Genomic DNA, 56437 nt, shown 5'->3' on the forward strand with positions numbered 1-56437 from the left:
CACTTTGCCCACGCCGGGAATTTTTGCCAGCGGCAGCGTGAGTAGCATCCCTGGCATCTCTGCGGGAGTGATCACAAACTGCCCGTTGGGCTTGTTAAGATCTGAGGCGATTTTGGCGAGAAATTTTACCGGCGCGATACCGGCCGAGGCCGTCAGATTGAGTTCACGAGCAATCGTCTGCCGGATTTCCTGCGCAATAAGGGTGGCCGAACCGTGGCAGTGAGGGCTGTCAGTGACATCCAGATAGGCTTCATCCAGCGAGAGCGGCTCGATCAGCGCGGTGTAGCGGGAAAAAATTTCACGGATATGGCTGCTGGCTTCTTTATAGGCATCGAAGCGCCCGGCAATCACTTTCAGATGCGGACAGAGTTTCAACGCCATCGCGGTGGACATCGCGCTGTGTACGCCAAACTTGCGTGCCGGATAATTAGCGGTGCTGATCACCCCGCGTTTCAGATGACTGCCGCCGATAGCAATGGGAATATCGCGCAGACTGGGGTCGTCACGCATTTCCACTGCGGCAAAAAAGCAGTCCATATCAACGTGAATAATCTTACGCATATACCCTCCGCAATAACTGTATAAGTATACAGTTAAAATGCGTTATAGCAACCATCGCTTTGCCCGGCAAAGCGCAGCGGCTGAGGGCTGAGCCGAGTTTTCTTTCTTTTTTTCCGCTCTGCTCTCTTGCTAAAAAAACAGACAGTGCTAATGTGGCGCTGCGCTAACGGAATATTCCGAAACTGTACGCTGTAACGTCTGCGGACGTCGTATCCACCCCCTACGATCAAGGGAACCAGAATGGGCAAAATCGCACTGCTGTTTGCGATGTTTTTTCTGCCAACCGTTGTATTTGCCAGTGCCCCCGTCGCACAGGTCACTCCGCTGGCACCGGTAAGCAAAGAGTTAAAGAAGCAACTCCTCGGCACTCCTGTTTATATTCAGATATTTAAGGAAGAGCGCCTGCTTGAGCTGTACGGCAAAATTGGCAGCGAATATCGCCTGCTCGACAGTTACCGTATCTGTAATTTTTCAGGGGGACTGGGACCAAAACGCCGTCAGGGTGATTTTAAAAGCCCGGAAGGGTTTTACAGCGTGGGCCTTTCGCAACTGAAACCCGACAGTCGCTTCTATCGCGCTATCAACGTCGGCTTCCCCAACGAATATGACCGCCAGCAGGGATATGAAGGGAAATACCTGATGATCCACGGCAGCTGCGTGTCGATTGGCTGTTACGCCATGACCGACAGCAATATTGACGATATTTATCATTATGTGGAAGCGGCGCTGCGCAACGGCCAGCCTCGGGTGGAGGTAAGCATCTATCCGTTCCGTATGACTGACAGTAATCTGCAACGCCATCGTTATTCGGTGTACTACAGCTTCTGGCAACAGCTGCAACCGGGCTATGCCGAATTCGTGCAGAATCACCAGCCACCCGCCGTCAGCGTTAACGCGGGCCGCTATGTGCTGAACAGCGCGCTGCTGAACAGCAAAATGAGCAGCGGTAACTGTTCAGCGCTGGCGCTCTCCGAGACAAAATAACGCCCAGTCACCTGGCTCAATTTTGTGCCAGGTTTCATTGCCGGTCAGCGGCTGGGTGGCTATCACTGTGACCACATCATCTGGTGTGGTCTGCTTCTGAAAATCAATCTCCACATCCTGATCCAGCAGCGTTGCCTTACCAAACGGTGCCCGTCGGGTTATCCAGAACAGGTTGGTGGAACAGAACGCCATCAGATAACGACCATCTGACAGCAGCATATTGAACACGCCCTTTTTCCGCAGTTCCGTCGCCAGTTGCGCAATATAGCGAAAGACAGCAGGCCAGTTGCCCGGCGTGCGTGGGTAGCGAGACGTCAGCTGATGCAACAGCCAGCAAAAGGCCTTTTCGCTGTCCGTTTCGCCCACCGGACGAAAGGGACCGGTATCCAGCGAACGGTAGCCGGTCAGCTGGCCGTTATGGGCATAGGTCCAGTGACGTCCCCACAGCTCGCGGGTAAAAGGATGGGTGTTTTCCAGCGACACTTCGCCCCGGTTTGCCTGGCGTATATGCGCCACGACCGAGCAGGATTTAATCGGATACTCCTGCACCAGTCGGGCAATGGGCGAATTAAAACTGGGCTGAGGATCTTTGAATGTGCGACAGCCTTTTCCTTCGTAAAAAGTAATCCCCCAACCGTCTTTATGCGGACCGGTTCCCCCACCCCGCTGAACCAGCCCGGTAAAGCTGAAACAGATGTCGGTAGGGACATTCGCGCTCATCCCGAGCAGTTCACACATACAATGACCTCGTCAAAGGGTAAGACAAATCAGGCCGCCATCTCTTTTTCAATCAGCAGGATCAGGATATGGATAACCTTGATGTGAATTTCCTGAATGCGGTCGGCATAACCGAAATGCGGCACCCGAATTTCCACATCGGCCATGCCGTCCATTTTGCCGCCGTCTTTACCGGTGAGCGTGATCACCTTCATTCCCTGAGCGCGGGCTGCTTCAATGGCTTTGATCACGTTCGCGGAGTTGCCGGAGGTGGAAATACCTAACAAAACATCGCCCGATTTTCCCACCGCTTCCAGATAACGTGAGAAGACATAGTCATAGCCAAAGTCGTTGCTGACGCAGGAGAGGTGACTGACATCAGAAATAGCAATGCCGGGATAGCCCGGACGGTTATCGCGATAGCGTCCGGTCAGTTCCTCAGCAAAATGCATGGCATCACAGTGTGATCCCCCATTGCCACAGGAGAGCACTTTTCCTCCGGCTTTGAATGAATCAGCCAGCAATACGGCAGCACGCTGAATCGCGTGGATATTCGCGTCATTACTGAGGAATTTATTCAGTGTGTCAGCCGCCTCGTTAAGTTCGGCGCGAATGATGTCCTGATACATAGGGGGAATCCTTTTAGGTGAGCCAGGCGTCAGTTTACCCGGTTGCAGACCAGGCGCAAAGCGCCTTTCCCGGCGCTGGCAGGCGTCAGCTCGCAGGGTCAGCAGATTGTGATCGACGTTGTAAATATTATGTGAACATATTGCTAACAGAATACATCTCATCTAAACCTGTAGCTAACAGGTCAGACCTCTTACCCCTTAACGGAGATGTTTATGATGGTTCTCAGTTGCGTGGCGACAATCCTGCTGATTGGCGCACTCTTTTATCACCGCGTTAATCTGCTGCTGAGCAGCCTGACAGTGCTGGTGTGGTGCGCGGCAATGGCCGTCGCTCAGCTGTGGACGCCGTGGTTGATTATCCCACTGGCTATCATTCTGTTGCCTTTTAATCTGCTGCCCATGCGCAGAGCGATGTTCTCAAAGCCGGTATTGCACACCTTCAAAAAAGTCATGCCGCCAATGTCCCGCACCGAGAAAGAAGCTATCGAGGCCGGTACCACCTGGTGGGAGGGCGATCTGTTTCGCGGCCGACCAGACTGGCAAAAACTGCACAACTATCCGCAGCCCCGCCTCAGCGCAGAGGAACAGGCTTTTCTGGATGGCCCGGTGAACGAAGCCTGCCGTATGGCGAGTGATTTTCAGATAACCCACGAGCTGGCCGATCTGCCACCAGAGCTGTGGGCACATCTGAAAGCACATCGCTTCTTTGCCATGATTATTAAGAAAGAATACGGCGGACTGGCGTTTTCCGCTTATGCGCAGGCCCTTGTGCTGCAAAAGCTGGCGGGCGTGTCGGGTATTCTGGCGATCACCGTCGGGGTGCCCAACTCTCTTGGTCCCGGTGAGCTGCTGCAACATTACGGCACGGAGCAACAAAAAGACCACTATCTGCCGCGCCTGGCCCGTGGTCAGGAGATCCCCTGTTTTGCGCTGACCAGCCCGGAAGCCGGTTCCGATGCAGGCGCTATCCCGGATACCGGCATCGTCTGCATGGGCGACTGGCAGGGTCAGCAGGTGCTGGGGATGCGTCTGACCTGGAACAAACGCTACATCACCCTGGCCCCCATCGCCACCGTGCTGGGCCTGGCATTTAAACTCTACGATCCTGAGCATCTGCTGGGCGAAACTGAAGACCTCGGCATTACCTGCGCCCTGATCCCTGCCTGCACGCCAGGCGTGGAGATTGGCAAACGTCACTTTCCGCTTAATGTTCCGTTCCAGAACGGCCCAACCCGTGGCAAAGACATTTTTGTGCCGGTTGACTACATTATCGGCGGGCCAAAAATGGCCGGTCAGGGCTGGAGAATGCTGGTGGAATGCCTTTCTGTCGGGCGCGGTATCACCCTGCCCTCCAACTCTACCGGTAGCCTGAAAAGCATCGCGCTGGCAACGGGAGCTTATGCGCACATTCGCCGCCAGTTTCGTCTGCCGGTCGGCAAGATGGAAGGCATTGAAGAGCCGCTGGCGCGCATCGCGGGCAATGCTTACGTGATGGATGCTGCCGCCTCGCTCATCACCTACGGCATTGTGCAGGGCGAAAAGCCCGCAGTGCTGTCAGCGATTGTCAAATACCACTGCACACATCGTGGCCAGCGGGCCATCGTCGATGCGATGGATATTGCCGGCGGCAAAGGCATCATGCTCGGCAACAGTAACTTTCTGGCAAGGGCGTATCAGGGTGCCCCGATTGCCATCACCGTGGAAGGGGCCAACATTCTGACCCGCAGCATGATTATCTTCGGCCAGGGGGCGATTCGCTGTCATCCTTATGTACTGGCGGAGATGGAAAGCGCACAGAACAATGACGTCATTGCCTTTGACCAGGCGCTGTTCAGTCACGTCGGTCATGTCGGCAGCAACGGGATGCGCAGCCTGTGGCTGGGGCTGACCGGTGGCCGAACCAGCACCTCGCCAACCCGCGACGCCACCCGCCGTTACTACCAGCATCTTAACCGCCTGAGCGCCAGTCTGGCGCTGCTGTCGGATGTCGCTATGTCGGTTCTCGGCGGCAGTCTGAAACGTCGGGGGCGGATTTCTGCCCGGCTGGGGGATGTGTTGAGCCAGCTCTACCTGGCGTCTGCAACCTTAAAGCGCTACGAAGATGAAGGCCGTAATCAGGCCGATCTCCCCCTGCTGCACTGGGGCGTACAGGATGCGCTTAACCAGGCAGAAATCGCCGTGGACGATCTGCTGCGCAACTTTCCCAACCGGATCATAGCTGGCCTGCTACGCGGGATGATTTTCCCCCTGGGCCGCCACTGCCGGGCACCGTCTGACCAGCTGGATCATCAGCTGGCACAGCTGCTGCAAACCCCCTCAGCTACCCGCACTCGTCTGGGACGCGGCCAGTATCTCACGCCCGGTGAACATAATCCGGCAGGTCAGCTGGAAGAAGCGTTGCAGGACGTCATGGCCGCCGAAACCATCCACGAGCGCCTCTGTAAGCAGTTGAAGAAAAATCTGTCGTTTACCCGCCTGGACGAGCTGGCAACACGCGGATTGCAGGAGAAATGGTTAAATGAAGAAGAAGCAGCCATTCTGACCCGGGCAGAAGCCAGCCGCCTGCGCTCAATTAACGTTGATGAGTTTGCTGCTGACGCACTGGCCGCAGCAGCAGAAAAACCCGGGGTATCATCGCCCAGCGTTGCCGCCGCCTGAACAGGCGGCGTCCCTCGTCACTGTGCCGCCGGTTTGCCCGCACCGGCGAAAAACATACTGACCGCACAGCGCGTCATTTCGCTGATGCGGCTGGTCCCTACCGGCTGGGCCTGCCGCTGGTAAATGCGCCCGTCGATCTCAGCGGTCAGCAGCGCCATAAACTGCAATGCCCGCAGACTGGCATCGCCGGGACGCAGTTCTCCGGCGTCCATCGCAGAGAGCATCACCGCCGACAGTTTTTCCATACTTTCGCGCGGCCCGGAGTCATGAAACAGCGTACCGATATCAGTGTGTCCGGATTCCGCCACCACCATACGATAGACCGCCAGCGCGCTGCCGTCGTTGACCAGCACCTGTAACATTCTTTCGCCAAATTTCTGAAGTTTCTCTTTCAGGGGCTGATTACGGTGCGAAATCTCATTCAGCTCTCCCGCCGCATCGGTGAGGTGCTGAGTCGCATAGGTTCTCACCACCGCAGTGAACAACTCTTCTTTTGAAGGAAAATAGTTATACAGCGTCGCCTTGGAACCTCCCAGCCGCCTGGCCAGTTCGTTCATTGAGGCCCGCTCATAGCCCATTTCCTGAAAAAGCGCGGCGGCCACTTCAATAATGGCCTCGCGTCGTGCCAGCGTTTTTACTTTCATCGGCTCACATCTTTTTTCAAAAATAAACCCAAGTGTACATTTTCTTGACAGAGAAATCATCCGCGTGCATAAATAAACCGTACGGTACAGTTTTAAGCTGACCATCCCGCTCTCACCAGATAAAATCTGGCTGACAGCAATGCGCTATTACACTTACTTGCGAAGATTATCCCTATGTCTCAGATGCCTGCCGTTTATCGTTCTCTTATGTTGCTAGCCGCTGTCACGCTGGCTGGCTGTGCCGGTACCCAGCCTGTTGCCTACAGCAATCTTCAGGCCTCTTCCCGCCTGCAACCCAATACCGGTGATGATGCTTATCGCATCCCGTATAACTACAGCAGCAATCCGGACTGGCATAAATACAGCCAGGTTATTGTCGAGCCGGTGACCATTTATCGCGGTGCAGATAATCAGTTTGGCGATATGGATGCGGAAGATCAGCAGTCGCTGGCGAACTACATGCAGGAGCAGTTCAGCGATCGTCTGAAACAGCGCTTCAGCCTGGTTAACGCAGCAACACCGGGCACATTACGCATTCGCCTGACCCTGACCGGGGCTGATACCACCACGCCAGTCGTCGGCACCTTTACCAAGTTCGACCTGGCCGGTGGCCCGTACAATATCGTGCAGTCGATCCGTGGCAGAGAGGGGATGATGAACGGTTGGGTAAGCTATGCCACCGAAATCTACGATGCGCAGACCAACCAGCTGCTCGCCGCCTGGGTAGAAAAGCAGTATCCCAACGCGATGAATGTCAGCGCGAGTATTGGTTCACTGAGCGCAGCGAAGGTGGGCGTTGAAAAAGGTGCGGATGAGTTGATCACCCGTCTGAAATAACGTCGGAGCACACTGGGGCGGCCTCAGCGCCGCCACTTTTCTGCTCTCCTGCGGGACAACGCCCGATGAACAGCTTTCCTGAGTTAGCCATTTGTCCCTGTTGCAGCCATCTTCACCGCCGCGAAAGCCTGACCTGCGGTGAACATGCATCCTGCCTGCGTTGTGCCAAAACGCTCTTTGCGTCAGCGCCGCGCTATTCGCGTCGACTGGCACTGATGCTGTCGGCGGTTTTTGCGCTGCCGGTCGCGACCTTTCTGCCGCTTATTACCGTCGGTTTGCAGGGAAACACGCGCCCGGTGACGCTGGTAAATATGGTGGTCTCGCTGGTACAGAGTCATCAGTGGCTGCTGGCGACCATCGTGATGCTGATATTTGTGTTATTTCCGGCGGTACAACTTGTTCTGTACAGCTGGCTGTGCCACTTTGCCAGCCGCGCGCGTCACGCGCCGGGACACCGGACCGCTTTGCAGATCCTTCACTGGCTGAACCCCTGGTGCATGAGCGATGTTTGCCTGCTTGGGTTACTGATTGCGGGTTACAAAATGGTCGAATTCATTCAGCTCAGCATTGGGCCGGGATTCTGGGCGCTGGTGTGGGTTGCCCTGCTCTGCCGGAGTATCAGTCGTCACGATCTCGCCGGGCTGTGGAGTATTAACAGCACCCCCACCCCACCCGGCAGAAAACCGACGGAGGCATCTGCGACCAGACTGACGGGATGCCGCCATTGCGGGCTGGTCTGCGAGGCAGATCGCCGCACAAAATTTACCACCCGCTGTCCACGCTGCCACACAAGGCTCTCTTTGAATACTGTCGATAACCTCTCACGCACCACCGCGCTGTTAGTGGCGGCGATAATCTGCTATTTCCCGGCGAACCTGCTGCCGGTGATGCAAACCACTTTGCTGGGTAACAGCAGCGAAAAAACCATCCTCAGCGGCATTGTGGCATTCCGCGACAGCGGCGCGATTGCCATCGCAGCAATAATATTTATCGCCAGCGTGGTGATCCCGGTGATGAAATTTCTGGCGATTGGACTGCTGATTATTACCTGCCATCTGCGCAGCCAGTGGGCGGCCAGCAAACGAACCCAGCTTTACCGGCTGACGGAAGCCATCGGTTATCTCTCACTGCTGGACGTGATCGTGGTGGTCATCATGTCATGTGCCATGCAGTTCGCCCCGTCGGTGACCGTGGAACCGCGAAGCGGCATTCTCTTTTTTGCCCTGTCCGTGATCCTGACCATGCTTTCCGCCCTCAGTTTTGATCCACGCCTGATCTGGAGCCGCAACCATCATGAGTAATTCCGTTCCTCCGGCCCCGCATCGCCACACCGGCTGGAAAACCGCGTGGCTTGTCTGGCTGATCCCGCTGGCGGCGCTGCTGGCAGCCCTGACATTACTTGCCGGTAGTCTGCACGCCACAGGCACCGATATTGAAATAACCTTTCAGAACGCTGCCGGGCTGGAGGCAGGCAAAACGCCGTTGAAATACCGGGATATTACCGTGGGGGTGCTGAAATCACTCTCGCTGAACAGCGAAGGTGATCAGGTGGTGGCCGTCATCACCCTGGACAAAAATGCCGCCTGGTTGGCCCGTGCCGGTAGTCGTTTTTGGGTGGTGCGTCCCAGAGTCGGGCTGGGTGGCGTCAGCGGGATAGAAACGGTGCTATCCGGCGCATGGATTGCCGCCGACCGGGGAACATCAGCAACAGAAATGCGCCATTTTACCGGGCTGGAGATGCCGCCGGCACAAATCAACGGCACCCCTGGCCGTCGTTTCACGGTCAGAACCGACGATCTCGGCTCGCTGGATATTGGTTCACCGGTCTATTTTCGTCGTGTCCAGGTTGGGCGGATCGTGTCATGGCGATTGCAGGATGATGGCAAAGCGGTAGAGATCAATCTGTTTATCGATGCGCCCTGGGACCGCTTTGTCACCCGCCACTCCCGTTTCTGGAATGCCAGCGGGATGGATTTGTCGGTAGGCGCAAACGGCCTGCATTTAAAAACTCAGACCGTTGCCTCAGTGCTGGCCGGGGGGATTGCGTTCCGCACGCCGGATGAAGCTAACGCACCGGATAACAACGCCGATGGCAGCTATGAGCTGGCAAAAGATGAAGAGCAGGCCCTCTCTCCGCCTGACAGACCATCGGTCCCTTTCCAGCTCCGTTTTGAACGTTCCCTCAGGGGGCTGACACCCGGCGCGCCGGTGGAGTTTTCCAGCATTACCATTGGCAAGGTGGTGTCGGTCAGCCTCGATTACAGCCCGGTCGGCTATCGTTTTCCTTCGGTGGTCAATATCGAGGTTTATCCGAACAGGCTGGGTAACGTGCTGGATAAACTGCCCAAACCGGGAAAAGATTTATCTCAGGCCACGGCTGAATTCACCCGCGATATGGTGGAACACGGTCTGCGGGCCCAGGCAACCACCGGTAACCTGCTGACCGGCCAGCTCTACATCGCGCTGGATTTCCAGGCCGATGCCCGCAAAGTGCCTTTTGATATGACGGCCAGGCCACTGATTATCCCCACCGTTAACGGCGGATTTGAGCGCATCCAGCAACAGGTTGCCAGTATCGTCGGTAAGGTTGACCGCATGCCGCTGGAGGACATTGGCAACCAGCTGAATGCCACGCTGGCCGGGAGCAATAAGCTGTTACAACAGTTGAACACCCATACCCTGCCGCAGGCAGACAGGCTGGTCGCCCGACTGGACAGCACCACCGGTACGGTGCAGACGCTGCTGTCTGAAGACTCACCGCTGATGATTACCGCCACACAAAGTTTGCAGGAACTCGGTCGGATGCTGCGGGCGATGCGCACGCTGAGCGAGATGCTTAACCGCAATCCGGAAGCTCTGATTCAGGGACGCCCCGCACAGGCGGCCTCTTCATCTCCTCCACCAGAAAGGTCTGGCCGATGAAATACGCATTTGTCTGTTTTACTCTGCTGATTGTCGGCGCGCTGACGGCCTGCTCCTCGCCGCCGGTGCGTTATCACACGCTGAATGTTGCACCGCCGCCCCGTGCGGACGCGGCCCCGTCGGCACCCTTCGTCATTTATCTGTTGCCTACGGGCGTTCCCCCACAGATTGATATTCCACAGCTGGTGGTGATGACCGGCAACGACAGGATTGATCTGCTGGACAATGACCGCTGGCTGAGTCCGGTGGGGGACGAAATTCAGACCGCGCTCTCTTCGGCGCTGACGACGCTGTTGCATACCCAGGACGTCAGCGGTATTACCTCGCGCCCGTTGCGCCCGGTAATCTTTATCCGAGTGCAGATCAGACGTTTTGACAGCTGGCCCGGTCAGTATGTGAAATTGCAGGCCGACTGGGGCCTGCGCAAAGGAGAAGAGCAGCTGCTGTGCCGCACGACGCTGGTTGAAGATGCATCGGGCGGCATGGATGAGATGTTTGCCGCCCAGCAAAGAATTGTACACCGCCTGGCGGAGACGATTGCTCAGCGAGCCAGCGATCCGCAGCTGTCTGCCAGCAATAAAAACCTGTTATGCCAGTAGCAGACGGGCATAAATACAGCCACTAACGCCTGGCCGTCTCCGGAAGCCTGTACGCGGGGTCTGACGATGAGTGCAGCGAAAACTCGCCTGAGGACTGTCCGCTGGGCTCTGACATGCAGCAGCAATCGATAACTAAATGATCCTTAAGCTGACGACACTCGACCATGACCGTTTTCTGATAGACAAAAAACTGATATGCCATACGCTAAATAATTGGAGTTGCAGGAAGGTGACCACAAAGTGAGTCCCGATGAGCTTACTCAGGTAAGTGATTCAGGTGAAGGCACTCCGTCAACACACCCGCAGCCTGAAGTATGACGAGTATATATTTTCTGAACCAGTTTTAAAGACTCCGTCTTATTTCAGTTAAAAAATTGGCTATTCTGCAAAAAGATTCATCAGTTCAATACTATTTTATAAAGGATTAGTTAAAATGAGTTTTATAAAAACCTGTTTTTCACCACTCACAAATATTTTTAGTCTACGTTGTCGATCTTACGAAGTTTCAAAGGGAAATGCAGTTAATAAATTTGCTGAAAATATATTTTCTGTTAAAAATTCTCCTGTAGAATTGCTTACTTACAGAAGTGCCGATTTATCAAAAGAGCGGTTTATTACACAGAATATTTTGTCACGCTTTGATATTAGTGAAAATTTTGTTGCTGTAAGAGTTCAGGAAGACAAATTTACTGATTTAAAAAACAAGACAATACAAGGGCATAAGAAAACTGTTGCAACAGTAAGAGATTGGTATAATCCCTATAAAAATTACCTCGGTATTTCTATGGGAAAACTTAAGTCATCATCCGATGTAGCAAATAAAGAAAGCAGAGAGTCCATAAATGTAATGCTAATGGAAAAGAATGAATTTAAAAATAAAATACTCAATCAAGATAACTTACAGAGCCAGTATGGAGGTAATGAAAATAAAAGCTGGGTAGTTGCACCATTAAAAGATTTTCTTGATAAAGGGGCTAAAGTTTATCCAGATGAATCCAGTGCATTAAGATTAGGTCAGCCGTTTATCATAACTCTTCCGGAAAAAACAAAAGTCAATGTTGAAATTTATCCAGTGCGCAAAAAATAGAATACCCGCCGTGAGCATTCAGCACTGATACGTCAGCACTATCAGTATCGTGAAATTGCCCGTCCCTCAGACAATAATTTTCATGACGAAATGGTGGAGCAGTACCGGCGCATTCGTCGTTTCCTGTCTCATCTGCTGGATACCGTTGAATTTCATCCGCAACTGCCGGGGTTACCACTCTGAATGCCTGTGACTACCTGAGCCGGGAGTTTACCAGTTGAAAATGCAGGCTGAGGCAGAGATGAAATGCCTGTCGCCCCGCCCAAATTGGTACATCGTCTGGCTGCGATCGACCAGCCGCCTGTCATTGGGAAAGAGCGTTTTTATCAGTAAAAGTTCAGCATAAACCGCCGCCGTCCTCGCACATTCGGCGGCGCTTTAATCAGCCATTCTGCCGGATACGGGCAATCAACGCATCGCAGTCTGCAATCTGGTCAGCCGCGATGATCAACGTACGTCCCAGCGTCACCGCCTGACGCACACATTCAGTGCGCATGGCATCGTCGGAAATGGTTTTGATATCCGCTACCTGAGACATCCCCACCGTGCGACGAATCACTTCAGTGCCTGCATAACCCAGCGTATCCCGCCAGATTTTATGCAAAAACTCTGCTGCATAGCCCGGATACGCCAGCGCGCGATCGCGACTTTTTTCCGCCGCCAGCGTGAGAAAACCTTCGGCAAAGCTCTGCCATAGCGCAGAGAGATCGCACAGACGTTGCTCACGAGCGGCGGCGGCCTCACGCGGGGCCAGCAGGCCCGGCAGCGCACAGTAGTTGATCATCAGGTTGCCGAGCGCGCTGCCCACATCGAAACCTATCGGGCCGTAGAAACCAAACTCCGCATCGATAACCTTCAGGCGACCTTCCGCCACAAAAATTGATCCACTGTGCACATCGCCGTGCAGCAAGGCTTCGGCATTTGACAGAAAGCGGTGTTTCAGCGCGGCGACATTCCGTCGCAGAGCGTCGTCGGTACGCAGCGTGGCAATCAGCGGCTCCAGCGCGCGTGGGTAGCCGTTACGCTGATGCTCCTCATAGGGTTCGTTAAAGAACAGCTCTTCGGTGATGTCACACAGCTCAGGGTTGGTGAAGCGGATAACATCTGCTTTTTTCTGATGCGGGTGCTGGTAAAAATCGGAAGTATGAAACAGCGTTTGCGCCAGATAGATTCCCAGCTGCCCTGCGGCCTGCGGATAATCGACGCCTTTAACCTGTTCACCTCGCCAGATTGCATGGCTGGAGAGATCCTCCATAACCATGACCGCCAGTTGCGGATCGTAATGCAGAATTTTCACCGTGTGCTCAGGGCAGAAGCCACCATGAATATGCAACACTTCCGCTTCGATACGCGCGCGGTCAAGGGTCAGCGGCCAGGATTCACCCACGCAGCGCACATAAGGCAGCGCCTGCTTAACAATCACCCGGCTGTGACCTTCACGGTCAACAATCCTGAACACCAGGTTCAGGTTACCATCACCGATTTCCTGTGAAGCGACCAGACTGTCCGGATTGTCAATGCCGCCGAACTGGCGTGCATATTCCACAGCATCCTCTGCCGTGAATGTACGGTATTGCGACATCACTTTTCCCCATCAACTGTTCTGGCTGCGCGCCGGGTAGTATTCGCTGTTATCTTGCCGGCATTTTGTCATGAATAAGCCATTCAGACGTCTATACATCCACAGCGCATGTTGGCACAATATGCCCGGAAAACGCAACCAGGATTTAACCTTCATGCAGACACTAAAAACAACCAGCTTACAAATTCGTGACAACCAGTTGTGGATCCTCGATCAGCAGGCACTTCCGCAGCAAAAAATCTGGTGCCCGACGCCTGAGGTGGCAGATCTGGTCGCGCATATAAAAGCGCTGCGGGTTCGTGGCGCTCCGCTGATTGGCCTGTCCGCCAGCCTGTTACTGGCTTTGTTAGCAGAAAAAGGGATGCCGAAACCGGCGCTGGCAGAAGCGCTGGAGGTATTGCGTGCCGCCCGCCCCACCGCCGTTAACCTGATGAACAACCTTGACCGGATGAAACAGGCGCTGGCGCAAACCGATTTTGTCAGCGCGATGACCACTGAAGCCCTGCATCTGGTGGAGGAGGATAAGACGCTGTGCGACAACATTGCTGCGGCTGGCACAGCGCTGATTACACCGGGAAGCCGTTTGCTGACGCACTGTAATACCGGAGGTCTGGCGACGGCAGGGGTGGGAACGGCGCTGGGGGTGATATCCCGTGGCTGGCAGGAAGGAAAGGTCACCAGCGTCTGGGTAGATGAAACCCGTCCGCTGCTTCAGGGGGGGCGTCTGACCGCCTGGGAACTGGGTGAACTGGGCATCCCTTACCGACTGATTTGCGACAGCATGGCCGCCAGCCTGATGGCGCAAAAGCAGGTTGATGCGGTGTGGGTCGGCGCAGACCGGATTGCCGCCAACGGTGATGTTGCTAACAAAATCGGCACTTACAGCCTGGCCGTGCTGGCAGATTATCACCGCATCCCTTTCTACGTTGCCGCCCCGCATACCACCCTTGACCGGCACTGTGCGGATGGCAGCGCGATCCCTATCGAACAACGCGCAGCCAGCGAAGTGACCGGCGTGGCAGGCAGTTTTGGTGAAGTTCAGTGGGCGCCAGAAACAGCGCAGGTGTTTAATCCGGCGTTCGACGTGACGCCCGCCTCACTGATCAGTGGCTGGATCCTGGATACCGGCGTGGTCACGCCAGCTCAGGTTAACGAAGGAATTTTCCGGCCATCGTAAATGAAAATCTAATGCCCGATCGCCACAAAACCAGCGATCAGATTGTCCTCCCAGACTGAGCAATATGGTATCAGGCAGACGTTGTCTGCCTGATACCGTCAGGATTAATTCAGGTTGTACACTGCCGGACTGGCTGGAAAAATGTTGAGGTGATGCTGTTATATATCAGGATGCAGATACAGCAATCGCATCAAAACCCGTCACATTGAGCGCCTGTCATCGCTCGTCTGAGAGTGCCGGGAAAGAAATATACAGTGAAAATATCATCGTTTTTTCAGAACAGCAGATTCATCACATGACTACTTTCAGTGTTTCGCCATCTTTTGCATTTCATTCAACACAGCACCAAAGGTGATTTTTTTATTGCCTATTTCAGTCATTCCATCCTCAGGCAAATAACTGAACTTCACATACATCACAGATCCGCTGGACTTTTGTTTCTCATCCAGCTGCTCTATTTTTTCATAAAGCTCTTTGAGATCGCCAGCAACCCCAGCCACATCAGTAATATCATTACCGAAAGGAAGAAATTTTTGTATGTTTTCGACCGCCATTACCAATATGTTTCCTGGATGCCAGATACTGATAAAACGTTCACGAGGATGATAATTCGCTACTCCCATATATATTTTATTCAAACCGTCGATCTGACTTTCAATCCCTCTTGTTTCATATGTTTTCAAAAACTCAACAATCTGAATATAAGTCCCTACCAAAACCAAAGGTTTAACGCCGGCCCCCTTCTCGGTAAAAATATATTCGTTCTTACTGTCTGGTAAAGCCTTAGTCAGCTGTCCCCGGTCGAGGATGAGGCTCTTATATTTACCCTCTTTTAATACAGGGGCTGGTTCTCGCCAGATTGTGATGACTTCTGCAAACGCTGAAGAAGAGATAAATCCCAGAAGCAGTAAAAGAGAAAGCGTTTTTCTGATAAGCATATAAGTTGTCTTCTTTTTTATTTTCAGGAGTTATTATCTTATATTATTAGTATATTAAGAAACAATCTTAAACTGCCTACCCCGCATTGATTTAATAAGGCGTACTAACGATGATAAGCCAGTTGCCCCCCCCCTGAAAACAGTTTCAATTATAAAAATCAACCATCATTTATAACTCTTTAATTGAAATTAAAAAATTGCTTACCCTCGACCAGAAAATTAACATTCAACTTATTAAATTTTCATATTTAAAACTGAAATAAAAAAACAAACTATCCTAAACGGTTCCGCTATGAAATAAAATATCACCATTCAGGCTGTTAAAAATAACCTCACCTTGTTAATATAATAAAGCTGTAATATCACTGGCTTGTTTTCGCAGCCGAAAACCCGGGATCAATGCTGAAGTTTCATTATTCACTGCGTAATTTCCACGTCGAGAGAAACCTTAGCAGAAATCGCCTGACACATTATCTGTCGTGCCAGGCGTAATTGCTTTAATGCGTCATGGGCGAGCGGAAAATACCCAACGTACATAAGGGAGATCACTTCTCCGACACAGCCCGTGTCCGGACTGGCTTACCCACCAACCGGATCTGACTGGCGCTGAGTAATCAGGGCAAACGCGGATAAGCATCAGCAATCTTGTCACCGGTAAAATTCGCGATCCAACCTTCCTGATTATCAAAAATACGAATCGCGGTAAAATGAGGCGAGGAACCCATATCAAACCAGTGTGGTGTCCCTGCCGGTACTGAGATCAGATCGTTTTTCTCACAGAGAATCTGATAAATATGCCCATCCAGATGCAGGCAGAACAGCCCTGCCCCCTCAACAAAAAAACGTACCTCATCTTCGCCGTGAGTATGCTCAGAGAGGAATTTGCCGCGCAATGCCTCTTTTTGCGGATTATCAGCCCGCATGCTGATTACGTCCCAGCTCTGATAGCCTTTCTCCGCCACCAGCTTATCAATGGCGTGTTGATAAGCGTTGATCACGGCTTCCGACTGGGGATCAACGCCCAGATCGCGGTCAGCCTGCCAGCGTTCAAAACGCACCGCTTTGGCATTCAGCTGCTGGCGGATTTCGTCAGCATCGGTACTGTGCCACACCGGGGTGGTGGCCTCGCTGTCGGTAAAAATGGTCAGTGCACTCATAAGGAAAACAGCTCCAGGTTAATCTGATCAAAACGGTTCACCTGACGATGGCGGCTGGTGTTGTCCGCCTCGCCACGCAGTAACTGTATGGTGTTCCAGCCTGCATCCTGTGCAGCATCCAGCTCCTGGTGTATGTCCGACAAAAACAGCAATTCACCCGGCGGCAGCGCAATTTCAGTGGCAATATTGCGGTAGGAGAGGACCTCCCTTTTCGCGCCAACGTGGGTGTCAAAATAACCACTGAACAGAGATGTAATATCACCCGCGTCGCTGTAGCCAAATAACAATTTCTGCGCGGCAACCGAGCCAGAGGAATATACATACAGATCAATCCCCTGCGACTTCCATTGATGCAACATGGGCACAACATCGGCATACAGATGCCCGGTAAAGCACCCGTTCAGATAACCATCGCGCCAGATCATTCCCTGTAAAGCTTTCAGCGCGGTGGATTTGCGATCGGCATCCATAAACCCGAACAGCACTGTGGTCAGCTCTTCGATTGTCGCCTGCGGCCGGTCAATCTCCACACGCAGATCGTTCAGCGCCTGTGCCACCTCTTCACGCTGCTGATGCGTTGCAAGAAAGGGGGCCAGATTTTCCCGCGCCCAGGGGAACAGCACATTGTGAACAAAGCGAATATCGCTGGTTGTTCCTTCGATATCAGTAACAATCGCCCGGATCATCTTGCCTCCAGTACACGGCGTTGTAATTCACACTGGAACAAAAATTCCAGCCCTTCGAGATGACGCTTTGCCTCACTGACATCTTTGCCCCAGCAGGTCAGCCCGTGGCCACGCAGCAAAAAACCATAACGCAACGGTGTTTGCTGAGCAAACTGCTCAATCCGCGCCGCCAGAGCAGTAATATCCTGATCGTTATCGAACAGCGCAATGGCAACGGTATCAAGATGCGAGGACTGTCCGGCCAGCGTTTTCTGCATTTCATAGCCTTGCAGCGCTAATGCGGTTCCTTTCTCAATTCGGGAGAGAACCGTGGCGTTCACCGTGTGGGTATGCAGCACGGCACCCGCCTGCGGAAACAGGCGGTAAATCAGGGTGTGCAGCCCGGTTTCTGCCGAAGGTGTGCGCCCCGAAGGCACCCGATTGCCGGCAATTTCCACCTGAATAAAATCATCGCGGGTCAGCGCCCCTTTATCCTTGCCGGATTCGCTCAGCAGACAAAAATCGCGGTCCTGTCTCAGCGACATATTGCCGCCTGTAGCCGGTGCCCAGCCCCTGGCACCAATCCAGTGGCAGGTGGCCACCAGTTGATCCAACTGTGAAATTGCGCTCATCGTGTTCCCATTTTCAGCCAGTTGCGGCATAGTTTTACATTTAGACGTCTAAGCGTCTTGATTGCCAAATAGTAGCATCGCCGCTATAGTGGCGGCAACGGGTTAACACATGATAAAAGCCACGTTACTCAAAGGTTAATATTTATGAGCCAGACGTCGATTACACCACAGAGCAAACTCCCCGCTCTTGGTACTACCATCTTCACGCAAATGAGCGCTCTGGCGCAGCAGCACAACGCCATCAATCTTTCTCAGGGTTTTCCTGATTTTGATGGCCCGGACTATCTTAAAGACCGTCTGGCACACCATGTTAACAACGGCGCAAATCAGTACGCGCCAATGATCGGTGTGCAGCCGCTGCGCGAGGCGATTGCAGCCAAAACCGCTGAGCTGTATGGCTATCAGCCAGACTGCAACAGCGAAGTTACGGTAACCACCGGCGCTTCAGAAGCGCTCTATGCTGCGATCACCGCACTGGTGCGCGAGGGCGATGAAGTGATCTGCTTTGATCCGAGCTACGACAGCTACGCGCCAGCGGTGGCACTGGCTGGTGGCGTAATGAAGCGTATCGCGTTGCAACCGCCGACTTTTCGGCCAGACTGGCAGGCATTCGCGGCTCTGCTCACATCGCGTACCCGGCTGGTTATTCTTAACACGCCGCATAATCCCTCAGCCACCGTCTGGCAGCAGCATGACTTTGCCGCACTGTGGCAGGCGATAAAGGCACAGGAAATTTATGTGCTGAGTGATGAAGTTTACGAACATATCTGTTTTACACCGGAGGGGCATGCCAGCGTGCTTGGCCATCCGCAGCTGCGTGAACGCGCCATCGCCGTCTCATCATTTGGCAAAACCTTTCATATGACCGGCTGGAAAGTGGGCTATTGTGTAGCTCCTGCGGCGCTGACGGCAGAAGTACGAAAAATACATCAGTATCTGACCTTTTCCGTCACTACCCCGGCCCAGCTGGCGCTGGCCGATATGCTCAATGCTTTTCCACAGCACTATCGTGAGTTGCCCGATTTTTACCGCGCCCGCCGCGATCGTCTGGTCCGGGGGCTGGCAAACAGCCGTTTTGAGATACTGCCGTGCGAAGGCACCTATTTCCTGCTGGCCGATTATCGCGCCATTTCCGATCTGGATGACGTGGCGTTCTGTCAGTGGCTGACCCGAGAAGCAGGTGTGGCGGCCATCCCCCTCTCGGTATTCTGTGCCGATCCCTTTCCACATAAACTGATCCGCCTGTGCTTTGCCAAGCAGGAAGCCACGCTGGATGCTGCTGCGGAGCGACTGTGTCAACTTTAAAACTCAGCGTATTACAACAGCCGCTGGTATGGATGGACGGCGAGGCCAATCTGCGCTTTTTCGATGGCGTCATTGATCATTTGCCTGACAGCGATCTGATCGTTCTGCCGGAAATGTTCACCACCGGCTTTGCGATGGGTGCGGCGAAAGCGTCGTTGCCGGAAGCGCAGGTAATCAGCTGGCTGCATGAAAAAGCCCGTTTAACTCAGGCGCTGACAGGCGGTAGCGTAGCCATTCAGACGGCAAAAGGAGCGGTGAATCGTTTCCTGCTGGTAGAGCCAGATGGCAAGGTTCATCGCTACGATAAGCGCCATCTGTTTCGTATGGCTGATGAACATCAGCATTATCTGGCCGGTGACAGCCGGGTGGTGGTGGAATGGCGCGGCTGGCGCATCCTGCCGCAAATTTGCTACGACCTGCGCTTTCCTGTGTTCTCGCGAAATCAAAACGATTACGATCTGGCGCTGTATGTGGCTAACTGGCCTGAACCTCGTGCCGGCCACTGGCAGGCACTGCTGCTGGCCCGTGCTATTGAAAATCAGGCATATATTGTCGGTTGTAATCGGGTTGGCAGTGATGACAATCACCATCTGTACAGCGGTGACAGTCGGATAATCAGTCCGCAGGGTGAGATTCTGGCGGCAGCTGAACCCCATCAATCTGCGGTGCTGAATGCCGAACTGTCGCTGAAGGCGTTACAGGACTACCGTCATCGCTTCCCCGCATGGCGCGATGCCGACAGCTTCAGTTGGTAAGCAGTCCTGCAATATGCAGCGCAATATTTACTGTGACAGGTAGCGGGTATCACCCACCTTTACCAGGCTGAATTTACCCTCTTCAAAATGAAGGAGGGTCAGACTGGCGTTACCGATACTTTCACCATGATAACTTTCCGGGGTAAGGATAGTCAGGATGGTGGGGATAGCGCTGCCATGAGAAACCACCAGGCTGTTGCCGCCGCCTTTTGCCTCCGTCTCACGGATCACCTCAGCGATGCCCGCCTTAAGTCGTGTCACAATAGCCGCATAATTTTCCGCCATTCCGGTTTTATCATTGCGGGCTATTGCGTCGGCCATTTCTTTATCGCTCATTTTGCTGGTGAAGGTTTCCCAGGTTGACCAGTCTTTTTTAAACTCAACCTTTTTCTCAGCAAACAGCGGCTGCCACAATTCCGCATCGTCACGACCTTCATAACCACCATAACCCCATTCGCGCAGCATCGGGGATTCTGTCAGCTCAGGTTTATTCGCTGCGTTATTCTGCTGCAAAATCAGTTTTGCTGTTGCTCTCGCCCTGCCGCTGTCGCTACTGAACGCGGTAGTGAAAACAATATTCTCCAGCCCCTTCCCGGCCCTTTTCGCCTGTTCAATACCCTGTTCTGTTAACGGCGAGTCACTCCATCCCTGGACCTGGCCAGTGGTATTAAACATTGTCCTGCCGTGACGGATTAAATAGATATCAACCCCTTTTGCCGTTCCCTGTAAGGTAAATAATCCCGTGCAGATTGCTCCTGTTATTAGCAGCCACTTTTTCATTTGTTCCCTCAATCAAAAACGTCCTGAGCGATTAACGGCTGTCAGTCATGACCGCCAGCCGCTGATAAAGATCAATGAACTCACCAGACAACAGTTTGAAATTCTCGGCGCTCATCATTTGATCTTCTGCATGGATCAGGATCAGCGAAAGATGGTCGCGCATCCCTTCCATTTCTGCCTGAATTAATTTTGCGTGAACCTGATGTCCCAGATTAAAACTCTCCAGCCCGCTGTTCATCAGCGTTGCCGCCTGCTCAAAATCACCTTTCTTTGCCTGCTGTATTGCATCAATAAAGGATGAACGCGCTTCGCCAACATGACAAATAAGTTCAAAACAGACCTGTTCAATATCCATTTAATTATTCTCAGCTATAACATTTAATGCCTGTTGTAATATCTTCTCACCATTCATGGTGCCGTAATCCAGCGTATCAATAACCCTTACCGGAATGCTTTTTGCCACGTCCTGTACTTTATTCAGCAGGAATCTGACCTGTGGACCCAGCAATATTATATCGGTGGTGTCCAGATTTTCACTCAGCGCCTGCTCCGGTATGGCTTTTATTTCCACGTCTGCATTAATTTTGTTGGCCGCCTCGGTCATTTTTTTCACCATAATGCTGGTCGACATCCCCGCAGAGCACATCAGTAAAATTTTCTTCATCTTGTTATCTCCTGAATAATATAAATGACAGATCGTATTTTTCCGACGTTAAATTAAATTCTTTCCCTGGCTGGCAATAATTTTTTGATACCAGTAAAAACTGGCTTTTTTATAACGCTTCAGCGATCGAAGGTCCGTATCATCACGATCGACATAGACAAAACCGTAGCGTTTGCGATAGCCATTGCTGGTGCTGAGCAGGTCCATAAACGACCAGGGATAATATCCCAGCACCGGCACACCCTCTGCCATCGCCAGTTGCAGTTGAACAAGATGCTTTTGCAGATAATCGATGCGGTAAGAGTCATCAACACGTCCATCAAGCAGACGATCTTCGGCACCCAGGCCATTTTCGGTAACCATCAGCGGCAGCTGGTAGCGGTCGTACAATTTGCGACAGGCGATGCGCAGTCCGATAGGGTCGATCTCCCAGTCCCAGTCGTTACGTTCAAGGTAAGGGTTGCTGTCACCCGCGTACAAACCGGGGAAACGGGGGTAGATAAATCCCCCTTTTGTACCGTCGGGATTGAAACCAGGTTGTGAAGTCTGCGTAGTAACCGGGCAAAACTTCGCCACATCACTTTGGTAGTAGTTAAAGGCAATAAAATCCGGCTGCACGTTGCGCAGCTCATCCATTTCTGCGGATGCCAGCCGAATGTCCGTGCCACGCTGGGCAAAAAAGCGGATTACCGCCGGGTTTTGCCTGCCCAGACAGAGCAGATCCAGAGGATAAAAGGTTCTGAATTCATCTTCATTCAGGGCGGCCAGCACATCTTCAGGGGCACAGGTCGCCGGGTAGGCGACCGCATAACCGATGCAGGGACCAATTTTCGCCTGGGGCAATAACCGGTGACACAGATTAATCACTCTGGCATTAGCCAGCGCCATCACCCTGCTGACCTGAAAACGCCAGTTTTCCATCCCGACGCCCTCAGGCACTCCGCCAATCAGGTCCGGATAGAGCACCACATTGTTCGATTCGCAGATGGTCATAAAATACTTCACGCGGTCACCAAATTCGCGGAAACAGATTTCAGCAAAATGGAGGAAATCCCCGATCATTTCGTCGCCATACCAACCGCCATACGCATCCTGAAGCGCCTGGGGGTGATCGAAGTGGTAGAGCGTTACCAGCGGCTGAATGTCCTGTTCCAGCAGGGCGTCAATCAGTCGGTTGTAAAATTTAATCCCCAGGGGATTGGGGGTGCGTCCGTCAGGACAGACGCGGGTCCAGGCAATAGAAAACCGCCAGGATTTCAGCCCGGCTTCTTTCATCAGGGCAATGTCTTCGTCGACACGATGATAATGATCGGAGGTGACGCTGGTGTCGTGAAACCGGTTGGTAAAGTTTTTATGATCCTGGATGGATTCGCTTTTACCGTCTTCATTAATCGCGCCTTCAACCTGCCAAGCTGCGCTGGCGGCTCCCCACAGAAAGTCATCGGGAAAAGGGTTTACACTCAGGTGTTCCATTATGCTGACTCTCCGTCATGTATCTGAGCCGCAGCCTGCTGCTCCTGTTGATATAGCTGCCTGTCCGCGATGCGGAAAAAAGGGTAGTAAAACAGCATGGAAATCAAAACGATCGCCAGTGACCATAAGGTGGTGGAAAGGCTACCGCCGGTCATCAGAAAACCGACAATAAAGGTTGGCGTGGTCCACGGCAGGTTAGCGACATGGGGCATGGTGATGACACCATGCTGCATCAGTAAGAAAGTCGCCGCAGCGGTAATACCCGGCGTCAGAATAAACGGCACCATAAACAGCGGATTAAAGCAGACTGGCGCACCGAAAATAATCGGTTCATTAATATTAAATATGCCCGGACCGGACGACATTCTGCCCAGCTTTTTGAAATACTGACTTTTTGCCGTCAAAGCCATCAGCAGCACTAATCCCAGGGTTGCGCCGGTCCCTCCCGCCCAAATCATGGCATCCGTGGCGTTGGTTGCCGCGAAAATAACCTGCTCTCCCGCCTGAAAAGCCTTTTCATTGGCGGCGCCATTCTGCATCAGGAAGGGCATCGCCACCCCAATAACAACCTGAGAATTAATGCCGCAGAAAAAGACCAGCGCGCACAACATATGATAAAAAGCATAACCCGGTGCCGAATTGAGTACGAATGTGACCGGGGTCATCACTCTGGCAATCAGGACATTAATATTGAAATGAAAAACCACGATCAGCGTACTGAACAACGCCAGTAAAAAAAGTGCCGGAAGCAACGAGGTGAATGACTCACTCACTGCGTCAGGAACACCATCTGGCATACGAATGGCAATATTTTTTTCCTTAAAAAAGGCCAGCGTCTTAAGCGTAATAAAACCAATCAATATCGCACTGATCAACCCCGATGTTCCCAGCCCTTCGGTATTGAGAATATATTCATTACCCTCACCTGGCTGATACTGGCTGACAATAAAAAGACTGACCGTGGTGGCGATAGTGACAAATATATCCTGCTTATATTCCAGCGCACCATAATAAGCGATACTGGCGGCAGTCAGCAGCCCCATTACGCCGGTAGTCGCATTAAATATTGTGTTGAAAAAAGGGGCAGCCGGCGCCATAAAATTAGCCAGTGGTGCATAGGGAAGATTTGAAAAAAGCACCGAAGTACTGCCAATAATAAGCAGAGCCATACAGGCGCACATTGCGTTACGAATAACGGTCAGTGCCCGGTTGCTTCCCACCCTGACCACAACCGGCATTAAATGTTTTTCCAGAAAGGTGGTGGATGTCTGATTCATCGTTGTATTCCCTTTTCCTTGCAGTTGATTTTTTATTTTTTCCAGAATTGCTGCGGTATTAATGCTGCCATACTCCTCTCTTTCGAGAGTCATCATGACTTTCCCTTGCGCATGAATAATTTCTTTTAAATGTGGCGTATCAGAAATATTTTGCGGCGCGATCAGGACAACATCAGCCTGCTGGATATAAAGCGCAATCTGTCCGATACTCACCGCCAGAAAATAATAATCCAGTCCTTGCAGTCTGGCGGTCTGTCGCAATTTTCTCACCACAATGCTGGATGACATGCCGGTGCTGCAACACACCAGGATATTCATAGCCTGTCCTCCTTTTTTGAATGGTAACCCGCGTCGGCATAATGCGGCATACAAATAACTGCCGCTTCTGATGCGGCATTATCTGAAGGGGGAACGATCGCTTTGTTGTTCAGCCTGTAATATCGTCTCTTCCAGTAAGCGGACAAATGTTGTGAAGGTGGTGTTGTCGCCAAGCTCTTTCAGCTTTTTACCGTCACACATAAAAGCCATCAGCGTTTCGTACAGACGTTGCAAAGAGGCAGTTTCTCCCTCACGAATATTCAGCATAAAAACATAACGCACATTTTGCTTATCCCAGCGAAGCGGCTTATTCAGCACCGCAACGGTGACGAAGGTACGTCTGCCAACGGGATAGAGTGGGTGGGGAAAGGCAATGGCGTGCCCAAATTCCGTAGCGGAGAGTTGTTCTCTTTCAATCACCAGGCGGGCAAAATCCTTTCCCGTTGCAATATGGCTACTGACCCGCTGGCAAAGTTCGTTGATTAACGCGTAACGCTCGTTGCTGTGCAGGTCAGTAAAGAATAAATCCGGGTGGAAATACTGGCTGATTAAGTGAACATCCTGCCGCGCACCGTTCAGCCATTTTTCCATTTGGGTAAGCCCGGCAGGATCAAGAAAATAGTTGATGCGTAACAGCGGGAGAGAAACCGGAAAAGGGATATCAACGGTGGAAAGAATCAGATCATACCCTTCTGAATCAAAGTGGTTCAGCTGATACAGCTGTACCACGCTAATCAGGTTAATTTGCCCGGAGAAATGTTGTTTCAGCTTATACAGCAACAGTTGAGAGCTCCCCATACCACTGGCACAAACGAGGATCAGGTTCACTTTTTTTTGACTGACTTTGCGACGCTCCAGCGCCAGAGCAAAATGGACTGCCAGATAGCCTGTTTCGGCCTCATTCATTACCAGTCCGGTTTCCAGACAGACGGTTTTTGCTGCAAGCACGGCCATTTCAAACGCCGTGACGTTTTCTTCTTTAATCTGCTCAAGTAAAAGATTATGGATTTTCAGATCCCATTGCAGGCGATCGATCATCGGCGTTAAGTGCAGGGTAAGAAGATGGTACAACTCGGTATCATTGCCAAGATCGACGGCGAAGGCTGCCGATATCCGCTCGGTAATCTGTTCAAACAGGGCAATAATTGGCGGCGGGACGACAAAAACTCCCTCCTCGCCTGGGCTTTTCTTTCCGGCAAGATGAATGGAAATGAAGTAACATTCCGCCTCAGGAAAAGAGAGGTTAAATACCCGTTCAAAGCGTTGTACTAACTGCCGGGCGATATGGAATTCATCGCGCGCTTTGAGGCGCTGATGTTGGGGAGGCAAAGCGATATCATCGCCGCATTTATTGATGCGCATTAACGCGATTTCCAGATGAATGACCAGATTCTGAAAACCGGTATCGGTCAGCTGCCACTCATTTTCCTGAAGTGTTTCAGCTAAAAGTTCCCGGATCACCCGCCGGGTATCACCTGCCCTCTCCAGCTGATAATCACTGTGACTGTCGTCATAGAAAAAAAATCGGGCGATTGCCTGTCTGATACTCAGTTCACTGCCCGATAATTTTATGCCACAGGCCGTTTTATCAATCAGAGTGAGATTAAAATCGGCCAGCGCCTTGCGTACCTCTTTCATATAATTGTTCAGTAAAGAACGGCTGATAAACATCTTTTCAGCCACCTTATCCAGCTTAAGATAATCATCTGCCAGAAGAAGCGTTCGCAGTAAATAGTTGACACGTTCATCATGGCGTAGCGGCGCAACAAAATGATGGCGCTGTTCAGAACCTGACAAAGATTTTAACAAGGCACGATATTTATCTTCATCCTTCACATTTAGCTGATACCCCACGCCCTGTCGCGCCTGTAATTCCACACCATTAGCGGATAAGTCCGCTTTATAACGGAAAATATCATCACGTAACGTTCTTGGTTTTATCTTAAGCTGCTTGCATATTTCCCGGCTGGTTAATGGCCCATTTTCATCATGCAATAACGTAAGTAACTTCAGTATTCGATGAAGATAATATTTCATAATCCTTTACACTCATAATTAAAAAAACGTCCCTTAAGCACATCAGAATTTATGTGCAAACAAAAAAACAGGTGTAATTTAACAAAATAAAAACGCAAATATCAGACAAGTCAGAATTGAAAAAAAACATTTGTATTACACATTTCCGTTACCAATTTAGCTACACCTTTAAATATCAGCATCCATAAGTTGTGACTCTGCGCGCAATAAACACCCTGCCGGGAAATATTTCTGCGCAAATTGATAGCGATCAAAAATAAACATTTTCAATTCCCGGTATCATTCAACAAAATAAAACAGAGAAAACATCAATAACGTTCAGATTTTAATTACTTTAATCATTAATAAAGCCTGCTTTTAATCACTGATAATCGTGCTCCGGACACGAGGAAAATCTGAGACAAAGATAGCCAGGCAAGCACTTCACTCTCAACAGCAGACAGGTTGAAAAATAAACACAATTATCAGCTCCACACATGGCTGGTAAATTCTGAAAGAGCGATGAGTTACGCATAAAACAATCTACTGAGGCCGAGATGCGCTACAACATTAACGCCCGTCTTATTTTTGACGCTGAGGACGGTACGCTGACACTTCCCGGAGAGGATCAGGCAGACAGTCAGCTGACGCTCACTGCCAGCGCCCTGCTGGGTTTTTTTCTGCTTCATACCGGGGTGATCAGCCGCGAGGAAGTACTGAAAAAAGTATGGGATGAAAATAATCTCACCTCATCAAACAGCAACCTCAACCAGTACCTGAGTATGCTGCGCAAAACTTTTCGCCATTACGATATTGAAAATGTGATCGTTACCGTGCCACGTGGCTACCTGCAACTTAATCCGGACATTAGCGTCGAATTACTTCAGGCGTGCGCAGAAACAAACACAACCCTGCCACCGCTGCCTCTTTCGTCAGACAATGTCGCCTTGCTCACTGCTGCCAGCACCGCTATCCCCCCGTCGCACACAGAGGAAATCTGTTGGCATATTGCCAGTGTCAGCCTGCTGATCATTGCTCTGTTACTGGTCTTTGGTCTTCTTATGGGTGACAGACCTGCTCATATCCCCCTGACCCCGTTAAGCCTGAATCAGTGTGAACTGCTGGCCAGTAAAGGAATGCTGCAATCTGTTGCAGCGAGCGTTTACATAAGCAATTTTGACCACGTTCGCCAGCGCCTGAACCTGGCGTGTAAACCGGACAAGCGTTTTATGTTTTTCTATGGAGACAGGCTGGAAACTCTCGGTCTGGGTCGCGTGTTTCTGGCTCACTGTGCGATGCATCAGGATAACCCCTTCGGCTACTGCGATAACTATTTTTATTATTCCTGGAAAGTGTCGTGAGGTTCAGTGCTCGCCAGTGTTTTGCATTGTCTGCCTTCGTCTTTTTCACCGCCGTCGGCTTCGCCAGCCTGAAAGAACTTGCCGCAGACGGCGGCGAGATGATGCGTTGCTCAGGCAAAGGAATCATGTTCTTTGAGGATATGAAGAAAGAAAATATTAACGGCAATATCCATTTCAACTTTGCGGCGAAAGGAGAAGGAACCATGGTCGTTGAGGGCTATACCGACTCTGAAAGCGGCTGGCTCTACCTTCAGCGTTACGTCAAATTTCACTACACCAGTCACCGCATTAACGCATCGCAACGTGACTATCGTATCAGTGACTGGAAAGCCAGTGCGTCATCCATCGATGCCTCCCCGGACATCATCTTTGACTATTTTATGCGGGAAATGTCGGACAGCCACGATGGCCTGTTCCTCAATGCACAAAAGCTCAATGACAAAGCGGTTTTACTCAGCTCCATCAACTCTCCTCTGTTTATCTGCATTCTGAACCCTGACACGGAAGCCGACTAAACCTCACCCTCTCACTCACCGCCAGCTCTCTCCCCCGATTATTCTGCTTCGCTCCAGATCTCTGCTCAATGCATCACGTGCGTTCCTGTAAAACCGCACGTTTTGCTTTCAGTCTGCCCGATTGAAATATGACGCCGACCACATTCCGCCGGGGAAATATCACCACCCTTTCGCAAGAAAAATGCATTTTTTTAACATTCCCATCAGCGAATAAAAACCGCCAAAAATTTCATCTTCTTTATTAAGAAAAACGAATAAAAAACAGGACAAACAAATAAAAAAGACAATAAAAACACCTTAATTAAAGAATAAAAAACCAAAATTATATTTATAGAAATTTTAAATTTTAAAAAAACGCCGATTACTTATAGTGAGTGCCGAACACGGATTGGCTGTGCGAATGAACCCAAAATCACAAACCTGTTCCGGAGAAAATCAAAATGGGTGATGCATTAGGGCTTATTGAAACCAAAGGTCTGGTGGCCTGTATCGAAGCGGCGGATGCCATGTGCAAAGCCGCGAATGTTGAACTGACTGGCTATGAAAACGTCGGTTCGGGTCTGGTCACCGCCATGGTGAAAGGCGATGTCGGCGCGGTGAAAGCCGCAGTGGATTCGGGTGTGGAAGCAGCACAACGCATTGGCGAAGTGGTGACCTCACTGGTTATCGCCAGGCCACACAATGATATTCACAAAATCATCATTAAACATAAGGCCTGAAGGCCGGGAGAACGTATATGGGTGATGCATTAGGTCTGATTGAAACCAAAGGGCTGGTGGCCTGCATTGAGGCCGCAGATGCCATGTGTAAAGCCGCCAATGTTGAACTGATTGGCTATGAAAACGTCGGCTCTGGCCTGGTCACCGCCATGGTGAAAGGCGATGTCGGCGCGGTGAAAGCCGCAGTGGACTCTGGCGTGGAGGCGGCACAGCGTATCGGTGAAGTGGTGACTTCGCTGGTTATCGCCCGACCACACAACGATATCCAAAAAATCGTTTCACATTACAAAATCGCAGAATGATGGAGAAAACCTCATGAAAGAAGCACTCGGTCTGATTGAAACCAAAGGGCTGGTGGCCTGCATTGAGGCCGCAGACGCCATGTGTAAAGCCGCCAATGTTGAACTGATTGGCTACGAAAACGTCGGCTCCGGTCTGGTCACCGCGATGGTGAAAGGCGATGTCGGTGCGGTAAATGCGGCGGTGGATTCTGGCGTGGAGGCAGCAAAACGTATCGGTGAGGTGGTGACCTCTCGTGTGATTGCGCGACCGCATAACGATATCGAAAAAATCGCGGCAAAGCATAAAGCATGACCTGACAGGGTACGCCCCGTCGCCACTCTTTTCGTTTGATGAAGGATAATCTCATGATTGAACTGGACAATGATTTGCGCGCCAGGCAGAACGCCAGAGATCGGGTACGCGCAGCCAAAAAGGCCCAGGCAATGCTTGCCACCTTTTCACAGCAACAAATTGACGCCATTGTAAAAAACGTGGCTCAGGAAGCCGCGCATCATGCGGAGACGCTGGCGAAAATGGCGGCTGAAGAGACAGGTTTTGGCAACTGGCAGGACAAGGTGCTGAAAAACCGCTTCGCCTCGCTGCGCGTTTATGATGCGATTAAAGAGATGAAAACCGTCGGCATCATTCATGACGATCAGGTTAATAAAGTGATGGACGTGGGCGTACCTCTTGGCGTGATTTGCGCGCTGGTTCCCTCCACTAATCCGACCTCAACGGTGATTTATAAAACCCTGATCGCGTTGAAATCCGGCAACGCCATCATCTTTTCTCCTCATCCCGGAGCCCGTCAGTGTAGCTGGAAGGCCATTGACATCGTTAAGCGCGCCGCCGAAGCAGCGGGCGCGCCCGCAGGCTGCGTCGACGCCATTACCGAACTGACGGTGGAAGCGACCTCAGAATTAATGCACAGCAAAGACGTCTCATTAATCCTTGCCACCGGCGGTGAGGGGATGGTGCGGGCAGCCTATGCTTCTGGCACCCCGACCATCAGCGGCGGCCCCGGTAACGGCCCGGCGTTTATTGAGCGCAGCGCCGATATTCCGCAAGCGGTGAAAGACATCATCACCAGTAAAACATTCGACAACGGGGTGATCTGCGCGTCAGAGCAGTCGATTATCGTGGAACGCTGTATCAGCGAGGAAGTACGGCGTGAGCTGGCCGCTCAGGGCGCATACTTTATGAACGAAAGTGAGGCAGCCAGTCTGGCGGCATTACTGTTGCGGGCAAACGGCAGCATCAACCCTGACGTCGTGGGTAAAACCGCCCTTACCCTGAGCCAGATGGCAGGATTTACCGTTCCCACCACCACCCGCGTTCTGATCGCTGAGCAAAGCGATGTCTCCCGTCGCAACCCTTATTCACGAGAAAAGCTCTGCCCGGTGTTAGGCCTGTATGTGGCAGAAGACTGGAAAGCTGCCTGCCAGAGAGCCATGGCGCTGCTGACCAATGAGGGGCTTGGCCATACGCTGGTGATCCACACCCGCAATAAAGAGGTTGTGCGCCAGTTTGCTCTCGAAAAACCGGTTAACCGCATTCTGGTTAACACGCCTGCCGCACTGGGCGGCATCGGGGCAACCACCAATATTTCGCCTGCTCTGACCCTGGGTTGTGGGGCCGTTGGCGGCGGTTCCAGCTCTGATAACGTTGGCCCGATGAATCTGCTCAATATTCGCAAAGTGGGTTATGGCGTTCGCACTATTGATGAACTGCGAGTGCCGGGCAGCCGTTCGCCAACGCCGTCCAGCCTCTCCGTCAGCCCGGAAAATAATCCCCATCACAGCATCCTTGATGACGTTCGCTTCAACACCCCGACCAGCCCGGCGGCTGACAATCGCTTCGGCCAGGCTGTCCCTGCCACAGCAGAAGCGGAGATCAGTGAACAGCATGTCGAACAGGTTATCCGTCAGGTGCTGAAACGCCTGGGTCAATAACGCAGGCAGATAAGGCGATATAACGATGATTCTCGCAAAGGTAACCGGACATGTTGTCGCCACGCAGAAATGCGCTGAGCTCCGCGGCAGCAACCTGCTGCTGATCACCCAACTAGATGACGATCAGCAGTTAAGAAAAAACAAAACCTGGGTGGCTGTCGACTGCGTTGGCGCGGGAATAAACGACATTGTGCTGGCGGAAGCTTACTTCGCCCTGAACAAAGACCGCTACAAGGCAATGTCGGTGGTGGCCATTGTCGAGAATGTGTGTCGGGATCGCTAAGGAGAGGTGTTCGATGAATGAATTTTTGCTGAAACCCGGCATTCGTTTTGGTCAGGGTGCGCTCGCTTCGCTCGGTGAGTTGACTGCAACTCAGGCTCTGTTGGTCACGGACCAGGCGATGGTCAGGTTTGGCCTTGCAGCGCGGGTCACCCGCATCCTGAATCAACGCGGCATCCCTTTTACCCTGTGGGATGACGTTATCCCCGATCCGGATATTGCCACCGTGGTACGTGGGATGAAACTGATGGATGCCTACTATCCGGATCTGGTTATCGCGCTGGGCGGCGGCTCGGTGATTGATGCGGCCAAAGCCGTGATTTTTTCCCTCGCCCAGACCCAACCTGAAGCAGGGCGGCAACGTCCCTGCCTCGTAGCCATTCCCACCACCAGCGGCACAGGGTCTGAAGTGACCGCCTTCTCGGTGGTAAAAGCTCACGCCGAAAAACTGGTACTGGTCGATCCCTCACTGCTGCCGGATATCGCCATTCTCGATCCGGAACTGGTGTGCTCAGTACCGCCTGCCATCACCGCCGACACCGGTATGGATGTCCTTTGCCATGCACTGGAAGCCTTCGTTTCCCGCCACGCCAGTGATTTTTCTGATGCGCTGGCAGAAAAGGTCGTACAGCAGGTCTTTCGCTATCTGCCAACGTGCTGGCGCAGTGGCGACAACCTGCTGGCGAGGGAAAAAATGCATAACGCCTCCTGTATGGCTGGCATGGCTTTCACCAATGCTTCTCTGGGCATCACTCACAGCCTGGCACATGCCCTCGGTGGGGTATTTCGGGTGCCGCACGGTCGGGCGAATGCGCTACTGATGGCAGAGGTGGTCGCCTGGAACGCCGACTATCAGGGCAATTGTGATACCCCCGCCGCCCATAAATATGCCCGACTGGCCCATCTGCTGGATCTGCCAGCAGCGACGGTACGCCAGGGCGTCAACAGCCTGCTTGCCGCCATCCGGGCATTAAAAGCAGAGATGACACTGCCAGAAGGCATCAGGGAAACCGGCATTGATGCAGCTGATTTCGAGCACCGGCTGGCGGAGATGGTCAGCCAGGCGCTGGATGACAGCTGCACACCGGCCAATCCCAGAACACCGGATGCCCAGGCATTAAGCGGACTTTACCGCCGGGCATGGGCCGGTACGATCATTTCGTAAAGGTTTAAAACTGGAGACATTTACTATGGCACACCACAGCTTAACACCGCGCGTCAGGGTGCTGGCAGAGCGTTTACTCTCACAAAAAAGCACCCTGTGCAGCGAGCACGCCAGTACCCTCAACCAACTGGAAAGCGATATCGCCGGTATTCCGACGGCGGTTAAACCGGCCCGTCGCTTCTGCGACCTGATGCGCCAACTGCCTGTCAGCATCCACACGGATGAACTGATTGTCGGTAATCAGAGCAGGAAACTGCACGGCGCAATCTTTCATGATGACAGTACGCTTCAGCGCCCTTCCGTCTTCCGCTTTCTGAGCCTTAACGACTCTCCTGACTCACCGGACTATATGCTGGTGATTGGCAAAGGGATAAATGCCGTCAAACGGCAACTGGAAGAGCGGATCCGTTCGCTGGGCAGCGCCGTCAGCCGCAGCGGAATGGACGAAGTTAACGCCTGCCGCTCGGCCGTATACGCCTGCGATGGCCTGCTGAACCTCGCGCAAAAACTGGCCACCAGTGCCGAAACGCTTGCCGCCGCCGAAGCCAATCACTGGCGTCGCGCCGAGCTGCTCGACAGTGCCGCGATTCTGAATCGGATTCCGGCGTTACCGGCACAGACCTTTAAAGAAGCCTGCCAGGCATTTTACCTGTTCCAACTGGCACTGCATCTGGACAACGGCAGCTATGCGGTCAATCCGGAAGGTGCCGATAAAGCCCTGTTGCCTTTCTATCAGCAGGATATCAGTAACGGCACGATAACCGAGCAGCAGGCCTTTGAAATCGTCGAATGCCTGTGGTTTAAGCTGGCAGAGCTGAGCGAGGTGCGTGCACCCTGTGCCGTTGATGGCTACCCGATGTTCGATGCTCTGATTCAGGGTGCCACGCTCGATGATGCCAGCGTAGCGGTTAATCCTCTGTCAGCACTGTTTCTCAGCGCACACCATAATTTAAGTCAGCTTAATCTACAGGTACGTCTGTATCACGGCAGTCAGGCCGCCCCGGCACCGGTTGCCAGCGCTGACAGCATCAAGGTGATGGAAGGGTTGACCTCTCGCGTACAGCGCCTGCGCAACGCCTATTTGCAGGTGCGCCCCAGCGTCTCGATTTATCGGGCGCTGGCTTTTACCGAGGTGGTGAAAGCTAACCCCGGCATGCCGGTGATTCTGCTGCGCGCCAAAGCCTTCCGTCGCGCCTGCGAAACCGCGCCGATATTGATTCAGGATGATGAGCTGATTGTCGGCCATCCCTGCGGTAAGCCGCGTGCCGGGGCATTCTCACCGGATATTGCCTGGCGTTGGGTACGCGACGAGCTTGATACCATGAGCAGCCGCCCACAGGATCCTTTTGAGATCAGCGAAAAGGACAAAAAAACCATACGTGAAGAGATCGTGCCCTTCTGGGAAGGCCGTTCGCTGGATGAAATCTGCGAGGCGCAGTATCGGGAAGCCGGTGTCTGGGCGTTCAGTGGGGAAACCTTCGTCAGCGATCTCTCCTATCATCAAATCAATGGCGGCGGTGATACCTGTCCGGGCTATGACGTCCTGCTGTTTACCAAAGGTATGAACGGCATTATGGCCGATGCCCGCTCACGGCTTGCGCAGTTGAGCATGGAAAACCCGGACGAGATTGACCGCATTTACTTCTACAAAGCAGCCATTGAAACCTACGAAGGAGTGATCGCTTACGCTCAGCGCATCGCCGCCCACGCCCGCGAGCTGGCAGCCCGTGAGCAGGATCCGCAACGCCGCGCCGAGCTGTTAACCATTGCTGAGGTCAACCAGAACGTTCCGGCCAATCCTCCCCGCACATTCCAGGAAGCGCTGCAAAGTATCTGGACCGTGGAATCCCTGTTTGAAGTGGAAGAGAACCAGACTGGTCTGTCGCTGGGTCGCGTCGATCAATACTGTTATCCGCTGTTTGCAGCGGATATTCGTGAAGGACGGCTGACTCATGACGGCGCGCTGGAAATGATGCAGGCGTTTATTATCAAATGTGCCGAGCTGATGTGGATGTCCAGTGAGATGGGGGCGAAATATTTCGCCGGCTATCAACCATTTATCAATCTGACCGTTGGCGGTCAAAAACGCACCGGCGGCGATGCCTGCAATGACCTGACTTATCTGATTATGGATGCGGTGCGCTTCGTCAAGGTGTACCAGCCTTCGCTGGCCTGCCGGATCCACAACCAGTCGCCCCTTGAGTACATGGAAAAAATTGTTGATGTGGTGAAGGCGGGTATGGGCTTCCCGGCCTGCCATTTCGATGATTCCCATATCAAGATGATGCTGCGTAAAGGCTTTGATTTTGAAGATGCCCGCGACTACTGCCTGATGGGCTGCGTCGAACCGCAGAAATCGGGGCGCATCTATCAGTGGACCTCCACGGGTTATACCCAGTGGCCGATTGCCATTGAGTTTGTCCTTAACCGTGGCCGGATGGTGCTGTTTGACAGTCAGCAGGGGCTGGATACCGGCGACCTGCGTGATTTTCATACCTTTGCTGATTTTGAAGCGGCGGTGAAAAAGCAGATATCCCATATCATTCGCCTGTCAGCGATTGGCACGGTGATCAGTCAGCGTGTGCATCGTGATATTGCGCCGAAACCGCTGATGTCTCTGTTAGTGGAAGGCTGTATGGAAAGCGGCCGGGATGTCACCGCTGGCGGAGCCATGATTAATCACGGTCCGGGACTGATCTTCTCCGGTCTGGCAACCTATGTTGATTCGCTCATCGCTCTGCGCAAGCTGGTCTGGGAAGAGAAAAAATATACCCTTGAACAGATCCGCGATGCCCTGCTGGCTAACTTTGAAGGCTACGATGCTCTGCGCCGTGACTGCCTGAATGCGCCGAAATACGGTAACGATGATGATGACGTCGATCAGTACGCGCTGGAGATCACTGAGTGGACGGAAAAAGAGTGCCGTCAGTACAGGATGCTCTATTCCACCCTCAGCCACGGCACGCTGTCTATTTCCAACAATACGCCAATTGGCGAGCTGACCAACGCCACGCCGAACGGGCGTCTGGCATGGATGCCGCTGTCTGACGGTATCAGCCCGACCCAGGGAGCAGATAAACAGGGTCCCACCGCCATCATCAAGTCGGTAAGCAAGATGAACGTCGAGAGCATGAATATCGGCATGGTGCATAACTTCAAATTTCTTAAGGGGCTACTGGACACGCAGGAAGGTCGCCAGGGGCTGATTACCTTACTGCGCACCGCGTCTGTGCTGGGTAATGGTCAGATGCAGTTCAGCTACGTCGATAACGAAGTATTGAAAAAAGCCCAGCAGGAACCGGAAAAATACCGGGATCTGATTGTCCGTGTCGCCGGATACAGTGCCTATTTTGTTGAGCTGTGCAAGGAAGTTCAGGATGAAATTATCAGTCGCACCATGATTGATAAATTCTGATTTTTGCCATCTGTTTCGGGTTGCAGAAATAAATGCCCCCGGTTTTTCATCGAATAAAGGTGAAAACCCTTACCCTTCTGCAACCTGAAAACAGGCTGAGAGCATGTCAGGCATTATTCAGGAGAGTAACGTGAACGTGACTCAGGAATTAACGGGCAGGATTTTTAATATCCAGAAATATTCTATTTATGATGGTGAAGGGATCCGCACGCTGATTTTTTTTAAAGGCTGTAATATCCGCTGCCCGTGGTGTGCCAATCCGGAAGGATTAATCAGCCAGTTTCAGGTGATGTTTTCACAGGATAAATGCATCAACTGCGGAGACTGCGTTAACGTTTGTCCGGCGGGTATTCATTATCGGGCGGAAGAAAATGGTGAAATGAAACATTTCGTCAATCGGAATAAAGATTGTATTGGTTGTCGCCGCTGTGAAGAAATATGTACCCGTCATGCGCTGGATATTATCGGTAAAGACGTCAGCGTCGGTGAACTGATGGATATCATTATGCAGGACTATGATTTTTATCTCTCTTCCGGCGGTGGCGTCACCATCGGGGGAGGAGAGATGAGCCTCCAGACGGATTTTGCCGTCGCTTTATTCAGTGAATGTAAAAAAAAGATGATCAATACCGCGGTGGAAACCCAGGGAACCACCTCGCTGGCTAATTATCAGAAGCTGGCACCGGTCACAGATACATTTCTTTTCGATATTAAGCAAATTAACAGCGAGCATCATAAAGCCTTATTTGGCATCAGTAATGAAGGTATTCGTCGCAATCTGGAGTGGCTGGTGGATTATGGCGCTAAGGTCATTGTGCGTATGCCGTTGGTTCGTGGCTATAACGATTCATGGGATGCCATTACCGGTGCCATTCATTATGTGCAGAAACTGGCGAGACGCGGAAATATCAGTCGCATTGATATTTTACCGTACCACCAGCTTGGCCGGAAAAAATATGAACGTCTGGATATGCCTTATCCGGTAACGGGCGATCCTTCTTACAGCCCTGAGGAGCTGAATAAATTAGAAACCTTTTTCGCCCAGTTTTATTTTGATATTCGCTTAGTTCGCCATTAACAGGAGCCGGTGATGAAAAGTTTAGGGATAATTGAAACTACGGGATTTATCGCCGCTGTTCAGGCGGTGGATGCTGCCTGTAAAGCCGCTGGCGTAACCTGCACAGGCTATCGCAAAGTCGGCTCGGGGCTGGTGAGTGTCTGTTTTGAAGGGGAAATCAGCGCGGTAAAAACCGCCGTTGAGCGCGGCGTAGCCGTAGCCGCCAGCCATCAGCCTGTCAGCTCGCTGATTATCGCCCGTCCCGACAGTAAGGTGGTGCAGGCCATCGGGCGGTTGAAAGGATCGCCCGCGCCCACGCAAACCCGGTGCGCCACGCCGCCCAGTCCCGCCACACCGAAGGCAGCTGAGCCTGCCAGGACGACGACAGCATCCCCAACCGCCGATGCAGCCGATGCAGCCGATGCAGCAGACCAGTTTAAAGTCGCCGGGATTGACCAGCCCGCAGAAAACAGCGGCAGCACCGCCCCTCAGGTCCCCTCTGCCCAGCCTGCCGTGCTGAATAAACCGGCAAATAACACCAACAGCAAAAAAGGGAGAAAGGCATGATCGACGATCTGCTACGGGAGAGGATCGCCACCCTGCTGTGTGCGGACGCACCGGCCATCCCGGTAGGCATCTCCAACCGCCACGTCCACCTGGCACAACAGGATGTTGAAACCCTGTTCGGCAAAGACCACAGCCTGACGTCACTAAAAGCGCTGCGGCAACCCGGACAGTTTGCCGCTCAGGAGTGCGTGACCGTGGTGGGTCCGAAAGGCTCACTGTGCAACGTGCGCGTTCTTGGCCCGACCCGGCCGGTTTCCCAGCTGGAGATCTCCCGCGCCGACTGTTTCACCCTCGGTATTCAGGCACCGGTTCGTGAGTCAGGCCAGCTTGATCACTCAGGCAGCGCGCTGCTGATTGGCCCCAAAGGACATGTTGAACTGCGGTCACAGGTCATCTGCGCCTGGCGGCACATTCATATGTCGCCACAGGATGCACAGCAGCTGCACGTCAGCAACGGGCAGCTGGTCAGCGTGCGAACACAGAGTGCTGAACGCCAGCTGACCTTCGATCAGGTCATCGTCCGGGTACGCGATGATTTTTTACTGGAGTTTCACATCGACACCGAAGAGGCCAATGCCGCCGGACTGAAAAATGGCGATCGGGTCATGCTGGCAGGTTAACGGAGTGACATCATGACTGAGGAACAGATTGAATGCCTGGCAACACGCATTATCCAGCGATTGCAGCCACCGCTACTGGTGATGGTCACCGCGGCTGAAGGTTACCGACAGGAAATTTGCCAGCGGCTGGCAGGCTGTGCATTGCCGCTGCATTTTGCCCTCGACGACGCCATTCCGGACGCCGCACGGTGGCAGGCAATCGGTCATGTTCTGCCCACTGAGCACTGGCAACAACGCTTGCCTGATGCGCCTTACCGGGCGCTGGTGCTGCCGTTTGCTGACTATCCACTGGCTGCCCAGCTGGTCAACGGGAATCTGCAAAGTCCGGTGGCGAAGCGACTGTATGATGCCCTGCTTGCAGGCATTCCGGTGCTGGCGTTGCGCTACCACTGCGATCCCGACAGTGAACTGAACCAGCTACGCGGGGTGATGCCGGATTCTCCCTGGGCGAGAAAAATGCGCGAGACACTCTCCAGACTGGCCGAGTGTGGCGTGCAGCTGTGCACCATTAACCAGCTGCTGGCGAAAGCTGACCTCCGGACCCAGGCCACGCCGGTGCTCAGCCCTTCGCGCCGTTATCTGACCGTCAGCGACGTGGTCAGTAACCCGGCACAGGTATCTGCCAGCGATAACCGGCTTACCGATGCCGCCAGTGATTACCTGAAAAATCAGAAAAATATTTACCCAAAATAATTCGCGTTGCAGGACAAAAACGCCAGCGTTTTTGAACAGCGCCAGCGCTGGCCCCGAAGGGGTGAGGCCTTCAGGCCGAATCATGCGGCAGCAAGTAAATCCCAGGCGCTGACTCAGGTAAGTGACCGGGGTGCGCTCATGCAGCCAACGTACCTGCAACCTGAAGTATGTCGGGGATAACTTTAATCATTAATGTCAGGGAGTTTGACTATGTCTTCAAAAACAAAATGTTGGCTGTGGATGCTGCTGGTAATTATTTCAGAAACCTCTGCCACCTCAACCCTTAAGATGTTTGGCAGCAGCGCAGGCACCACCCGCTTCCTCCTGCTGGCGCTGCTGATCCTTCTTTACTGCACCTGCTACTACTCACTGTCCCGTGCGGTGAAGGATATCCCGGTCGGTCTGGCTTATGCCACCTGGTCCGGCACCGGCATCCTGGTGGTTTCTTCACTGGGGATTGCGTTCTACGACCAGCACCCGGATACCGCCGCCATCACCGGTATGGCGGTGATTGCCAGCGGCATCATCATCATGAATCTGTTCTCTAAAATGGGCAGCGAGGAGAACACGGAAGAGAGCAGCAAATCCACCCCATCGCTGAGTGCAGCGGATAAATAAACGACCCGGTCTGTCCTGACAGGCGTTGCAAGCGGCCAGGACAGCACACAGCAATCTCAGCGTGCAGCCAGAATACAGCAACCTGAGCACGGCTCAGCGCCTGACTGGCCCGGCACAAGCCGTAACTAAAAAAAGGATAGTTCTATGTTTAATATTGGATTTTTATGGCTGGCACTCTCAATCACCTCAGAAATTACCGGCACCTCGATGATTAAAAAGACCAGTGGATTCAGTAAGCTGGCTCCCTCCCTGCTGGTGGTCTGTGCCTATTCGCTCTGTTATTTTGCCCTGACCAGAGCAATGGCAACCATTCCGGTGGGGGTGGCTTACTCACTGTGGTGTGGCTTTGGCATCGTCGGCGTCACCCTTTGCTCGATGATCCTTTACAAACAAAAACCGGATCTTCCCGCGATAATCGCGATGGCGCTGATCATCTCAGGCGGGGTGATCATGAATCTGTTCTCCGGCATGTGAATCGCTGGCTGGTGGAGCCAGGCTTTTACGGATACAGCTTCACCCGGTGAATATGCTGTCGGCGAAGGTATGCTGGTGTCGGCAAAGGTTCGGCCAGTGAGCAGACGGCGTTGCCAGCAACCAGGGAAAATCAGCTCCCCCGGTAGGTGGACCATGACCAGGGGGAGATGAGAAATGGCAGGTGATAGTGGCTGGCGGTTTCCGGCAACCTGAAGTCAATCTGCGCGCTGACATACAGCGCATCGCGCCCGCTGGCGGCAAAATAGTCGCCGATGTCAGCAATCAGCCGGTACTGACCGGCGGTCAGCGGCTCCGGCGTCAGATTTTTGACGCGGCCATCGCCATCCGTACATCCGGATGCGACCGCTGACCAGCCCTGACTGCCCTTTTGCTCCAGCACAAGATGAACGCCACTGGCCGGTTTGCCCAGCGCGGTATCAAGAATATGGGTGGTGATGGTACTCATTCAAACGTCTCCTTCAGACGCAGCAGGGTGATTTCGCGCAGTTGATCCAGCGCCTCCTGCTGTTCCTGCTGTGGGTCATTGTTCAGACGGCGGTGCAGTTCGACCAGCATCTCCTCTCCACTGCGCCCTCTGGCACGAATTAAAAATACCCGTCCGAAACGCTGTTCATAAGCGCTATTTCCTGCCCGCAGCGCCTCTTTAAGCTGTTGATCTTGCGCATTAACCCCGGCCTGTTCCCCGCCTGACAGCTGCGCTTCTTTACCGCCGCCCTGCGCCCGCTCACCAATGCGCGGATGAGCCGACAACGCCAGCGCAAGCGCCCGTTCATCCCACAGTCGTGACAGCGTGTCCCCCTGTTGCAGTAACGCTGCCGTTGAGGAATAGGGCCGCCCGGCCACCAGCGCGTTCACCCAGTCGTTCAGTGCCACACAGTGGGCGATCAGCGCGGCGGCATCCGCCCCCTGTGCCTGATTAAAGTGTTGCAGCTTCATCTGTTTCTCCCTCAGCCTCTTCACTGCACAGCGTTGTGTCTGCGAAAAATAAACTTACCCTGCCCAGCTGGTCGCCACATTTTGTACCGCCTGCGCATAAGCACGGATAGCACTGGCAACGTCATCCTCCCGCACCGATTCTGCCGGGTGGTGGCTGATGCCGCGATCGCAGCGTACAAACAACATGCCCACCGGCCAGCGCCCGGCGATGGCAATCGCATCATGCCCCGCGCCGCTGGGTAGAGACAGGCTGCGGCCCTGTACCTCACCGACCACCGCGCTCAGCACCGACTGCAATTTATCATCACAACGGGTTGCCGGGATCTGATAATACTCTTCGGCGCTGAACGTCAGACCACGCCGCAATGCGATCGCCTCTGCCTGAGTTAACAGCGCCGACAGCAGTTCAGCCAGCGGACGGTCTTCCGGCCCACGCACATCCAGCGTCAGCGCCACCTCACCGGGAATGACATTCACCGCGCCCGGCAGACACTGTAGCGTGCCAACGGTCGCCACCAACTGCGGCCCATGTTGCGTCGTGGTCTGTTCGGTAAACACCATCCACTCGGCGGCGGCGGCCAGCGCATCCTTACGGTGGCTCATTGGCACGGTGCCCGCGTGCCCGGCCTCACCGCTGAAGCGGCAGTTCAGACGGCGTGCCCCGTTAATGGCGGTCACCACCCCTAACGGCAGGTTTTCCTGCTCCAGGCAGGGGCCCTGTTCAATATGCAGTTCAAGATAGGCGACAATTTCGCTGACCTCGCGCGCCGCCTGCTGAATCTTCGCCGCATCCAGCCCAACATCGGCCATCGCTTCCGCCACGGTAATACTGTTGCCATCCGGGTGGTTTACCCAGCTTTCCGGCCAGCTGCCGGTGATACCCCGACTGCCGAGCAGCGTGATACCAAAGCGGGTGCCCTCTTCATCACCAAAACCAACGATTTCCACCGCCAGCGGCAGCCGCTTACCCTCATCGTGCAACTGCTGCACGGTTTCAATCGCGGTCAGCACCCCCAACATGCCATCATAGCGCCCGGCGTTGCGCACCGTATCCAGGTGCGAGCCCAACAGCAGCGCGGGTGCCCCTGCCGCAACACCTTCATAACGACCGCAAATATTACCGACAGCATCCTGCCAGACGCGCATCCCCGCCGCCACCATCCACTCCCCCACCAGCGCGTTAGCACGCAGATGCTCAGCAGAGAGATAAACGCGGGTCAGTTGCCCCGGCGTTTCGCTGATTTCAGCCAGCTGGTCGCAGCGATCCATCACCCTGGCGGCAGCCTGCGCCGCCTGTGCCGCGCTCATCAGGCCATTTCTCATCAGCCGTTCCCCTGTGCATAGTGATCCCAGGCAGCCTGCATCGCCGCGCCCTGGGTGGTTTTGAAACCCTGATAATTCAGCACCGACTCCAGCGCGCTCAGCGTCTGCATCACGCAGTCTTTGCGAGCGTTGTAGCCCATGGTGCCAATACGCCAGACTTTGCCGTGCAGCGGACCAAATGACGTGCCGATCTCAATGCCGAAATCGTCCAGCATCAGTTTACGCACCGCATCACCATTGATGCCCTCAGGGATCATCACTCCCAGCACGTTGTTCATTTTGTGTTGCAGGTCGCCGAAGGTGTCTAATCCCATCCCCTGAATGCCTTTCAGCATCGCGTCACCGTGCAGTTTGTGACGGGCAATACCGTTCTCCAGTCCTTCCTCCAGGATCAGACGCGCAGATTCCCGTGCGCCGAACAGGGCTGAGGTCGCTTCGGTGTGGTGATTCAGACGCTCGGGTCCCCAGTAGTCCATGATCATCCCAAGGTCGAAATAGTTGGACCAGATCATCTCGTCATCACCATCCTGGTGTGCCGCAGTACGGATCCCCTCTTCCACGCATTTGCGCTTGCGGATCGCCGCTTCCATCTCCGGGCTGAGCGTAATCGGTGAAGTACCGGAGGGACCGCCAAGGCATTTCTGCATCCCGGCGGAAACGGCATCCAGCCCCCAGGCATCGACTTCCAGCGGATTACCGGCCAGTGACGCAGTGGCATCGCTGTAAAACAGCACCCCGTACTTTTTGCAGATTGCGCCCAACTCTTCGAGGGGTTGCAGCATGGTGGTTGAGGTGTCACCCTGCACCGTCAACAGCAGGCGCGGGCGAACCGCTTTGATCGCATCTTCAATGCGATCCGGGGTAAAGACTTCGCCCCACGGCACCTCGATAGTGTGTACTTCAGCGCGACAGCGGCGGGCAATCTCACACAGCAAATGACCAAAACGGCCAAACACCGGCACCAGCACTTTGTCGCCAGGACGAATGGCCGACAGCAGGATCGCTTCAATACCCGCGCGAGAGGTGCCATCAATCAGCAGCGTCCAGCGGTTTTTGGTGTGGAAAACGCCACGGTAGAGTTCCATCACTTCATTCATGTAATGGGTCATCGCCGGATCGTACTGCCCGATCAGCTGTGCGGACATGGCACGCAGGACACGCGGATCGGCATTGATCGGTCCCGGTCCCATCAGCAGACGCTGTGGCGGGTTAATCTGAGGGTATGTTGTTAAATCCATCTGTTTTGTCCTTTACCTGGCACCTGTTCCGGTAAGCAGTATTGCTGGCACCCCGCCAGCCGACCGCAGGGAACAGGGAAGATGATGAGCGCTGGCGGGGCAGGCTCCTGATAATCTGATGCGCTCAGCCGAGGCCGCGCACCGACGAGATAAACTGTTTCAGCTCGGGGGTTTGCGGGCTGGCGAACACCGTTTTACTGTCGCCCTGTTCCCACACCCGCCCCTGGTGCATAAACACCACGCGGTCGCCCACTTCACGGGCGAAATTCATTTCATGGGTCACCAGGATCAGCGTCATGCCTTCTTTCGCCAGCTGCTCCAGCACTTTCAGCACTTCGCCAACCAGCTCCGGATCGAGCGCCGAGGTGATCTCATCACATAGCAACACCTTCGGAGACATCGCCAGCGCCCTGGCAATCGCCACGCGCTGCTGCTGACCGCCGGAAAGGCTGGAGGGGTAGTAGTCAATTCGCTCGCCCAGCCCGACCTTTTCCAGCATCTGTTTTGCCAGCGCACGGCATTCTGCTTCTTTCTTTTTCAGCACCCGCCGTGGTGCCAGCATGACGTTTTCCAGCGCGGTCATATGGGGGAACAGGTTGAAGTTCTGAAACACCATACCCACAGAGCGGCTGATTTCACGCGCCTGGGAATCGCGGTCGGTAATGGTCATACCGCCCAGTTTGATGCTGCCTTCCTGGTAACCCTCCAGACCGTTGATGCAGCGCAGCAGAGTACTTTTGCCAGAACCGCTGCGGCCAATGATCGAGATCACTTCACCCATATCGATATCCAGATCCACGCCCTTCAGTACGTGGTTGTCACCGTAGTATTTCTGCACCTGATTAATGGTGATGAGCGGCATTGAATTTCTTCTCCAGGTACTGGCTGTAGCGGGACAGCGGATAACAGATCAGGAAGTAGCCCAGCGCCACCAGCCCGAAAACTTTAAAAGGTTGATAAGTGACGTTATTGAGAATGGTGCCCGCCTTGGTCAGCTCGACAAAGCCGATAATCGACGCCAGCGCGGTGCCTTTCACCACCTGCACCGCAAAACCCACCGTCGGTGCGATGGCAATACGCAACGCCTGTGGCAGCACCACGCGCCACAGGGTCTGACCAAAATTCAGCCCCAGGCAACGACAGGCTTCCCACTGCCCTTTCGGCAGGGCTTTAACGCTGCCGAACCAGATGTCCACCAGAAACGCACTGGTGTAAAACGTCAGCGCCAGCGACGCGGCGGTCCACGGAGAAACATCAATGCCAAACAGCGCCACGCCAAAAAAGGCCAGGAACAGCTGCATCAGCAGGGGCGTTCCCTGAAACAGTTCGATGTAACCCCGGATCAGACGGTTAGGCCAGCGACGCCGGGTCAGTCGGACCATCACCAGCGGCATCGCCACCAGGGTGCCGCCAAAGAAAGCGGCCAGCGACAGCAACAGCGTCCAGCGTGCGGCCAGCAGCAGATTGCGCAGGATGTCCCAGTCGGTAAAGGTCGTCATGCTGCCGCGCCTCCTAACCATTTGCGTCCGGCTGCCAGCAGCAGTTGCCGCATCACCACCGACAACGCGAGGTAGATAAAGGTGGTTACCAGATAAACTTCAAAGCTTAAAAAGGTGCGAGACTGGATCAGGTTGGCGGCAAAGGTCAGTTCTTCATAGGAGACCTGCGAAACCACCGATGAGCCAAGCATCACAATAATGCACTGGCTGACCAGCGCCGGATAAATACGTTGCAGCGAGGGGGGCAACACCACGCGCAGAAAGGTCTGGCTGCGGGTCAGGCCAAGCACGCGCCCGGCTTCCCACTGGCCTTTTGGCGTCACCTGAATCCCGGCACGGATGATCTCGGTGCTGTACGCACCGAGGTTAATCAACATCGCTAACAGCGCCGCTTCACCTGCGGTCAGTTTGAGTCCCAGGTTGGGCAGGCCAAACACAATAAAGAACAGCTGCACCACAAAGGGCGTGTTGCGGATCAGCTCAACGTAGCAGCCCCACAGACGCCCCGCCAGCGAAGGTCGGCCGCTGCGCAGGGCCGCACCCAGAATCCCCAATGACACACCGCCGAGGGTAGCCAGCACGGTTAGCTGAATGGTCACCCACAGCCCGGCCAGCAACTCCGGCCAGTATGGCCAGAGTGCAGGAAAGTTGAGTTGTCCGGTCATCAGCTGTCCTTACGCGCCGAGATCGGCCGGTAATGGTGCTTTTAACCACTGTTCGGACAGGCCATTCAGCGTTTTATCTTTAATGGCCTGCTCAATCAGCGCATCCACTTTGGCTTTCAGCGCGGGCTCATCTTTGCGCAGACCGATAAAGCACGGGGAATCCTTCAGCATAAATTTGGCAACCGGGGCTTTATCCGCATTCTGGCGGGAGATAGCCGCCACCACCAGGTTACCGGTAGCGACATACTGCACCTGGCCAGAGAGGTACGCAGACAGGGTGGTGTTATTGTCTTCATAACGTTTCACCTCAGCATCTTTCGGCGCAACGCTGGTCAGCACCATATCTTCCACTGCGCCACGCGTCACGCCAATGGATTTGCCACTCAGGGCGGCGGCATCTTTCAGTTGGGCATCTTTTGGACCAAACACACCAAGGAAGAACGGTGCATAGGCGCGGCTGAAGGCGATGACTTTCTCACGCTCCGGGTTTTTACCCAGGCTGGAGATCACCAGATCCACTTTGTCGGTTTGCAGGTAGGGGACGCGGTTAGCACTGGTGACCGGCACCAGCTGCAACTTAAGTTTCATCTGTTTCGCCAGGTACTTCGCCATGTCAATGTCGTAGCCCTGCGGTTGGAGATCCGTTCCGACCGAGCCAAAAGGTGGAAAGTCCTGCGGCACGGCGATACGAATAACCCCACGCTTTTCAATATCCTGTAGCTGATCCGCTACCGCATGTGTCACCTGAGTTAACATCAGCGCTGCACCCACTACTGCCAGTAATACTTTTTTCATTCTGTTTTCCCCGGTTAAGCGATCATGAAACAAAAGATTCTTGATAAAGCCATTTGCAACTAATGTGCCAGCCACGAATACGCACCACAAAATAGTTTTGGCCGTATTACCGGGGAAAGGTGACGGTATCAGGGATGATGAGAAAACAGACAAAAAACCAGATATTTAGCTGTTTTACAGCAGACTGACGGCAACGCAACCGATTGCAGTGAGGTTTTCACCACGGCGGAAATTCCACGCCATGCTGAAGCCAGAGAGGGTTATTTTTTTCGCACCAAAACAAAGCAAAGCACCAAAACGGTGCCCCATCAGCGCTGTTCCAGCTCATCAAGGTGCTGGTACAGCTCGGCTATCTGATGAATGCGCTGACGTCCCACGCTGAGCAATTCATGCAACAGCGCATTAGCCAGCAGATTGATCAGGCTGTTAGCAGCGGCATAGCTGTCAAAGGCAGACACGCTGTCCAGCGGAGCGCAAAGCTGCCAGCGGGTCAGGGCAATCAGTGCCTGAGCTTGCGGTTCACAAATCACCAGGGTCGGAATGGCACGGCTGTGCAGCTGCTGCAATAGTGGTTTGATAATGCGCGGGCGGCGGCGATAGGCCATCACCACCACCATATCTTCGGCAGTCATATCCACCAGCTCTTCTGACAGCGTCTGACCGGGCTGCGGCAGCAGCACTACCCCGCCACGGGCCTGAAGCAACTGCTGACGTAAGTGCAGCGCCAGCGGCCAGGAGTTGCGCATGCCGATGATAAAGATACGCCGACACCCCGCCATCTGCTGCACCACTTCACCAAACTGTCCGGCATCCAGACTGTTTACCCACTGGGTGAGATTAGCCATTTCCTGCTTGTAGTGCCGCGCCAGCAGCGTATTACCCTGCACCGCGTCCCGGTTGTCTGTCAGCGGCATGCCGCTCTGGCGCAGGGTACGCAACTCGTCGCGCATGTCTTTGTATTTTTCATAGCCAAGGCGCTTGAACAGACGGCTCACCGTGGCCTTGGATACGTTGCTGAGCCTCGCCAGCTCTGCGCTGTTGTAGCTGATCAAATCGTCGAAGTGGTCGAAAACAAAGTCTGCCACCCGCTGCTCCTGGGGCGAGAGTTGTGGATAGTGGCTTTTCAGACGTTCATCAAGCTGCTTCATGGCGTATGACCTTTGTAACTTTCGTTTCAGGGAACATAGCCTATACAAATACCGTGCCTGCTGAAAAAATTATTTCATTACCCGCTGCCGACAGAGAACAGCATTGCCCGCTGGCCCCGATTATTTATCGCCCATTTACCCGGCCAGCGGCAAACTGGAACAGCTCTTGCTTCTGACTATGTTCTGTCACCCAAAAAATGAGAATGTAATGATCCAGAGTAATATCGCCCCGCTTGGCATGGCCGTGACACCTCATCATCTGGCCAGTGAGAGTGCGGTGGCCGTGCTGCGTGAAGGCGGGAATGCGATTGAAGCGATGGTCGCTGCGGCTGCCACTGTCGCGGTGGTTTATCCGCATATGAACGGGCTGGGTGGCGATGGGTTCTGGCTGATTGTGCCGCCTCAGGGTGAGCCGATTGCCATTGATGCCAGCGGTGCGGCGGGTTCGCTGGCCGACATCGCTTTTTATCAGGGCGCAGCCGCTATCCCCCACCGCGGCCCACAGGCGGCGCTGACCGTCGCCGGCACCGTCAGCGGCTGGGCGGAAGCCTTAAAGATATCAGACGAATGGGGCAGCCCTTCCCTGCCGGTTTCCCGCCTGCTGGCTGACGCCATTCGTTACGCCGCAGACGGCATTCCGGTCACCCGGTCGCAGGCCGATGCCACCCGCGCCAAGTATGCTGAGCTGGTCAGCCAGCCTGGTTTTGCCGACACCTTTTTACCGGATGGCGAACTGCCGGTTGCCGGCAGCCGTTTCACCCAGCCGCAGCTGGCTCACACCCTCAGCATTCTCAGCGAAGAAGGTCTGGACAGCTTCTACCGTGGCACCGTGGCCGACAAGCTGGCAAAAGAGATGTCCCTGCTGGGTATGCCGATAACCCTTGCCGATCTTCATCAGCATCAGGCGCAGCGCCGTACGCCGCTGCGCATCCGCCATCAGTATGGTGAAATTTTCAACCTGACGCCCCCGACCCAGGGCCTGGTATCGCTGGCAATACTGGGGATGACCGACGCGTTGCAGATGGCAGAAGCCGACGAAGTCCAGACGATTCACCGCATTGTTGAGGCCACCAAACTGGCCTTTGGCCTGCGCGATCGCTACATCACCGATCCACGCCATATGTCGGAACAGATGCAATCGTTGTTAAATTCCGGCCTGCTGGCCGATCTGGCGGCCGGAATCGACGATCGCCGTGCTGCCCCGTGGGGAAACGGCAAAGGTCCCGGCGATACGGTGTGGATGGGGGTGATGGACAGCAGCGGGCTGGCGGTATCATTTATTCAGAGCATCTATCACGAATTTGGCAGCGGAGTGGTGATCCCGGATACCGGCATCACCTGGCAGAATCGCGGCGCGGCCTTCAGCCTCGATCCCCGGCATCTGCTGGCGCTGGCACCGGGCAGGCAGCCGTTCCATACCCTCAACCCCGCCGCCGCACGGCTGCACGATGGCCGTACCCTGGTCTACGGTTCAATGGGCGGCGACGGCCAGCCGCAAACCCAGGCCGCCATTTTTATCCGCCATGTGGTGCAGGGGATGCCGTTGCAACAAAGCATCAGCGCACCGCGCTGGCTGCTTGGTCGCACCTGGGGGCAATCTTCCGAGTCGCTGAAACTGGAAGGCCGTTTCTCAGCCGACGTCTTTCAGCAGCTGCGCGCGCTGGGTCATGAGGTTGAGGCACTGCCCGACTTCAGTGAAGCCGTCGGTCATGCTGGTGCCATTGTCCGACACACTAACGGTATGCTGGAAGGCGCTGCCGACCCTCGTAGTAACGGCAGTGCCAGCGGTTTTTAACAGGAGAGAAAAATGATGCAACGTTCACCCGACTGGGCAAGCTATCTGGCACAGATGGAACAGGTGCTTGACGTTCCGCTGGACGATCAACGTCGTGCAGAGCTGTTGATCCAGTTCAGCCGTATTGCGGCGATGGCCGACCCGCTGATGGCTTTCCCCCTTGATGACCGGCTGGAAGTGGCAGGGGTATATAAAGCATGAATCTTGCCTCTTTTACCATTGCCGGGCTGAAGCACGCGCTGGTGTCCGGCGAATTAAGTGCGCGGGAAATAGCGCAGCAGACGCTGGCAGAGATTGAACAGCACAATCCGGCCATTAACGCCTGGACGCATATCAGTCACCAACGCATGTTGCAGGAAGCAGACGGTATCGATTATCTGCGCAAAAGCGGGCAGCCGCTGCCCGCGCTGGCCGCTATCCCTTATGCGGTCAAAAATCTTTTTGACGTCGCCGGACATCCGACACTGGCCGGGGCCAGTCTGTTTCAGGATCGCCAGGCGGCGCACGCAGACAGTTTTGCCGTTCAGCAACTGACGCAGGCCGGTGCGCTGCTCAGCGGGATGTTGAATATGGATGCCTACGCTTACGGTTTTACCACTGAAAACAGTCACTATGGTGCCACCCGTAACCCACGCGATCTCACCAGGGTTGCCGGGGGATCGTCCGGTGGCTCCGCCGCCGCCGTGGCCGCCGGTCTGGTGCACTTCTCGCTTGGCAGCGATACCAACGGTTCGATTCGTGTACCTGCCTCTTTGTGCGGGATTTTCGGCCTGAAACCGACCTTCGGTCGCCTGTCGCGCAGCGGCAGTCATCCCTTTGTCGCCAGCCTCGATCATATCGGGCCATTTGCCCGCTCGGTGAATGACCTGGCGCTGGTGTATGACGCGCTCCAGGGAGCCGATCCCAGCGACAGTTTCCAGGCAGAAAAAGACCTGCAACCCGTCGCTTCGACGCTGGAGCAGGGGCTCGACGGATTACGTTGTGGTGTGCTGGGTGGCTATTTCCATAGCTGGTGTACGGAGGATGCCCGCACGGCGGTGGCAACCGTCGCGAAAGCGCTGAAGGCAGAAGATGAGGTGACCCTGCCAGAGGCTGAGCTGGCACGCAGCGCTGCTTTTATCATCACCGCCGCAGAAGGCGGCAACCACTATCTGCCCGCGCTGCGTCACAGCCCGGAACGCTTCGAGCCTTTTTCGCGTGAGCGTTTGCTCGCCGGAGCAATGGTGCCCTCCGCGTGGTATGTCCAGGCGCAGCGTTTTCGTCACTATTTCCGCCAGCAGGTACTGCCGCTGTTTGAGCAGTTCGACGTGCTGATTGCCCCGGCCACGCCGTCGAGTGCCACCACTATCGGCCAGCAAACCATGCACATCAATGGTACAGATTTGCCAATCCGCGCCAGCATGGGGATGCTGACTCAGCCGATCTCTTTCCTGGGGCTGCCGGTCACCACCGTGCCGCTTCTGACCGCCAGCGGCCTGCCGATTGGCCTGCAACTGATTGCGGCCCCCTTTCAGGAAAATGCCTGTCTGCGTGCGGCATGGGCCCTGGAACAGATGGGTATTGTCGCGGCCCTGCCTGCTAATCTGAGAACATAATGATGAAAACTGAACATATTGATCGTCCGGCCATCCTCGCTGAAGTCACCGCTGCTTTCTGGCGCTATGAAGAGGCGCTGATCGGTAATAACACCGCCGTGCTGGACGAGCTGTTCTGGCATGATGAGCGCACCGTCCGGCTGGGTGCAGGGGAAAATCTTTACGGCATTGATCAGATCCGCGACTTTCGCAACGCCCGATCGCCGCAGGGACTGGACCGTCAGCTGCGCAACACGGTGATCACCACCTTCGGCGATGATTATGCGGTGTGCAGTACTGAGTTCACTCGTGAAGGCAGCGACAGAATCGGTCGCCAGCAGCAGACCTGGGTGAAATTACCTTGTGGCTGGCGGATCGTCGCGGCACAGGTCAGTCTGATGAGCTGAACGTTTGCCACCACCGGACTGATAAACATTCCCGTCGCACGACGGGAATGTTCAGGTATTACAGCAGCCAGATGAATCCCGGCTTAATGAAATCCGAATAACAGAGGCTGTTCAGCAGGAGCCATACTTTCTGATGTCGTCAATATGGCGGTTGAAATACTCGATTCTGTTCATAAACTGGCGTTCGATATCACTCATTCCCGGCCGCTGATAACCCGTACAGGGATAAACACCGTACCAGCGATCAACAGCCATCAGCGCCATCCAGTGCGTATCCAGACTCGATTCCCCATAGGGGACTCCCGCTTTTTGCATTGCAGCAGACTGCCAGAAATTGTGCATAAGCCGGGCGTAATAGTGGTATTTAACCAGATAACTGTTTGCAAGGTGAGCGTGTTTAACGCTGTAAAATTCAGGCAAAACCTGGTGAATGATTAAATAGCTGGCAGAAAGGAGCGCAACATCCCATTCGGTTTCCTGCAAATTCAAAAAAAATTGATTCAGTCTGCGGCACGATTCCTCGTCATGATAAAACGTCATATCATCTTCAAGAACCAGCACGTTTCTCCAGCGAGCACGCTGTGCCATTTCCAGCACAGCGGCATGCGATAAAGTACAGCCGACGCCACCATTCCTCTCTTCAATAGCTTCAAAGCGAATAATTTTATCCTGCGGAACACCCGCAGACTTCAGCTCTTCCTGCATCGCCTGATTTCTGTCCGATCTTTTATTCAAATTAATATAGACAACCTTGTCGACAAATTGCCAGTTAATGAATTCCATTATGGCCTCCCTGATTTTATGCCTTAACTGATAATACACTTGCATACTGGCGTAGTGAGATAAAGAAAAATAAAAACAACGCAATTTTATTTTTATATCAGTAAATTGCATAAGATGATAATCAATGATTGCAGCGAGAGTATTTTATAAAAATATAATCAGAGCACATGCCGATAAGGCAGATAATTTTTTTAATTTACTTCAGGGCAGGTCGTTGAAACAATTTTTACTTTTTCTGGAGAGTCCGATCGTGGGTATATATTTAAACCCGGTGGAATTAAATAAATATCCCGTTAATCCAGTTCAATTGAAAACCGCAGATGTTTTACAGAACCCGTCCGGCGTACATTTATTTAAAAAAAATCGCGCTACTCAGCCGACAAAGTCCGTTAAGTCTGACGGGCTGTTTACTGGCAAAAACAGCCCGCAGAAAAGCAGTTATCTTTGCTTCATCCGGCCGGATGGGTGGCGATCCAGTGTTCCGCAATCTGCTGGCGGGTGCAGATCCACACCGCATCATGTTGCTGGATATAATCAAGGAAACGCTGTAGCGCCCGAAAACGACCGGGCCTGCCCAACAGCCGACAGTGCATCCCTATCGACATCATTTTTGGTGCCGTTTCGCCCTCTGCATACAACACATCAAAGCTGTCTTTCAGATAGGTATAAAACTGCTCTGCGGTATTGAATCCCTGCGGCGTGGCAAAGCGCATATCGTTGGTTTCCAGCGTGTAAGGGATAATCAGATGCGGCTTAACCGACCCATCCTGACAGGTTACCTGGGTCCAGAATGGCAGGTCGTCGCCATAGTAGTCGCTGTCATAGCTAAATCCGCCCTGCTCAACCACCAGCCTGCGTGTGTTAGGGCTGTCCCTGCCGGTGTACCAGCCGGTCGGCGCTTTGCCGAACAGGTCGGTCAGCGTATCCACCGCCAGTTGCATATGCTGGCGTTCAGTCCGGGCATCCATTGCCTGGTAGTGGATCCAGCGCCAGCCGTGGCTTACCACGTCGTAGTCTGCCTCTTTTATTGCCGCGACGATTTCCGGGTGGCGAGCCAGCGCCATCGCAACGCCAAAGACCGTCAGCGGCAGTCCACGCTTCTGAAACTCCTGATGAATACGCCAGAACCCGGCACGGGAACCATATTCATACAGTGAATCCATCGACATGTGACGCTCCGGATAGCTGGCGGCACCAATAATATCTGATAAAAACTGCTCGGATCCGGCATCGCCATGCAATACGTTGTTTTCTGCGCCCTCTTCGTAATTAAGCACAAACTGTACGGCAATCTTCGCGCTGCCCGGCCAGGCGGCATGAGGCGGCTTACCGGCGTAGCCTGTCAGGTCACGAGGATAATTTTTATTAAAGCTGTACTCTTTTTTTTCTACGTCATTGCTCATCGTCAGCATCCTGTTATCAGCTTGATTGCTCTTACTCAGTTCAGACGTGCAAACTGGCCCGATAGTATTTTCTGCACAGGATAGTCCAGATCGCCGTGCTTGCTGGTTGACAGCCCCAGCGTCACCAGTGATTCCACCATTTTAACGGCAGCCCCAACGCCATCGATCACCGGCATAGCCAGCTCTTTGGTCAGCTCGCGGGCAAGCATGGCCATCCCTCCACAGCCAAGAACGATGGCTCCACTGCCATCCTGACGTTTTGCCTGTATACAGTATTCCCGCACTTTTTGCTGTGCCAGCCCGCTGCTGTCTTCCAGTGCCAGCACCGGCAGATCGATAGCGTGCAGCGCAGCGCAATGATGCTCAAAGCCATACTGTCGTAGCAAATGTCGTGCAACAATCACCGTTCTCGGCAGGGTGGTCACCACCGAAAAACGTGTGGCGACCATTGTCGCCATGTGCATCGCCGCTTCAGCAATGCCCACCACCGGCCCCCGGGCCAGTTCACGCGCCGCCAGCAGGCCCGGATCGCCGAAGCAGGCGATGACATGACCGGAAACCCCCTGCTCGCGCCCGGCCTTCACCTGTTCCAGCACGCCGATGGCCGCGATGGCCTCATCAAAATGCCCCTCAATCGAGGGGACGCCGTCAGTCGGGCAAACGGCGAGGATTTCAGTACCGGGCGCGGCTACAGCCCGCGCGGCCTGGGCAATGGTCTGCGTCATCGCCAGGCTGGTATTCGGATTAATCACCTGAATAATCTGCCCGTCCATCATGGTTTATCTCCTGTTTTCGGCGTAAATCCGGCAAACAATCGGGCAAAGTCCGGCAGCGTTTCTCCGCCACGCTCAAAGCGCAGACTGGCTACGATATGCGAAAAATGTTGCCGCATTGCGTCAGCCAGTGGTTGCGGATCTTTTTTTCTGATCAACTTTATCAGCTGGTCATGGTCATCGCAGCGGCAGCCCTGCTGCCAGGGCGCACCATATGCAGCAACCACCAGCGATGAACGTTGCGCCAGTCGCATCACCATTTCAGTCAGCACAGCGTTGCCCCCAATCGCCTGTAACTGGACGTGGAAAGCCGCAGAGTGGCGAATGGCCGCCGGACCATGGTGATCCTGATGCGCCTGCTGCTCAAGACGGATTAGTTTTTCCAGCGCCGCCAGATGCGTGGACTGACAACGCGCCAGCACCGCAGGCAGATTGGCACATTCAATTAAGGCCCTGGTACGGAAAATATCCTGTGCCTCTTCTACTGACGGCGTGGCAACCTGTGCACCACGTTTGGGCGTCAGCACGATCATCTGCACCGCAGCAAGGCGTTGCAGCACTTTACGGATGCCGGTACGACTGATACCAAAAATCTCAGCAAGGGGTTCTTCCGGCAGTTTGCTGCCCGGCGGTAATTGCTGTTCAACTATCGCCGTCAGTAGCGCCTGATAGATGGGTTCGTCCTTGTCGGTCAGGTCAGAGGCCGCGATCAGGCCAGTTTCACTCTTCATTCCCTACTCCGCTAAACATCTTATTTAAAGAAAATCGTACACACTTTTATTTACTTTTGTATACATGAAAAAACATTCTGGCCTGGATCCTGCAATACATCCTCCATCCATTACGTTTCGAGTTGAATTTACAGGAGCAGGTTTCATGCCAGACATTCAGCATGTTTCACCCCCGGCGTCAGACAGCGTCAACGCCCGCTACAGCCCACGGCTGTGCAACGACGATCTCGCCCCAACCCGCGATCAAAACTGGAACTGGTACAACATCTTTTCGTTCTGGATGTCGGATGTACACAGCATGGGCGGCTATGTGGTCGCGGCCAGCTTCTTAACGCTGGGCCTGGCCAGCTGGCAGGTGCTGCTGTGCCTGCTGGCGGGTATCTGTATTGTGCAAATTTGCGCCAACCTGGTCGCCAGACCCAGCCAGATGGCCGGGGTACCCTATGCGGTTGTTTCCCGTCAGGCCTTTGGCGTGTTCGGTGCCAATATCCCGGCAGTGATCCGCGGCCTGATTGCCTTTGCCTGGTATGGTATCCAGACTTATCTGGCGGCCAATGCGCTGATGCTGGTTTCACTGAAATTCTGGCCGTCACTGGCAGCGATGACCCAGACTTCCTGGCTGGGACTGTCGCAGCTGGGCTGGATTTGCTTTGGCATCATGTGGTTCGCTCAGGCGCTGGTGTTCTGGCATGGGATGAGCGCGATCAAACGGTTTATCGACGTGGCAGGCCCGGCAGTGTATGTGGTGATGCTGGCCCTGGCCGGATGGATTGTGTACAAGACCGGCTTTGACGGCATTTCGCTGACGCTGACCAGCAAGCAATTGAGTAAAGGTCAACAGGCATGGGAGATGATCACCGCAACGGCGCTGGTCGTCTCTTATTTTTCCGGCCCGTTGCTCAACTTTGGCGACTTTTCCCGATATGGCAAAAGCATGGGGGAAATCCGTCGGGGGAATCGCTGGGGACTGCCGTTTAACTTTCTGCTGTTTTCGGTGGTCACCGTGGTGATTGTTTCCGGTACACAGTCACTGTTTGGCAGGATGATCACCGATCCTATTGAAACCGTCAGCCGGGTGGGTAGCGACCTGGCGGTTGCCATCGGCCTGCTGACGATGATTACCGCAACCATTGGTATTAATATCGTGGCCAATTTCGTCTCTCCGGCCTTTGACTTTTCAAACTGTTCACCGCAAAAAATCAGCTTCCGCACCGGCGGGATGATCGCCGCCGTCGGCTCCGTGCTGCTGAC

58 protein-coding genes and 1 pseudogene (2 of these 59 cut by a window edge) are annotated in these 56437 nt (G+C 53.8%); 30 read left to right on the top strand and 29 right to left on the bottom strand.

Translation table 11 applies throughout. The features are described 5' to 3' along the window. Positions 1-561 carry the 5' portion of a DNA polymerase IV gene (gene dinB, locus BG55_RS02040; RefSeq protein WP_034933823.1) on the bottom strand. Its footprint begins 495 nt before the window's first position, so the window shows 561 of its 1056 coding nt (coding positions 1-561); the start codon lies at positions 559-561; its stop codon lies off the left edge, out of view. Positions 562-801: 240 nt separating this feature from the next. On the opposite strand from dinB, the gene dpaA reads away from it, so the two are divergent. Next, the gene (dpaA, locus tag BG55_RS02045; RefSeq protein WP_034933826.1) at positions 802-1545 is read left to right on the top strand and encodes a peptidoglycan meso-diaminopimelic acid protein amidase; all 744 of its coding nucleotides are present in this window, start codon (positions 802-804) and stop codon (positions 1543-1545) included. Here dpaA and BG55_RS02050 read toward each other — a convergent pair. After that, on the bottom strand, positions 1516-2283 hold the full coding sequence (locus BG55_RS02050) for a class II glutamine amidotransferase (RefSeq protein WP_034933830.1): 768 nt from the start codon (positions 2281-2283) through the stop codon (positions 1516-1518). The genes dpaA and BG55_RS02050 overlap by 30 nt on opposite strands. A 29-nt stretch (positions 2284-2312) precedes the next feature. Further along, a complete protein-coding gene (gene lpcA / locus BG55_RS02055) occupies positions 2313-2891 on the bottom strand; it encodes a D-sedoheptulose 7-phosphate isomerase (RefSeq protein WP_034933834.1) in 579 nt (192 codons plus the stop codon). Positions 2892-3104: 213 nt separating this feature from the next. Between lpcA and fadE the strand changes: the two genes are divergently transcribed. Continuing rightward, a complete protein-coding gene (fadE, locus tag BG55_RS02060; RefSeq protein ID WP_034933836.1) occupies positions 3105-5549 on the top strand; it encodes an acyl-CoA dehydrogenase FadE in 2445 nt (814 codons plus the stop codon). 17 nt (positions 5550-5566) lie between these two features. Here fadE and BG55_RS02065 read toward each other — a convergent pair whose 3' ends face one another. Continuing rightward, positions 5567-6193, bottom strand: coding sequence for a TetR/AcrR family transcriptional regulator (locus tag BG55_RS02065; protein ID WP_034933967.1), 627 nt, complete (start codon positions 6191-6193; stop codon positions 5567-5569). Between the two features lie 174 nt (positions 6194-6367). Here BG55_RS02065 and BG55_RS02070 point away from each other — a divergent pair, with 174 nt between their 5' ends. The 5 genes from BG55_RS02070 (at position 6368) to BG55_RS02090 (ending at position 11638) form a co-directional block, all read left to right on the top strand. After that, on the top strand, positions 6368-7030 hold the full coding sequence (locus tag BG55_RS02070; RefSeq protein ID WP_034933840.1) for a DUF3313 domain-containing protein: 663 nt from the start codon (positions 6368-6370) through the stop codon (positions 7028-7030). 65 nt (positions 7031-7095) lie between these two features. Further along, positions 7096-8331 carry a paraquat-inducible protein A gene (locus BG55_RS23110; RefSeq protein WP_034933844.1) on the top strand — a complete coding sequence of 412 codons (1236 nt, stop codon included), beginning with the start codon at positions 7096-7098 and terminating at the stop codon, positions 8329-8331. Further along, positions 8324-9952 carry a PqiB family protein gene (locus tag BG55_RS02080; protein ID WP_052018647.1) on the top strand — a complete coding sequence of 543 codons (1629 nt, stop codon included), beginning with the start codon at positions 8324-8326 and terminating at the stop codon, positions 9950-9952. The genes BG55_RS23110 and BG55_RS02080 overlap by 8 nt, the downstream gene beginning before the upstream one ends. Further along, entirely contained in the window at positions 9949-10551 is a 603-nt protein-coding gene (locus tag BG55_RS02085) for a PqiC family protein (RefSeq protein WP_034933846.1), read from the top strand. The genes BG55_RS02080 and BG55_RS02085 overlap by 4 nt, the downstream gene beginning before the upstream one ends. Positions 10552-10984: 433 nt before the next feature. Continuing rightward, entirely contained in the window at positions 10985-11638 is a 654-nt protein-coding gene (locus tag BG55_RS02090) for an EspJ family T3SS effector ADP-ribosyltransferase (protein ID WP_034933849.1), read from the top strand. Between the two features lie 382 nt (positions 11639-12020). Here BG55_RS02090 and mtnK read toward each other — a convergent pair whose 3' ends face one another. After that, positions 12021-13220: an S-methyl-5-thioribose kinase gene (mtnK, locus tag BG55_RS02095; protein ID WP_034933851.1), complete on the bottom strand. Its 1200-nt coding sequence runs from the start codon at positions 13218-13220 to the stop codon at positions 12021-12023. A 154-nt stretch (positions 13221-13374) separates the two neighbouring features. Here mtnK and mtnA point away from each other — a divergent pair, with 154 nt between their 5' ends. Continuing rightward, on the top strand, positions 13375-14397 hold the full coding sequence (gene mtnA, locus BG55_RS02100; protein ID WP_034933854.1) for an S-methyl-5-thioribose-1-phosphate isomerase: 1023 nt from the start codon (positions 13375-13377) through the stop codon (positions 14395-14397). Positions 14398-14702: 305 nt separating this feature from the next. On the opposite strand, the gene BG55_RS02105 is transcribed toward mtnA, so the two are convergent. The 4 genes from BG55_RS02105 to BG55_RS02120 all read right to left on the bottom strand — a co-directional run bounded on the left by BG55_RS02105 (position 14703) and on the right by BG55_RS02120 (position 17789). Beyond that, the gene (locus tag BG55_RS02105) at positions 14703-15335 is read right to left on the bottom strand and encodes a hypothetical protein (RefSeq protein ID WP_071994963.1); all 633 of its coding nucleotides are present in this window, start codon (positions 15333-15335) and stop codon (positions 14703-14705) included. A gap of 614 nt (positions 15336-15949) precedes the next feature. Then, a complete protein-coding gene (locus BG55_RS02110) occupies positions 15950-16492 on the bottom strand; it encodes a 1,2-dihydroxy-3-keto-5-methylthiopentene dioxygenase (RefSeq protein ID WP_034933857.1) in 543 nt (180 codons plus the stop codon). Then, entirely contained in the window at positions 16489-17178 is a 690-nt protein-coding gene (mtnC, locus tag BG55_RS02115; RefSeq protein WP_034933860.1) for an acireductone synthase, read from the bottom strand. The genes BG55_RS02110 and mtnC overlap by 4 nt, the downstream gene beginning before the upstream one ends. Next, complete coding sequence (locus tag BG55_RS02120; RefSeq protein WP_034933972.1) at positions 17175-17789, bottom strand: methylthioribulose 1-phosphate dehydratase; 615 nt, start codon at positions 17787-17789, stop codon at positions 17175-17177. Before BG55_RS02120 ends, mtnC begins: the two co-directional genes overlap by 4 nt. 144 nt (positions 17790-17933) lie before the next feature. Here BG55_RS02120 and BG55_RS02125 point away from each other — a divergent pair, with 144 nt between their 5' ends. Together BG55_RS02125 and BG55_RS02130 are read left to right on the top strand one after the other, a co-directional pair. Then, positions 17934-19094, top strand: coding sequence for a pyridoxal phosphate-dependent aminotransferase (locus BG55_RS02125; protein ID WP_034933864.1), 1161 nt, complete (start codon positions 17934-17936; stop codon positions 19092-19094). Continuing rightward, entirely contained in the window at positions 19082-19849 is a 768-nt protein-coding gene (locus BG55_RS02130; protein ID WP_034933868.1) for an amidohydrolase, read from the top strand. Before BG55_RS02125 ends, BG55_RS02130 begins: the two co-directional genes overlap by 13 nt. A gap of 27 nt (positions 19850-19876) precedes the next feature. Here BG55_RS02130 and BG55_RS02135 read toward each other — a convergent pair whose 3' ends face one another. The 6 genes from BG55_RS02135 to BG55_RS02160 form a co-directional block, all read right to left on the bottom strand. After that, complete coding sequence (locus tag BG55_RS02135; RefSeq protein WP_034933872.1) at positions 19877-20629, bottom strand: histidine phosphatase family protein; 753 nt, start codon at positions 20627-20629, stop codon at positions 19877-19879. 31 nt (positions 20630-20660) lie between these two features. Then, entirely contained in the window at positions 20661-20984 is a 324-nt protein-coding gene (locus tag BG55_RS02140; RefSeq protein ID WP_034933875.1) for a PTS sugar transporter subunit IIA, read from the bottom strand. Then, a complete protein-coding gene (locus BG55_RS02145; protein ID WP_034933877.1) occupies positions 20985-21293 on the bottom strand; it encodes a PTS sugar transporter subunit IIB in 309 nt (102 codons plus the stop codon). A gap of 48 nt (positions 21294-21341) precedes the next feature. After that, positions 21342-22766, bottom strand: coding sequence for a glycoside hydrolase family 1 protein (locus tag BG55_RS02150; RefSeq protein WP_034933880.1), 1425 nt, complete (start codon positions 22764-22766; stop codon positions 21342-21344). Then, positions 22766-24361 (bottom strand): PTS transporter subunit EIIC, encoded by a 1596-nt coding sequence (locus tag BG55_RS02155; protein WP_034933882.1) that lies wholly within the window; start codon positions 24359-24361, stop codon positions 22766-22768. The genes BG55_RS02150 and BG55_RS02155 overlap by 1 nt, the downstream gene beginning before the upstream one ends. A 78-nt stretch (positions 24362-24439) precedes the next feature. Beyond that, positions 24440-26398 carry a BglG family transcription antiterminator gene (locus tag BG55_RS02160; protein ID WP_034933884.1) on the bottom strand — a complete coding sequence of 653 codons (1959 nt, stop codon included), beginning with the start codon at positions 26396-26398 and terminating at the stop codon, positions 24440-24442. Positions 26399-26934: 536 nt separating this feature from the next. Between BG55_RS02160 and BG55_RS02165 the strand changes: the two genes are divergently transcribed. The 15 genes and pseudogenes from BG55_RS02165 (at position 26935) to BG55_RS02235 (ending at position 40095) form a co-directional block, all read left to right on the top strand. Then, positions 26935-27738: a winged helix-turn-helix domain-containing protein gene (locus tag BG55_RS02165; protein WP_034933885.1), complete on the top strand. Its 804-nt coding sequence runs from the start codon at positions 26935-26937 to the stop codon at positions 27736-27738. Next, positions 27735-28253, top strand: coding sequence for a FidL-like protein (locus BG55_RS02170; protein WP_034933886.1), 519 nt, complete (start codon positions 27735-27737; stop codon positions 28251-28253). The genes BG55_RS02165 and BG55_RS02170 overlap by 4 nt, the downstream gene beginning before the upstream one ends. A 440-nt stretch (positions 28254-28693) precedes the next feature. Continuing rightward, positions 28694-28972 (top strand): BMC domain-containing protein, encoded by a 279-nt coding sequence (locus BG55_RS02175; RefSeq protein WP_034933887.1) that lies wholly within the window; start codon positions 28694-28696, stop codon positions 28970-28972. Positions 28973-28989: 17 nt separating this feature from the next. After that, the gene (locus BG55_RS02180) at positions 28990-29274 is read left to right on the top strand and encodes a BMC domain-containing protein (protein WP_034933888.1); all 285 of its coding nucleotides are present in this window, start codon (positions 28990-28992) and stop codon (positions 29272-29274) included. Positions 29275-29287: 13 nt separating this feature from the next. After that, positions 29288-29566, top strand: a complete 279-nt coding sequence (locus BG55_RS02185; RefSeq protein ID WP_034933889.1) for a BMC domain-containing protein — start codon at positions 29288-29290, stop codon at positions 29564-29566. Between the two features lie 53 nt (positions 29567-29619). Continuing rightward, positions 29620-31206 (top strand): acetaldehyde dehydrogenase (acetylating), encoded by a 1587-nt coding sequence (locus BG55_RS02190; protein WP_034933890.1) that lies wholly within the window; start codon positions 29620-29622, stop codon positions 31204-31206. 25 nt (positions 31207-31231) lie between these two features. Further along, complete coding sequence (locus BG55_RS02195) at positions 31232-31489, top strand: EutN/CcmL family microcompartment protein (protein WP_034933891.1); 258 nt, start codon at positions 31232-31234, stop codon at positions 31487-31489. Between the two features lie 13 nt (positions 31490-31502). Next, a complete protein-coding gene (locus BG55_RS02200; RefSeq protein WP_034933892.1) occupies positions 31503-32651 on the top strand; it encodes a 1-propanol dehydrogenase PduQ in 1149 nt (382 codons plus the stop codon). A gap of 25 nt (positions 32652-32676) precedes the next feature. Continuing rightward, complete coding sequence (gene cutC / locus BG55_RS02205) at positions 32677-36066, top strand: choline trimethylamine-lyase (protein WP_034933893.1); 3390 nt, start codon at positions 32677-32679, stop codon at positions 36064-36066. 130 nt (positions 36067-36196) lie between these two features. Then, a complete protein-coding gene (gene cutD / locus BG55_RS02210) occupies positions 36197-37144 on the top strand; it encodes a choline TMA-lyase-activating enzyme (RefSeq protein ID WP_034933973.1) in 948 nt (315 codons plus the stop codon). Positions 37145-37156: 12 nt separating this feature from the next. After that, positions 37157-37495: pseudogene (locus BG55_RS23470) on the top strand (BMC domain-containing protein); the annotation flags it as partial. 191 nt (positions 37496-37686) lie between these two features. Beyond that, positions 37687-38310: a phosphate propanoyltransferase gene (locus tag BG55_RS02220; RefSeq protein WP_034933894.1), complete on the top strand. Its 624-nt coding sequence runs from the start codon at positions 37687-37689 to the stop codon at positions 38308-38310. Between the two features lie 12 nt (positions 38311-38322). After that, positions 38323-39003 carry a hypothetical protein gene (locus tag BG55_RS02225; RefSeq protein ID WP_034933895.1) on the top strand — a complete coding sequence of 227 codons (681 nt, stop codon included), beginning with the start codon at positions 38323-38325 and terminating at the stop codon, positions 39001-39003. Between the two features lie 210 nt (positions 39004-39213). Continuing rightward, a complete protein-coding gene (locus BG55_RS02230) occupies positions 39214-39621 on the top strand; it encodes a DMT family transporter (RefSeq protein ID WP_034933896.1) in 408 nt (135 codons plus the stop codon). 144 nt (positions 39622-39765) lie between these two features. Beyond that, positions 39766-40095, top strand: a complete 330-nt coding sequence (locus tag BG55_RS02235) for a DMT family transporter (RefSeq protein WP_034933898.1) — start codon at positions 39766-39768, stop codon at positions 40093-40095. Between the two features lie 130 nt (positions 40096-40225). Here BG55_RS02235 and uraH read toward each other — a convergent pair whose 3' ends face one another. From uraH to hpxU, 10 genes are all read right to left on the bottom strand, one after another. After that, a complete protein-coding gene (gene uraH, locus BG55_RS02240; protein WP_034933899.1) occupies positions 40226-40561 on the bottom strand; it encodes a hydroxyisourate hydrolase in 336 nt (111 codons plus the stop codon). Beyond that, complete coding sequence (gene uraD, locus BG55_RS02245; protein ID WP_034933902.1) at positions 40558-41052, bottom strand: 2-oxo-4-hydroxy-4-carboxy-5-ureidoimidazoline decarboxylase; 495 nt, start codon at positions 41050-41052, stop codon at positions 40558-40560. The genes uraH and uraD overlap by 4 nt, the downstream gene beginning before the upstream one ends. 54 nt (positions 41053-41106) lie before the next feature. Beyond that, on the bottom strand, positions 41107-42375 hold the full coding sequence (gene hpxK, locus BG55_RS02250; RefSeq protein WP_034933904.1) for an allantoate amidohydrolase: 1269 nt from the start codon (positions 42373-42375) through the stop codon (positions 41107-41109). Then, on the bottom strand, positions 42375-43613 hold the full coding sequence (locus tag BG55_RS02255; RefSeq protein ID WP_034933906.1) for a pyridoxal-phosphate-dependent aminotransferase family protein: 1239 nt from the start codon (positions 43611-43613) through the stop codon (positions 42375-42377). Before BG55_RS02255 ends, hpxK begins: the two co-directional genes overlap by 1 nt. Positions 43614-43737: 124 nt before the next feature. Beyond that, entirely contained in the window at positions 43738-44475 is a 738-nt protein-coding gene (locus BG55_RS02260; protein ID WP_034933907.1) for an amino acid ABC transporter ATP-binding protein, read from the bottom strand. Beyond that, the gene (locus BG55_RS02265; RefSeq protein ID WP_034933909.1) at positions 44456-45112 is read right to left on the bottom strand and encodes an amino acid ABC transporter permease; all 657 of its coding nucleotides are present in this window, start codon (positions 45110-45112) and stop codon (positions 44456-44458) included. The genes BG55_RS02260 and BG55_RS02265 overlap by 20 nt, the downstream gene beginning before the upstream one ends. Beyond that, a complete protein-coding gene (locus BG55_RS02270; RefSeq protein ID WP_034933911.1) occupies positions 45109-45777 on the bottom strand; it encodes an amino acid ABC transporter permease in 669 nt (222 codons plus the stop codon). The genes BG55_RS02265 and BG55_RS02270 overlap by 4 nt, the downstream gene beginning before the upstream one ends. A gap of 9 nt (positions 45778-45786) precedes the next feature. Next, entirely contained in the window at positions 45787-46572 is a 786-nt protein-coding gene (locus tag BG55_RS02275) for a transporter substrate-binding domain-containing protein (protein ID WP_034933913.1), read from the bottom strand. 174 nt (positions 46573-46746) lie between these two features. Next, positions 46747-46881, bottom strand: coding sequence for a hypothetical protein (locus tag BG55_RS23370; RefSeq protein WP_268745044.1), 135 nt, complete (start codon positions 46879-46881; stop codon positions 46747-46749). Further along, positions 46881-47720: a MurR/RpiR family transcriptional regulator HpxU gene (gene hpxU, locus BG55_RS02280; RefSeq protein ID WP_034933915.1), complete on the bottom strand. Its 840-nt coding sequence runs from the start codon at positions 47718-47720 to the stop codon at positions 46881-46883. Before hpxU ends, BG55_RS23370 begins: the two co-directional genes overlap by 1 nt. Before the next feature lie 208 nt (positions 47721-47928). On the opposite strand from hpxU, the gene BG55_RS02285 reads away from it, so the two are divergent. The 4 genes from BG55_RS02285 to hpxZ are packed head-to-tail and all read left to right on the top strand — an operon-like array spanning position 47929 to position 51496. Then, on the top strand, positions 47929-49515 hold the full coding sequence (locus tag BG55_RS02285; RefSeq protein WP_034933976.1) for a gamma-glutamyltransferase family protein: 1587 nt from the start codon (positions 47929-47931) through the stop codon (positions 49513-49515). A 12-nt stretch (positions 49516-49527) separates the two neighbouring features. Next, positions 49528-49716, top strand: coding sequence for an oxalurate catabolism protein HpxX (hpxX, locus tag BG55_RS02290; RefSeq protein WP_034933917.1), 189 nt, complete (start codon positions 49528-49530; stop codon positions 49714-49716). Beyond that, positions 49713-51110 carry an AtzE family amidohydrolase gene (locus BG55_RS02295; protein WP_034933919.1) on the top strand — a complete coding sequence of 466 codons (1398 nt, stop codon included), beginning with the start codon at positions 49713-49715 and terminating at the stop codon, positions 51108-51110. The genes hpxX and BG55_RS02295 overlap by 4 nt, the downstream gene beginning before the upstream one ends. A 2-nt stretch (positions 51111-51112) precedes the next feature. After that, on the top strand, positions 51113-51496 hold the full coding sequence (hpxZ, locus tag BG55_RS02300) for an oxalurate catabolism protein HpxZ (RefSeq protein WP_034933921.1): 384 nt from the start codon (positions 51113-51115) through the stop codon (positions 51494-51496). A gap of 111 nt (positions 51497-51607) precedes the next feature. On the opposite strand, the gene BG55_RS02305 is transcribed toward hpxZ, so the two are convergent. The 4 genes from BG55_RS02305 to BG55_RS02320 all read right to left on the bottom strand — a co-directional run bounded on the left by BG55_RS02305 (position 51608) and on the right by BG55_RS02320 (position 55186). Beyond that, complete coding sequence (locus BG55_RS02305; RefSeq protein ID WP_052018649.1) at positions 51608-52279, bottom strand: glycosyltransferase family 25 protein; 672 nt, start codon at positions 52277-52279, stop codon at positions 51608-51610. A gap of 449 nt (positions 52280-52728) precedes the next feature. Continuing rightward, entirely contained in the window at positions 52729-53682 is a 954-nt protein-coding gene (puuE, locus tag BG55_RS02310; RefSeq protein WP_034933922.1) for an allantoinase PuuE, read from the bottom strand. Positions 53683-53717: 35 nt separating this feature from the next. Continuing rightward, positions 53718-54455, bottom strand: a complete 738-nt coding sequence (gene hpxA, locus BG55_RS02315; protein WP_034933979.1) for an allantoin racemase — start codon at positions 54453-54455, stop codon at positions 53718-53720. Further along, entirely contained in the window at positions 54455-55186 is a 732-nt protein-coding gene (locus BG55_RS02320; RefSeq protein ID WP_034933924.1) for a GntR family transcriptional regulator, read from the bottom strand. The genes hpxA and BG55_RS02320 overlap by 1 nt, the downstream gene beginning before the upstream one ends. 145 nt (positions 55187-55331) lie before the next feature. Here BG55_RS02320 and BG55_RS02325 point away from each other — a divergent pair, with 145 nt between their 5' ends. Further along, on the top strand, positions 55332-56437 hold the 5' portion of the coding sequence (locus BG55_RS02325; RefSeq protein WP_034933926.1) for an NCS1 family nucleobase:cation symporter-1. The gene runs 391 nt beyond the window's last position; 1106 of the gene's 1497 nt are visible here — the first part of the coding sequence; its start codon is at positions 55332-55334; its stop codon lies beyond the right edge, outside the window.

This window comes from Erwinia mallotivora (assembly GCF_000590885.1).
Classification (GTDB): domain Bacteria; phylum Pseudomonadota; class Gammaproteobacteria; order Enterobacterales; family Enterobacteriaceae; genus Erwinia; species Erwinia mallotivora.

Bases quoted from the DNA above. Each gene is read 5' to 3' on its own strand.
- dpaA (WP_034933826.1), top strand. From the start codon at position 802: ATGGGCAAAATCGCACTGCTGTTTGCGATGTTTTTTCTGCCAACCGTT.
- BG55_RS02050 (WP_034933830.1), bottom strand. From the start codon at position 2,283: ATGTGTGAACTGCTCGGGATGAGCGCGAATGTCCCTACCGACATCTGT.
- lpcA (WP_034933834.1), bottom strand. From the start codon at position 2,891: ATGTATCAGGACATCATTCGCGCCGAACTTAACGAGGCGGCTGACACA.
- fadE (WP_034933836.1), top strand. From the start codon at position 3,105: ATGATGGTTCTCAGTTGCGTGGCGACAATCCTGCTGATTGGCGCACTC.
- BG55_RS02065 (WP_034933967.1), bottom strand. From the start codon at position 6,193: ATGAAAGTAAAAACGCTGGCACGACGCGAGGCCATTATTGAAGTGGCC.
- BG55_RS02070 (WP_034933840.1), top strand. From the start codon at position 6,368: ATGTCTCAGATGCCTGCCGTTTATCGTTCTCTTATGTTGCTAGCCGCT.
- BG55_RS23110 (WP_034933844.1), top strand. From the start codon at position 7,096: ATGAACAGCTTTCCTGAGTTAGCCATTTGTCCCTGTTGCAGCCATCTT.
- BG55_RS02080 (WP_052018647.1), top strand. From the start codon at position 8,324: ATGAGTAATTCCGTTCCTCCGGCCCCGCATCGCCACACCGGCTGGAAA.
- BG55_RS02085 (WP_034933846.1), top strand. From the start codon at position 9,949: ATGAAATACGCATTTGTCTGTTTTACTCTGCTGATTGTCGGCGCGCTG.
- BG55_RS02090 (WP_034933849.1), top strand. From the start codon at position 10,985: ATGAGTTTTATAAAAACCTGTTTTTCACCACTCACAAATATTTTTAGT.
- mtnK (WP_034933851.1), bottom strand. From the start codon at position 13,220: ATGTCGCAATACCGTACATTCACGGCAGAGGATGCTGTGGAATATGCA.
- mtnA (WP_034933854.1), top strand. From the start codon at position 13,375: ATGCAGACACTAAAAACAACCAGCTTACAAATTCGTGACAACCAGTTG.
- BG55_RS02105 (WP_071994963.1), bottom strand. From the start codon at position 15,335: ATGCTTATCAGAAAAACGCTTTCTCTTTTACTGCTTCTGGGATTTATC.
- BG55_RS02110 (WP_034933857.1), bottom strand. From the start codon at position 16,492: ATGAGTGCACTGACCATTTTTACCGACAGCGAGGCCACCACCCCGGTG.
- mtnC (WP_034933860.1), bottom strand. From the start codon at position 17,178: ATGATCCGGGCGATTGTTACTGATATCGAAGGAACAACCAGCGATATT.
- BG55_RS02120 (WP_034933972.1), bottom strand. From the start codon at position 17,789: ATGAGCGCAATTTCACAGTTGGATCAACTGGTGGCCACCTGCCACTGG.
- BG55_RS02125 (WP_034933864.1), top strand. From the start codon at position 17,934: ATGAGCCAGACGTCGATTACACCACAGAGCAAACTCCCCGCTCTTGGT.
- BG55_RS02135 (WP_034933872.1), bottom strand. From the start codon at position 20,629: ATGAAAAAGTGGCTGCTAATAACAGGAGCAATCTGCACGGGATTATTT.
- BG55_RS02140 (WP_034933875.1), bottom strand. From the start codon at position 20,984: ATGGATATTGAACAGGTCTGTTTTGAACTTATTTGTCATGTTGGCGAA.
- BG55_RS02145 (WP_034933877.1), bottom strand. From the start codon at position 21,293: ATGAAGAAAATTTTACTGATGTGCTCTGCGGGGATGTCGACCAGCATT.
- BG55_RS02150 (WP_034933880.1), bottom strand. From the start codon at position 22,766: ATGGAACACCTGAGTGTAAACCCTTTTCCCGATGACTTTCTGTGGGGA.
- BG55_RS02155 (WP_034933882.1), bottom strand. From the start codon at position 24,361: ATGAATATCCTGGTGTGTTGCAGCACCGGCATGTCATCCAGCATTGTG.
- BG55_RS02160 (WP_034933884.1), bottom strand. From the start codon at position 26,398: ATGAAATATTATCTTCATCGAATACTGAAGTTACTTACGTTATTGCAT.
- BG55_RS02165 (WP_034933885.1), top strand. From the start codon at position 26,935: ATGCGCTACAACATTAACGCCCGTCTTATTTTTGACGCTGAGGACGGT.
- BG55_RS02175 (WP_034933887.1), top strand. From the start codon at position 28,694: ATGGGTGATGCATTAGGGCTTATTGAAACCAAAGGTCTGGTGGCCTGT.
- BG55_RS02180 (WP_034933888.1), top strand. From the start codon at position 28,990: ATGGGTGATGCATTAGGTCTGATTGAAACCAAAGGGCTGGTGGCCTGC.
- BG55_RS02185 (WP_034933889.1), top strand. From the start codon at position 29,288: ATGAAAGAAGCACTCGGTCTGATTGAAACCAAAGGGCTGGTGGCCTGC.
- BG55_RS02190 (WP_034933890.1), top strand. From the start codon at position 29,620: ATGATTGAACTGGACAATGATTTGCGCGCCAGGCAGAACGCCAGAGAT.
- BG55_RS02195 (WP_034933891.1), top strand. From the start codon at position 31,232: ATGATTCTCGCAAAGGTAACCGGACATGTTGTCGCCACGCAGAAATGC.
- BG55_RS02200 (WP_034933892.1), top strand. From the start codon at position 31,503: ATGAATGAATTTTTGCTGAAACCCGGCATTCGTTTTGGTCAGGGTGCG.
- cutC (WP_034933893.1), top strand. From the start codon at position 32,677: ATGGCACACCACAGCTTAACACCGCGCGTCAGGGTGCTGGCAGAGCGT.
- BG55_RS02220 (WP_034933894.1), top strand. From the start codon at position 37,687: ATGATCGACGATCTGCTACGGGAGAGGATCGCCACCCTGCTGTGTGCG.
- BG55_RS02225 (WP_034933895.1), top strand. From the start codon at position 38,323: ATGACTGAGGAACAGATTGAATGCCTGGCAACACGCATTATCCAGCGA.
- BG55_RS02230 (WP_034933896.1), top strand. From the start codon at position 39,214: ATGTCTTCAAAAACAAAATGTTGGCTGTGGATGCTGCTGGTAATTATT.
- BG55_RS02235 (WP_034933898.1), top strand. From the start codon at position 39,766: ATGTTTAATATTGGATTTTTATGGCTGGCACTCTCAATCACCTCAGAA.
- uraH (WP_034933899.1), bottom strand. From the start codon at position 40,561: ATGAGTACCATCACCACCCATATTCTTGATACCGCGCTGGGCAAACCG.
- uraD (WP_034933902.1), bottom strand. From the start codon at position 41,052: ATGAAGCTGCAACACTTTAATCAGGCACAGGGGGCGGATGCCGCCGCG.
- hpxK (WP_034933904.1), bottom strand. From the start codon at position 42,375: ATGAGAAATGGCCTGATGAGCGCGGCACAGGCGGCGCAGGCTGCCGCC.
- BG55_RS02255 (WP_034933906.1), bottom strand. From the start codon at position 43,613: ATGGATTTAACAACATACCCTCAGATTAACCCGCCACAGCGTCTGCTG.
- BG55_RS02260 (WP_034933907.1), bottom strand. From the start codon at position 44,475: ATGCCGCTCATCACCATTAATCAGGTGCAGAAATACTACGGTGACAAC.
- BG55_RS02265 (WP_034933909.1), bottom strand. From the start codon at position 45,112: ATGACGACCTTTACCGACTGGGACATCCTGCGCAATCTGCTGCTGGCC.
- BG55_RS02270 (WP_034933911.1), bottom strand. From the start codon at position 45,777: ATGACCGGACAACTCAACTTTCCTGCACTCTGGCCATACTGGCCGGAG.
- BG55_RS02275 (WP_034933913.1), bottom strand. From the start codon at position 46,572: ATGAAAAAAGTATTACTGGCAGTAGTGGGTGCAGCGCTGATGTTAACT.
- BG55_RS23370 (WP_268745044.1), bottom strand. From the start codon at position 46,881: ATGGGGCACCGTTTTGGTGCTTTGCTTTGTTTTGGTGCGAAAAAAATA.
- hpxU (WP_034933915.1), bottom strand. From the start codon at position 47,720: ATGAAGCAGCTTGATGAACGTCTGAAAAGCCACTATCCACAACTCTCG.
- BG55_RS02285 (WP_034933976.1), top strand. From the start codon at position 47,929: ATGATCCAGAGTAATATCGCCCCGCTTGGCATGGCCGTGACACCTCAT.
- hpxX (WP_034933917.1), top strand. From the start codon at position 49,528: ATGATGCAACGTTCACCCGACTGGGCAAGCTATCTGGCACAGATGGAA.
- BG55_RS02295 (WP_034933919.1), top strand. From the start codon at position 49,713: ATGAATCTTGCCTCTTTTACCATTGCCGGGCTGAAGCACGCGCTGGTG.
- hpxZ (WP_034933921.1), top strand. From the start codon at position 51,113: ATGAAAACTGAACATATTGATCGTCCGGCCATCCTCGCTGAAGTCACC.
- BG55_RS02305 (WP_052018649.1), bottom strand. From the start codon at position 52,279: ATGGAATTCATTAACTGGCAATTTGTCGACAAGGTTGTCTATATTAAT.
- puuE (WP_034933922.1), bottom strand. From the start codon at position 53,682: ATGAGCAATGACGTAGAAAAAAAAGAGTACAGCTTTAATAAAAATTAT.
- hpxA (WP_034933979.1), bottom strand. From the start codon at position 54,455: ATGGACGGGCAGATTATTCAGGTGATTAATCCGAATACCAGCCTGGCG.
- BG55_RS02320 (WP_034933924.1), bottom strand. From the start codon at position 55,186: ATGAAGAGTGAAACTGGCCTGATCGCGGCCTCTGACCTGACCGACAAG.